The 54,764-nt window shown below is 68.8% G+C and carries 55 protein-coding genes (2 of these 55 cut by a window edge); 33 read left to right on the forward strand and 22 right to left on the reverse strand.

Annotated elements, in window-relative coordinates; all coding sequences use genetic code 11:
• Nucleotides 1-1,499, reverse strand: the 5' portion of a protein-coding gene (locus tag AB0B64_RS20825) for a serine/threonine-protein kinase (protein WP_358179138.1). 58 nt of this gene lie to the left of the window's left edge; the window shows 1,499 of its 1,557 coding nt (coding positions 1-1,499); the start codon lies at nt 1,497-1,499; the stop codon falls past the left edge of the window.
• A gap of 151 nt (nt 1,500-1,650) precedes the next feature.
• Between AB0B64_RS20825 and AB0B64_RS20830 the strand changes: the two genes are divergently transcribed.
• Nucleotides 1,651-2,871: an SMI1/KNR4 family protein gene (locus tag AB0B64_RS20830; RefSeq protein WP_358179140.1), complete on the forward strand. Its 1,221-nt coding sequence runs from the start codon at nt 1,651-1,653 to the stop codon at nt 2,869-2,871.
• A 55-nt stretch (nt 2,872-2,926) separates the two neighbouring features.
• A complete protein-coding gene (locus tag AB0B64_RS20835) occupies nt 2,927-3,319 on the forward strand; it encodes a hypothetical protein (RefSeq protein WP_358179142.1) in 393 nt (130 codons plus the stop codon).
• On the opposite strand, the gene AB0B64_RS20840 is transcribed toward AB0B64_RS20835, so the two are convergent.
• Nucleotides 3,285-4,151: a hypothetical protein gene (locus tag AB0B64_RS20840; RefSeq protein WP_358179144.1), complete on the reverse strand. Its 867-nt coding sequence runs from the start codon at nt 4,149-4,151 to the stop codon at nt 3,285-3,287. The genes AB0B64_RS20835 and AB0B64_RS20840 overlap by 35 nt on opposite strands.
• Nucleotides 4,152-4,295: 144 nt before the next feature.
• Here AB0B64_RS20840 and AB0B64_RS20845 point away from each other — a divergent pair, with 144 nt between their 5' ends.
• The 14 genes from AB0B64_RS20845 to AB0B64_RS20910 all read left to right on the forward strand — a co-directional run bounded on the left by AB0B64_RS20845 (nt 4,296) and on the right by AB0B64_RS20910 (nt 13,580).
• Complete coding sequence (locus AB0B64_RS20845) at nt 4,296-5,135, forward strand: NAD(P)H-binding protein (protein WP_358179146.1); 840 nt, start codon at nt 4,296-4,298, stop codon at nt 5,133-5,135.
• A gap of 141 nt (nt 5,136-5,276) precedes the next feature.
• Nucleotides 5,277-5,885, forward strand: coding sequence for a dihydrofolate reductase family protein (locus AB0B64_RS20850; protein WP_357943816.1), 609 nt, complete (start codon nt 5,277-5,279; stop codon nt 5,883-5,885).
• A 170-nt stretch (nt 5,886-6,055) separates the two neighbouring features.
• On the forward strand, nt 6,056-7,429 hold the full coding sequence (locus AB0B64_RS20855; RefSeq protein WP_358179148.1) for a cytochrome: 1,374 nt from the start codon (nt 6,056-6,058) through the stop codon (nt 7,427-7,429).
• A 60-nt stretch (nt 7,430-7,489) separates the two neighbouring features.
• Complete coding sequence (locus tag AB0B64_RS20860; protein ID WP_357943820.1) at nt 7,490-8,005, forward strand: hypothetical protein; 516 nt, start codon at nt 7,490-7,492, stop codon at nt 8,003-8,005.
• 214 nt (nt 8,006-8,219) lie between these two features.
• Entirely contained in the window at nt 8,220-8,699 is a 480-nt protein-coding gene (locus AB0B64_RS20865) for a hypothetical protein (RefSeq protein WP_357943821.1), read from the forward strand.
• On the forward strand, nt 8,699-9,871 hold the full coding sequence (locus tag AB0B64_RS20870) for an SRPBCC family protein (RefSeq protein ID WP_358179150.1): 1,173 nt from the start codon (nt 8,699-8,701) through the stop codon (nt 9,869-9,871). The genes AB0B64_RS20865 and AB0B64_RS20870 overlap by 1 nt, the downstream gene beginning before the upstream one ends.
• A 107-nt stretch (nt 9,872-9,978) precedes the next feature.
• The gene (gene gvpJ / locus AB0B64_RS20875; RefSeq protein ID WP_357943825.1) at nt 9,979-10,374 is read left to right on the forward strand and encodes a gas vesicle protein GvpJ; all 396 of its coding nucleotides are present in this window, start codon (nt 9,979-9,981) and stop codon (nt 10,372-10,374) included.
• 1 nt (nt 10,375) lies between these two features.
• Entirely contained in the window at nt 10,376-11,194 is an 819-nt protein-coding gene (locus AB0B64_RS20880) for a GvpL/GvpF family gas vesicle protein (RefSeq protein WP_358179152.1), read from the forward strand.
• A 6-nt stretch (nt 11,195-11,200) separates the two neighbouring features.
• Nucleotides 11,201-11,473, forward strand: a complete 273-nt coding sequence (locus tag AB0B64_RS20885) for a gas vesicle protein GvpG (RefSeq protein WP_357943829.1) — start codon at nt 11,201-11,203, stop codon at nt 11,471-11,473.
• 4 nt (nt 11,474-11,477) lie between these two features.
• Nucleotides 11,478-11,867, forward strand: a complete 390-nt coding sequence (gene gvpO, locus AB0B64_RS20890) for a gas vesicle protein GvpO (RefSeq protein WP_358179154.1) — start codon at nt 11,478-11,480, stop codon at nt 11,865-11,867.
• Complete coding sequence (gene gvpJ / locus AB0B64_RS20895; protein WP_358179156.1) at nt 11,864-12,262, forward strand: gas vesicle protein GvpJ; 399 nt, start codon at nt 11,864-11,866, stop codon at nt 12,260-12,262. Before gvpO ends, gvpJ (AB0B64_RS20895) begins: the two co-directional genes overlap by 4 nt.
• Entirely contained in the window at nt 12,259-13,068 is an 810-nt protein-coding gene (locus AB0B64_RS20900) for a GvpL/GvpF family gas vesicle protein (protein ID WP_357943835.1), read from the forward strand. The genes gvpJ (AB0B64_RS20895) and AB0B64_RS20900 overlap by 4 nt, the downstream gene beginning before the upstream one ends.
• The gene (locus AB0B64_RS20905) at nt 13,058-13,267 is read left to right on the forward strand and encodes a gas vesicle protein (RefSeq protein ID WP_357943837.1); all 210 of its coding nucleotides are present in this window, start codon (nt 13,058-13,060) and stop codon (nt 13,265-13,267) included. The genes AB0B64_RS20900 and AB0B64_RS20905 overlap by 11 nt, the downstream gene beginning before the upstream one ends.
• On the forward strand, nt 13,257-13,580 hold the full coding sequence (locus tag AB0B64_RS20910; protein WP_357943839.1) for a gas vesicle protein K: 324 nt from the start codon (nt 13,257-13,259) through the stop codon (nt 13,578-13,580). Before AB0B64_RS20905 ends, AB0B64_RS20910 begins: the two co-directional genes overlap by 11 nt.
• On the opposite strand, the gene AB0B64_RS20915 is transcribed toward AB0B64_RS20910, so the two are convergent.
• The 4 genes from AB0B64_RS20915 to AB0B64_RS20930 all read right to left on the reverse strand — a co-directional run bounded on the left by AB0B64_RS20915 (nt 13,577) and on the right by AB0B64_RS20930 (nt 17,452).
• Complete coding sequence (locus AB0B64_RS20915; protein ID WP_358179157.1) at nt 13,577-14,470, reverse strand: aminoglycoside phosphotransferase family protein; 894 nt, start codon at nt 14,468-14,470, stop codon at nt 13,577-13,579. The two genes, AB0B64_RS20910 and AB0B64_RS20915, sit on opposite strands and share 4 nt — an antisense overlap.
• Before the next feature lie 128 nt (nt 14,471-14,598).
• Complete coding sequence (locus AB0B64_RS20920) at nt 14,599-16,059, reverse strand: DHA2 family efflux MFS transporter permease subunit (RefSeq protein WP_358179158.1); 1,461 nt, start codon at nt 16,057-16,059, stop codon at nt 14,599-14,601.
• A gap of 77 nt (nt 16,060-16,136) precedes the next feature.
• On the reverse strand, nt 16,137-16,622 hold the full coding sequence (locus AB0B64_RS20925) for a MarR family winged helix-turn-helix transcriptional regulator (RefSeq protein WP_358179160.1): 486 nt from the start codon (nt 16,620-16,622) through the stop codon (nt 16,137-16,139).
• Between the two features lie 26 nt (nt 16,623-16,648).
• Nucleotides 16,649-17,452: an AfsR/SARP family transcriptional regulator gene (locus AB0B64_RS20930; protein WP_357943847.1), complete on the reverse strand. Its 804-nt coding sequence runs from the start codon at nt 17,450-17,452 to the stop codon at nt 16,649-16,651.
• A 231-nt stretch (nt 17,453-17,683) separates the two neighbouring features.
• Between AB0B64_RS20930 and AB0B64_RS20935 the strand changes: the two genes are divergently transcribed.
• Complete coding sequence (locus tag AB0B64_RS20935) at nt 17,684-17,899, forward strand: DUF397 domain-containing protein (protein WP_357943849.1); 216 nt, start codon at nt 17,684-17,686, stop codon at nt 17,897-17,899.
• Between the two features lie 109 nt (nt 17,900-18,008).
• Here the strand turns inward: AB0B64_RS20935 and AB0B64_RS20940 are convergent, their stop codons facing one another.
• Together AB0B64_RS20940 and AB0B64_RS20945 are read right to left on the reverse strand one after the other, a co-directional pair.
• Nucleotides 18,009-18,881: a Scr1 family TA system antitoxin-like transcriptional regulator gene (locus AB0B64_RS20940; protein ID WP_357943851.1), complete on the reverse strand. Its 873-nt coding sequence runs from the start codon at nt 18,879-18,881 to the stop codon at nt 18,009-18,011.
• A gap of 371 nt (nt 18,882-19,252) precedes the next feature.
• Nucleotides 19,253-20,041 carry an MBL fold metallo-hydrolase gene (locus AB0B64_RS20945; RefSeq protein ID WP_357943853.1) on the reverse strand — a complete coding sequence of 263 codons (789 nt, stop codon included), beginning with the start codon at nt 20,039-20,041 and terminating at the stop codon, nt 19,253-19,255.
• A 62-nt stretch (nt 20,042-20,103) separates the two neighbouring features.
• Between AB0B64_RS20945 and AB0B64_RS20950 the strand changes: the two genes are divergently transcribed.
• Nucleotides 20,104-20,493 (forward strand): MerR family transcriptional regulator, encoded by a 390-nt coding sequence (locus tag AB0B64_RS20950; protein ID WP_357944583.1) that lies wholly within the window; start codon nt 20,104-20,106, stop codon nt 20,491-20,493.
• A 115-nt stretch (nt 20,494-20,608) separates the two neighbouring features.
• On the opposite strand, the gene AB0B64_RS20955 is transcribed toward AB0B64_RS20950, so the two are convergent.
• On the reverse strand, nt 20,609-21,793 hold the full coding sequence (locus tag AB0B64_RS20955) for a hypothetical protein (protein ID WP_357943855.1): 1,185 nt from the start codon (nt 21,791-21,793) through the stop codon (nt 20,609-20,611).
• Nucleotides 21,794-21,906: 113 nt separating this feature from the next.
• Nucleotides 21,907-23,442: a phospholipid carrier-dependent glycosyltransferase gene (locus AB0B64_RS20960; RefSeq protein WP_358179162.1), complete on the reverse strand. Its 1,536-nt coding sequence runs from the start codon at nt 23,440-23,442 to the stop codon at nt 21,907-21,909.
• A 189-nt stretch (nt 23,443-23,631) separates the two neighbouring features.
• Here AB0B64_RS20960 and rsmI point away from each other — a divergent pair, with 189 nt between their 5' ends.
• Together rsmI and AB0B64_RS20970 are read left to right on the forward strand one after the other, a co-directional pair.
• Complete coding sequence (gene rsmI / locus AB0B64_RS20965) at nt 23,632-24,480, forward strand: 16S rRNA (cytidine(1402)-2'-O)-methyltransferase (RefSeq protein ID WP_357943859.1); 849 nt, start codon at nt 23,632-23,634, stop codon at nt 24,478-24,480.
• A gap of 10 nt (nt 24,481-24,490) precedes the next feature.
• Nucleotides 24,491-26,077 carry a phospholipid carrier-dependent glycosyltransferase gene (locus AB0B64_RS20970; RefSeq protein WP_357943861.1) on the forward strand — a complete coding sequence of 529 codons (1,587 nt, stop codon included), beginning with the start codon at nt 24,491-24,493 and terminating at the stop codon, nt 26,075-26,077.
• On the opposite strand, the gene AB0B64_RS20975 is transcribed toward AB0B64_RS20970, so the two are convergent.
• Entirely contained in the window at nt 26,013-27,557 is a 1,545-nt protein-coding gene (locus AB0B64_RS20975) for a hypothetical protein (RefSeq protein WP_357943863.1), read from the reverse strand. The two genes, AB0B64_RS20970 and AB0B64_RS20975, sit on opposite strands and share 65 nt — an antisense overlap.
• Nucleotides 27,558-27,656: 99 nt before the next feature.
• Between AB0B64_RS20975 and AB0B64_RS20980 the strand changes: the two genes are divergently transcribed.
• The gene (locus AB0B64_RS20980) at nt 27,657-28,880 is read left to right on the forward strand and encodes a glycosyltransferase family 2 protein (protein ID WP_357943865.1); all 1,224 of its coding nucleotides are present in this window, start codon (nt 27,657-27,659) and stop codon (nt 28,878-28,880) included.
• Between the two features lie 61 nt (nt 28,881-28,941).
• Nucleotides 28,942-30,723, forward strand: a complete 1,782-nt coding sequence (gene metG / locus AB0B64_RS20985; RefSeq protein WP_358179164.1) for a methionine--tRNA ligase — start codon at nt 28,942-28,944, stop codon at nt 30,721-30,723.
• Here the strand turns inward: metG and AB0B64_RS20990 are convergent.
• Nucleotides 30,668-31,891 (reverse strand): FAD-dependent monooxygenase, encoded by a 1,224-nt coding sequence (locus tag AB0B64_RS20990; RefSeq protein WP_358179166.1) that lies wholly within the window; start codon nt 31,889-31,891, stop codon nt 30,668-30,670. The two genes, metG and AB0B64_RS20990, sit on opposite strands and share 56 nt — an antisense overlap.
• Before the next feature lie 24 nt (nt 31,892-31,915).
• Nucleotides 31,916-35,209: a BTAD domain-containing putative transcriptional regulator gene (locus tag AB0B64_RS20995; protein ID WP_358179168.1), complete on the reverse strand. Its 3,294-nt coding sequence runs from the start codon at nt 35,207-35,209 to the stop codon at nt 31,916-31,918.
• On the opposite strand from AB0B64_RS20995, the gene AB0B64_RS21000 reads away from it, so the two are divergent.
• A complete protein-coding gene (locus AB0B64_RS21000) occupies nt 35,208-36,083 on the forward strand; it encodes a TatD family hydrolase (RefSeq protein WP_357943873.1) in 876 nt (291 codons plus the stop codon). The genes AB0B64_RS20995 and AB0B64_RS21000 overlap by 2 nt on opposite strands.
• Before the next feature lie 142 nt (nt 36,084-36,225).
• The gene (locus tag AB0B64_RS21005) at nt 36,226-37,083 is read left to right on the forward strand and encodes a ubiquitin-like domain-containing protein (RefSeq protein ID WP_357943875.1); all 858 of its coding nucleotides are present in this window, start codon (nt 36,226-36,228) and stop codon (nt 37,081-37,083) included.
• 67 nt (nt 37,084-37,150) lie between these two features.
• Here the strand turns inward: AB0B64_RS21005 and AB0B64_RS21010 are convergent, their stop codons facing one another.
• A complete protein-coding gene (locus AB0B64_RS21010) occupies nt 37,151-38,344 on the reverse strand; it encodes a hypothetical protein (protein WP_358179441.1) in 1,194 nt (397 codons plus the stop codon).
• A 2-nt stretch (nt 38,345-38,346) separates the two neighbouring features.
• Nucleotides 38,347-40,317, reverse strand: coding sequence for a protein kinase (locus tag AB0B64_RS21015; RefSeq protein WP_358179170.1), 1,971 nt, complete (start codon nt 40,315-40,317; stop codon nt 38,347-38,349).
• A gap of 71 nt (nt 40,318-40,388) precedes the next feature.
• Between AB0B64_RS21015 and rsmA the strand changes: the two genes are divergently transcribed.
• Nucleotides 40,389-41,252 carry a 16S rRNA (adenine(1518)-N(6)/adenine(1519)-N(6))-dimethyltransferase RsmA gene (rsmA, locus tag AB0B64_RS21020; protein ID WP_357944588.1) on the forward strand — a complete coding sequence of 288 codons (864 nt, stop codon included), beginning with the start codon at nt 40,389-40,391 and terminating at the stop codon, nt 41,250-41,252.
• A 217-nt stretch (nt 41,253-41,469) separates the two neighbouring features.
• Entirely contained in the window at nt 41,470-42,591 is a 1,122-nt protein-coding gene (locus tag AB0B64_RS21025; RefSeq protein WP_358179172.1) for an IS630 family transposase, read from the forward strand.
• 23 nt (nt 42,592-42,614) lie between these two features.
• On the opposite strand, the gene AB0B64_RS21030 is transcribed toward AB0B64_RS21025, so the two are convergent.
• Nucleotides 42,615-43,154 carry a GNAT family N-acetyltransferase gene (locus AB0B64_RS21030; RefSeq protein WP_357943881.1) on the reverse strand — a complete coding sequence of 180 codons (540 nt, stop codon included), beginning with the start codon at nt 43,152-43,154 and terminating at the stop codon, nt 42,615-42,617.
• A 312-nt stretch (nt 43,155-43,466) separates the two neighbouring features.
• Between AB0B64_RS21030 and AB0B64_RS21035 the strand changes: the two genes are divergently transcribed.
• Nucleotides 43,467-44,699: an NlpC/P60 family protein gene (locus AB0B64_RS21035; RefSeq protein ID WP_358179174.1), complete on the forward strand. Its 1,233-nt coding sequence runs from the start codon at nt 43,467-43,469 to the stop codon at nt 44,697-44,699.
• A gap of 115 nt (nt 44,700-44,814) precedes the next feature.
• On the opposite strand, the gene AB0B64_RS21040 is transcribed toward AB0B64_RS21035, so the two are convergent.
• Entirely contained in the window at nt 44,815-45,549 is a 735-nt protein-coding gene (locus AB0B64_RS21040) for an arginase family protein (RefSeq protein ID WP_358179443.1), read from the reverse strand.
• A 448-nt stretch (nt 45,550-45,997) separates the two neighbouring features.
• Between AB0B64_RS21040 and AB0B64_RS21045 the strand changes: the two genes are divergently transcribed.
• Nucleotides 45,998-46,192, forward strand: coding sequence for a hypothetical protein (locus AB0B64_RS21045; RefSeq protein WP_357943885.1), 195 nt, complete (start codon nt 45,998-46,000; stop codon nt 46,190-46,192).
• A gap of 2 nt (nt 46,193-46,194) precedes the next feature.
• Nucleotides 46,195-46,512 (forward strand): hypothetical protein, encoded by a 318-nt coding sequence (locus AB0B64_RS21050; RefSeq protein ID WP_357943887.1) that lies wholly within the window; start codon nt 46,195-46,197, stop codon nt 46,510-46,512.
• An 85-nt stretch (nt 46,513-46,597) separates the two neighbouring features.
• Here AB0B64_RS21050 and AB0B64_RS21055 read toward each other — a convergent pair whose 3' ends face one another.
• Together AB0B64_RS21055 and AB0B64_RS21060 are read right to left on the reverse strand one after the other, a co-directional pair.
• A complete protein-coding gene (locus tag AB0B64_RS21055; RefSeq protein WP_357943888.1) occupies nt 46,598-46,957 on the reverse strand; it encodes a hypothetical protein in 360 nt (119 codons plus the stop codon).
• 206 nt (nt 46,958-47,163) lie between these two features.
• Nucleotides 47,164-47,622 (reverse strand): hypothetical protein, encoded by a 459-nt coding sequence (locus AB0B64_RS21060; RefSeq protein ID WP_358179175.1) that lies wholly within the window; start codon nt 47,620-47,622, stop codon nt 47,164-47,166.
• Between the two features lie 795 nt (nt 47,623-48,417).
• On the opposite strand from AB0B64_RS21060, the gene AB0B64_RS21065 reads away from it, so the two are divergent.
• Nucleotides 48,418-49,320, forward strand: a complete 903-nt coding sequence (locus tag AB0B64_RS21065) for a 4-(cytidine 5'-diphospho)-2-C-methyl-D-erythritol kinase (protein WP_357943894.1) — start codon at nt 48,418-48,420, stop codon at nt 49,318-49,320.
• A gap of 283 nt (nt 49,321-49,603) precedes the next feature.
• Here the strand turns inward: AB0B64_RS21065 and AB0B64_RS21070 are convergent, their stop codons facing one another.
• Together AB0B64_RS21070 and AB0B64_RS21075 are read right to left on the reverse strand one after the other, a co-directional pair.
• On the reverse strand, nt 49,604-50,611 hold the full coding sequence (locus tag AB0B64_RS21070; protein WP_358179177.1) for a CU044_5270 family protein: 1,008 nt from the start codon (nt 50,609-50,611) through the stop codon (nt 49,604-49,606).
• The gene (locus AB0B64_RS21075) at nt 50,611-51,174 is read right to left on the reverse strand and encodes an RNA polymerase sigma factor (protein ID WP_358179179.1); all 564 of its coding nucleotides are present in this window, start codon (nt 51,172-51,174) and stop codon (nt 50,611-50,613) included. The genes AB0B64_RS21070 and AB0B64_RS21075 overlap by 1 nt, the downstream gene beginning before the upstream one ends.
• A gap of 244 nt (nt 51,175-51,418) precedes the next feature.
• On the opposite strand from AB0B64_RS21075, the gene AB0B64_RS21080 reads away from it, so the two are divergent.
• Complete coding sequence (locus AB0B64_RS21080; RefSeq protein WP_358179181.1) at nt 51,419-53,218, forward strand: ABC-F family ATP-binding cassette domain-containing protein; 1,800 nt, start codon at nt 51,419-51,421, stop codon at nt 53,216-53,218.
• Between the two features lie 24 nt (nt 53,219-53,242).
• Here AB0B64_RS21080 and AB0B64_RS21085 read toward each other — a convergent pair whose 3' ends face one another.
• Nucleotides 53,243-53,743, reverse strand: a complete 501-nt coding sequence (locus tag AB0B64_RS21085; protein ID WP_357653720.1) for a MarR family transcriptional regulator — start codon at nt 53,741-53,743, stop codon at nt 53,243-53,245.
• 108 nt (nt 53,744-53,851) lie between these two features.
• Here AB0B64_RS21085 and AB0B64_RS21090 point away from each other — a divergent pair, with 108 nt between their 5' ends.
• Nucleotides 53,852-54,622, forward strand: coding sequence for a trans-aconitate 2-methyltransferase (locus AB0B64_RS21090; protein WP_357943904.1), 771 nt, complete (start codon nt 53,852-53,854; stop codon nt 54,620-54,622).
• On the forward strand, nt 54,619-54,764 hold the start of the coding sequence (locus AB0B64_RS21095) for a glyoxalase (protein ID WP_358179183.1). 190 nt of this gene lie beyond the right edge of the window; 146 of the gene's 336 nt are visible here — the first part of the coding sequence; its start codon is at nt 54,619-54,621; its stop codon lies beyond the right edge, outside the window. Before AB0B64_RS21090 ends, AB0B64_RS21095 begins: the two co-directional genes overlap by 4 nt.

Here is a 54,764-nt window from a genome sequence, read left to right on the forward strand (position 1 = left end):
AGCGCCGACTCGTTCTCCAGCGAGCAGAAGTCGCTGCCGATCTCGGCGTTGACGAATCGGGTCGCGTTCCGCTTCGCGATCAGGTCGATGCCGCCGACGCTCGGGGAGTCGAGTTCGGCCGCCACCCAGTAGCCCACGCATCGCTTGCGGGCGACCCTGGCGTCCTGCGGCAGGCCGCCGTTCAGCGTGGCGGCCTGCCGGAGGATCGAGCTCGCGGACGCGCACGGCACGGCGGTGGCCGAGCGGCGTGTGGTGGGGGACGCGCTCGCCTTCTCCGTTGTGGCGGGCGTTTCCTCAGGGGTCTCCGTCTCCTCAGGGGTCTCCCTCGTGCTGGTCGTCTCCTCGGGAGTCGGGGTCGGGGTCTCCGTCGTCTCCTCGGGGGTCGGGGTCGCGCTCGTGTCCGGCGTCAGGTTCTCCGCGGGCGTGGACGAGGGAGGGTCGCTCAGGCTCCGGAGTGCCGCCGGTATCCCCTCCGAGCCCACCCAGACCAGCGCGCCGATGGCCACGACCGTCGCCAGGACGGCGGCGGCCGGCCACAACGGCACGCGATTGGCAGGCGGTGATACCGGCGGCGGCATGACGACCGTGCCCGACCTGGGTGGGGGTGGCATGGGGGTCGTGCCCGACCTGGGTGGGGGCGGCATGGGGATCGTGCCCGCCGTGAGTGGGGTCGTGCCCGATTTGAGTGCGGTGACCTGGGCGAGCAGCTCGTCCGCGGTGGGCCGGGCCGTCCTGTCCTTGGCGAGCGCGCTTCGTACCAGGTCGCGGACCTGTGTGGGCACCCCAGACAGGTCGGGATCGACGCTCATGACGCGGTAGGCGAGGACGTCGGGGGCTCCGGTGCCGAACGGCGGGCGCCCCGTCGAGGCGTACGCCATCAGCGCGCCCCAGGCGAAGACGTCGGCGGCGGCGTCCGCCTCGTCGCCCCGGTACTGCTCAGGGCTGATCCAGCCGGGCGTACCGATCAGCGCGCCGGTGCCCGTGAGGCCGCTCTCGTCGAGGGCTCGGGCGATGCCGAAGTCGAGGACCTTCGCGCCGGAGTCGGAGAGGATCACGTTCCCGGGTTTGAGGTCGCGGTGCACGATGCCGGCACCGTGGATGTCGGTGAGCGCCTCGGCGATGTCCACGCCGAACGAGAGCAGTTCGTCCGGCGGCAGTGGCGCGTTGTCCTGTACGTACGCGCTGATGGTCGGGCCGGGGACGAACTCGGTGGCCAGCCAGGGAGGCATCGCGGCGGTGTCGGAGGCCATCACCGAGACCGTGCAGCGCCCGCGCACCCGGGACAGGAGATCGACCTCGCGGACGAAGCGGGCGAGGAACTGCGGATCAGCGGCTAACCCCGGATGGATGACCTTGACCGCGACCCGGGCGCCGTCGTCCGCGACCCCCGCGTAGACCACGCCCATGCCGCCGGCGCCCATCCGGCCCACGATCCGGTACGGACCGATCGCCTCGCGCTCGTCCTTCACCAGAGGGCCGAAGCCGCCGGGGTCACTCATCGAGGCTCCGCTCGCCGGATCATCGCAACGGCAATGATCCTAATGACAGGTGCCCGGGTGTGTGCGCTCGCCCTCGGAGCGTGATCGTCGGCAGGGTGACCGCGAGCGGAGTCGGCATCCGTCTAGATCAATTCCGGGTAATGTGCCGGACATGCGGCGATTGATCACATCCCGCGGGCTATGGCTCGCGCTTTTGGCGGCCATTGCGGCAGCGACGATCGTGGTGATCGCGCGCTCTCGACGGCGCCCGGTCCAGCGGGAGGAGGTGGCTTCCGATTCCTTTTCGATTCCGACCCGTAGTTCGATTCCGACCCGGAGTTCGATTCCGACCCGGAGCGAGAAAGCGCAGTGGCCGCCGGCTCCGATCCTCGGCACTCCCACCGCTGAGGATCTCCAGCGCTATGGCGCCGAAAAGCCGTCCCTCTTCGACCGCCCCGAGTTCACCAAGTTCTTCGAACGCGGCGAGCCAAGGGAGCCGCTGGACGATGCCACCCGCCGCCGCCTGACTCGTTGGGCCGTCGCCGGAATCGCGATTCTCATGCTGGCTCTCGGTACTCAAGTCCTTGAATCCGCGGTCTTCTCCGAGCCCTCATCTGACGTGAGGTGGGGGCCATGCCTTGAGAACACCTCGGACAGCGGTACGGCCTGCACGTTCGCCGGAAACGAGGAGGAGTACGGTCCGGACGCCGATTACGTGTCCCAGCAGTCGGCGGAGAGTGAGGAAACGCAGGCCCGTCCCGACGCGGACTGCCGGCCCGTGGGCACCGAACCGCGCGTACGGAAAATCGACGCGAAGGTTGAGCGGGCGGTGGACCGGCAGTGGCAGCGCATCGAGGACTGGCTGAAGACCAACGCTCCCCGGAGTTATCGCACACTCGGCAAGAACGGAGACGCGAAAACCATCGCGGCCGCGGAGGCGTATATGGGAATACGTTTCCCAGACGATCTGCGGGCCTCACTCCTGCGGCATGACGGGGCCGTCTACCTCAAGGACACCTGGGCCTTCGGCTTCCTGGGCAACTCGTACTCGAGCGTCCAGGAAATGCGTGTCACGTGGCGACGGTTGTGCGACATCGACGGTGAGGAGGAAAGTGACGGGGAATTCTCCGATCCACGATCGGAATGGTGGGACGGACGAATGATCCCCGTCGGCGCCGACGGAATGGGCGACCACCTGGTGATCGACTCGGCGCGGAAGGACATCGGCGAAACCGATCATGAGGGCTCCATGGGCTTCACGCCGGGAGGCGTCCGGATCCGCTCCTTCTACGCCCTGCTGAAGACCACCGCCGACGCCATGGAGAAGGGCGGCTCCATCGGCTACTGGAAGCCGAAGGTGGTCGACGGTGAGCTCGACTGGGACGTCCTCTGAGCGCCTGAGGCGAGCAATGCGCCCGGTGCGGGCATGATCGGTAGAGTCGCGCACTATGGGTGTTCTCGTCGATTACTTCACGGTGGACTCCGAGCAGTCCGCCCGGCTGGCCCTGTCCGGTGGGCCGGCGGCGTTGAATCTGCCGTACGTCGACTGCAAAGGCTGGCTCGACGACCTCGACACGCTGGCCGCCGAGCTGAGCGGACGTGACCTCAGCGAGTTCGGCGACAGCAAGGCCGTCATCGACGACGGTGAGTCGGCGGGCGTCGAACTGGCGGCGCCCGAGACCACCGCCGCGCTCGCCGCCGTGGACGACGCGCGGCTGCGCGAGTACGCCGAGGAGGAACTGCTCGACGAGTTCGAGGTCGAACGCATCACCGGCCTGCGGGACCTGGCTCGCGAGGCGGTACGGCTCAACCAGGGGATATATCGCTGGTCGTGCCTCTGAGCGCCTCGAACAACTCCTCGCGGAGCGCGGGCGGCAGTTTCCGGCCCAGCTCCGAAGGGCTCACCAGCCGGTGGTCGTCGTTGTACTCGAGAGCCCTCTCCGCGAGGAACTCCAAGCTGAAGCGGGCCTTCTCCCGGTGACGTGGGTCCGGCCAGCGCTCCACCACAGGCAGCGCCGCCTCCACCCGCGCGCTGACCCGGTCGAGGAGCGCGTAGCCGGGCAGGCCGGGAAAGCGCTGGGCCCGCAGGTCGATGTGCCGGAAGGCGACACCGTCGAGCTCCGCGCCGGTGAAGTCGTTGCCGGTGAAGTCATTGCGGTCCCTGCCCAGCGCCGCCTGGTCGTGGGTCGGACGGCCCCAGAAGTTGACATCCCGCACGCGGCCGAGAAAGACGCAGTCGACGAATTCGGCTTCGGACGTGGACGTCTGGTCCCTCAGCCGGGACCCGTCGAACACGCATCTCTCGAACCGGACGTTACCGAAGAAGGTGAGCGGCGCGAATCGGGTGCGGCGGAACACACAGTCGCGGAAGACCGACTGCGGCCAACTGACGCGGCGGTTCCACGACCTGCGCACGCCGGTGGCCCCCATCGACAGGTTTTCGAAGGTGGTGCCGGAGAAGTCGCAGCTTTCGAACCGGCTGCCGTGGGCGCTGAAGGAGACGAAGTGAATCCCGGAGAAGTCCACGCCCACCATCAGCGTCTTGTCGAAGGTCACACTGGACACTCCGGCAGGAAGGTCGAAATGCTGCTCGCGAAGTGTTCCGCGGGCGCGCCACGCGGGCTGCCACTTGTCCGGGCTCGGCTGGAGGCTGAACCGCTCGGACGCGCTCATGTCGGCCGCCGGCGTTCTGGGAGCTCGTGATCACGCATGCGCGGAGTCTCGCAGCCCGATCCGACAAAACAGCCTGCGGAGCCGGTACAAAGGGACGGCGCACCGAGTCGGAATATTTCCGCAAATGGCCAGGCTGACCGGGGCATGATTCTTGTGACCGGTGCCACCGGCAACGTCGGACGGCAGGTTATCGCCCAGCTTGTGTCCTCCGGCGTCCCTGTGCGGGCGCTTGTGAGAGATGGTCAGCAGTCTCGGCTCCCTGAGGGGGTTGAGGCGGTCGAAGGTGACCTGTCCAGGCCGGGCACCCTGAAGAGGGCGCTGGCGGAGGTCGAGACGGTGTTCCTGATCTGGCCCTTCCTCGCCACGGACGGGGCCTCCGCCGTGCTCGACGTGGTCGAAGGCCATGCCCGCCGCGTCGTCTACCTCTCCTCGTCAGGGGTGAACGACGAGGCCGAGCGGCAGAGCGACCCGATCAACCAGCTTCACGCCGACATGGAGCGCCTGATCGAGGAGTCCGGCCCGCAGTGGACGATCCTGCGGGCGAACACCATCGCTTCCAACACTCGTGGGTGGGCCGAGCAGATCCGTGGCGCGGGTGTCGTGCGTGGTCCTGACATCGCCGCCACCGCGGTGATCGATCCGCGCGACATCGCCGCCGTGGCGGTACGTGTGCTGGTCGAGGACGGCCATGCCGGCATGACGTACGTGCTGACCGGCCCGCAGGTGGTGAGCAGGACCGAGCAGGTACACGCCATCGGGGAGGCGATCGGCCGCCCGTTGCGTTTCGAGAAGGTGCCCGTAGAACTCGCCCGGCAGCAGATGCTCGCGGACGGCAGGCCGCCGGCCCTGGTAGAGGCCCTGCTGGCCAGCGCCGAAACGCGACCTCACTCAGCATTGATCACCTCCACCGTGGAAGAGGTCACCGGAACTCCGGCGCGTACGTTCCGAGACTGGGCCTTCGACCACGCCGACGACTTTCGCTGAGCGAGCGAGCGGGCTGGGCTGGGCTGCCGTCCGGACCATAGGGACGCCTTAAGGATTCCGTAAACGGGTCGCGCCACGCTGAAGGCAGATGAAGACGGCGGGACCGGACGGACCCGCCCAGCCCTCAAAGGAGTGAGACAAATGGCGAGCAGGCTGGTCGTTTCGACGTTCGTGTCGTTGGACGGTGTCATGCAGGGCCCCGGCGGTGCCGGCGAGGACGATTCTCACGGCTTCCAGCACGGCGGATGGCTGCCCCCGCACGTGGACGAGGGGTTCGGCCGCATCATGAACGACCAGCTCGAGCGGGCGGACGGGATGCTGCTGGGCCGCAGGTCGTATGAGATCCTCGCCTCGTACTGGCCCAACGTGCCGGACGAGGAGGGCGGCGCCAAGATCAACAGCATGCCCAAGTACGTCACCACCAGGGCACCGATGACCGCCGAGTGGCGCAACACCCAGGTCTTGGTGGGCGAGGCCGCCCAGACGGTCGCCGAGCTCAAGCGGAGCACCGACGGCGAGATCCTCGTGCAGGGCAGCAGCGACCTGATGCGTACCCTGCAGGAGGCCGAACTGGTCGACGAGTATCGGCTGCTGATCTTCCCCGTCGTCCTCGGCCAGGGCAAGCGGCTCTTCGCCGAAGGCACCGCGCCCGCTGGGCTGAAGGTCACCGGGTCGACCACCACCGACGCCGGCGTCATCTACGTCACCTACGAGTGGGCGGGCAAGCCCTCCTACGGATCGGTCGCATAGCAGAAGTCAAATCTCCCTCGTCACATGCTGTGCTGTGATTTTTCCGGAAAGTATCCTTTTCGCGCCCGCGTGGTGATACAAAACCCCCAATTTGGTCTTCCACGTGGGCGCCGGGATGCGACCGCTCTCACAGAAGCAGCGGACCGAGAGAGAGGTCGTGCATCACCTTGATGCCTGGCGCGTGGCCCCCATCGACCCCTGAACCACTGGCGTCGGTATCCGTAGAACCGCTGCTCACCAGGGACTACGACGCGGATCCCACGCTCGTCCATGACCGCCTGCGCGCCAAGTACGGGCCGGTCGCGCCGGTGGACCTGCTCGGGGTGCCGGTGTGGCTGGTCCTCGGGTACGCCGAAGTGCTGCGGGTCATGAAGAACGAGGGCGACATCTGGAGCAAGCACCTGGACAACTGGCGGGCGAGGGCGGAAGGCGCGTTGCCACCGGACTGGCCCGTGCTTCCCGCGTTCGAGCTCAACAGCGTGGCCTTCCAGGACGGGATGACGCTGCACCGGCTCCGCGACACGTGGACCTCGGCGCTCGCCCCCTTCCAGGACCGCGGTCACCCTCAGGCGCAGCTGCTGGAAGACGCGATCAGGCGATATGCCGACGACCTCATCAGTTTGCTGGCCGAAGGCGAATCCCGTACCGGATGGGCGGATCTGTCCGCACAGTACGCGCGACCGCTCCCGTTGATGGTCGCCAACCGGCTCTTCGGCTTCGAGACCGCGCGTGGCGATGACGTGGTCATGGACACCTGGCGGGTGCTGGACGCCGGTCCCGAGGCGGCCGCGGCCTCGCAGCGGTTGTTCGCCGCGATGATGGAGCTGTCCAGCGCCAAGATGAGCCGCCCCGGGAACGACCTGCCTTCCTACATGCTCGCGGCCAATCCCGACTTCACCGTCGAAGGGCTGTCCCGGGAGCTCCTCATGCTGCCGGGGGTCGTCGGCGACATGACCGGGGGCCTGATCTGCAACACGATCCTCGAGGTGATGACCAATCCGGAGGTGCGGTCGGGCCTGTCCGCGGGGACGATCGAGGAGACCGTGAACCGGGTCGCGCTGGCCAACCCGCCGATGGCCAACCTCACGTTCCGGTTCCCGACGGCGGATGTGCGGCTGGGGCGCTTCGCCATCTCCGCGGGCGATCCCGTCATGTTGTCCGTCGCCGGAGCTCACAGCGATCCGTTGTTCGGCAGCGCGATCGACCGGGAGGCCATCCGCAGCACCCGCGCCCACCTGGCATGGGGCGCGGGGCCGCATGCCTGCCTCGCGCGACTGCTGGCCACCCGCATCACCACGATCGCCGTGGAGCGGCTGTTCGATCGCCTCGACAGGCTGCGGCTCGCGCTGCCCGCCGACCAGCTCCCGTGGCGCTCCTCTCCCTTCATGCGGGCGCTGCGGTCCCTGCCGGTCGATTACGAACTCGCCCAGGCTCCGGCGAACACCGAACCGCCAGTGGCGGCAGACGCGGTCACCGTGGAAGCGGAGCCGCCCCGCTCCGCGCTGTGGCGTTTCCTGCGCGGGCTGCGTGGATCACGGAAATAGTCCCCATTAGGGTAGGCGGCGCACTCCCGTAGTCGATCATGTGGCGTAGGAAGGCGGCCCATGCCCCGGTGGCGTTACCTGCGATGGTGGCTGGCGGCGCTGGCGGCCTGCGTCTTGAGCTTCCTGACCCTGTGGCTGCCGATGTTCTTCAAGGCCGACGCGGCGATCGGCTGTACCAGCTACGGCCCTCTTCCGCTCGGCCTGGCGGAGGTGTGGTCCGAGCTCGAATCAATGTGGCTCCATCTCCGTGAGCCCGTGGCGTACTCGTTCGGGGGGAGTCTGGCCCTGAACGGTCTGCCGACGCTCAGCGTCCTGCTGGCGACCGTGGCCTCCGCGTGGGCGGGGCGGCGGCTCGGCGCGGTAGTGGGTGTGCTGGCCGCCCTGGTCGTGGCGGTGGTCGCGCTGGACTGGGCGTTCATGGCGATCTCGTACGTCATGATGCTCGGCTGCGCGGGCTGGGCGGGGAGGCTGCCGTGGTTGGTCTGGCGCCTGCTGCCGATGCTCGGATACGGGAGCGCGGTCGTCATGCTGGTCGCGGGCATGCGGGTCCGGCGGCGCGCGGAGCGGGTTCTCTAGCCGCACGGGAAGCGTGCAAATCGCTGTAAAAAGCGAACTATTGACTATATCTGTACGAAGTGCATATGGCGCTCCTTGTGCGGCCCCTGCGGGCCTCTGGCGCCTGATTCACCTCGTATGTCCGTTTTCTCCGATCATGTGTTTGTTTGTCTTTTTTGTGGGGCAGGTGGAGACCGGTTGTTCCAGGCGAGCGGGAGGGCAAGGAGCGCTGGTCATGAAAGACAAAGTTCAGATAGGGCTGGCCATCGCCGCGGGCTACTACCTCGGCCGACGCCACAAGCTGCGTTGGGCGACCACGTTGGCCCTGGCCGGGGTGCTCAGCCGGCTGCGCGGCCAGGGCGGCCTGCTGTCGCAGGGGATCAAGATGCTCGGTTCGTCGCCCGAGATGGACAAGCTCACCGGCCGCCTGCGTGGCGAGCTGATGGACGTCGGCAAGGCGGCGGCCGTGGCCATGACGAGCAGGCAGCTCGAATCGCTGACATCCAGGCTGCACGAGCGGGCCGAGGGTCTGCGCCATCCGGGCACGCCTGAGGAAACGGCCGAGGACGAGGAGGACTACGAAGAGGGCTACGAGGAGGAAGAGGAAGAGGCGCCTGAGGAGAAACCGCCCAAGCCGGCACCACGGAGAAGGAATCCCAAGGCCGAGCCCGCACGCGCTACGCGGCCGGTCACCAGGACACGGAGGCGAGCTTGATGGCTCAGGTATCGAAGACTCAGCCCATCAAGAAGGTCACTGAGGCCCTGCCGGCAGACGTCAAGAAGGTCGCGGAGGCCCTGCCGACAGAAGCGCTCACCCAAGAGCTCAAAAACCTCGCACAGGCCTTCATCGAGCGAGCGCTGCAGTCCGTGAGTGACAAGGTCGAGGACGTGGCGGGCCGGCTCGCCGATCCCGCGGCAGGCGGCGGAGTTTCCGGCCTGTTCAGCGCGCTCACCGGATCGGATAAATCTGGCGGCAAGTCCGTCAAAGGTTCGATGCTGGGTGGCGCGGCCAAGGGGGCACTCAAGGGCCTGTTCGGAGGCATGGGCAAGGGGACCAAGAAGCTACGGTTCGTCAACATCGCCGAAACGCTCGACATCGGCGCTCCCGTACGGGTCGTCTACAACCAGTGGACGCAGTTCCAGGATTTCCCGACCTTCATGAAGAAGGTGGAGCATGTAGAGAACGAGAGCGACGAGAAGCTGTCGTGGAAGACACAGGTCTTCTTGTCCCATCGCAACTGGGAGTCGGACATCGTCGAGCAGGTGCCCGACGAGCGGATCATCTGGCGCTCCAAGGGCCCCAAGGGCTACGTCGACGGCGCTGTGAGTTTCCACGCGCTAACCCCCAACCTGACCCGGGTCCTGCTCGTACTCGAATATCACCCGCGCGGGGTGGTGGAGCACGTCGGCAATGTCTGGCGTGCGCCGGGCAGGCGGGTACGGCTGGAGTTCAAGCACTTCAAGCGGCATGTCATGACGCAGATCATGCTGCACCCCGAGGAGATCGCCTCCGGCGGGTGGCGCGGCGTGATCCACGACGGTGAAGTCGTCAAGGACCACGAGACCGCGGTCCAGGAGGAGCAGGCCGCGCAGGAGGAGGAAGAGGAACGGCCGGAAGAGGAACGGCCGGAAGAGGAACGGCCGGAAGAGGAACGGCCGGAAGAGGAGCCGGAGGAAGAAGAGGAAGAGGAACTGCCGGAGGACGAGTACGAGGAGGAGGAAGAGCCCGAAGAGGAAGAGGAAGAAGAGGAGGAGGAGCCGGAGGAAGAAGAAGAGGAAGAGGAGGAGGAAGAAGAGCCGCCTCGCGCGGCCTCTCGGAGACGGGGGCGCGCCAAGGAGCCACCGGCGCGGCCGGTTCGTCGCAGAGCCGGTACCCGGACGACGTAACACGGGACGGCGTCCGCGAAGACCGGCGGGGCAGCGTCGCCAGAGACCGGCGGGGCAGCGTCCCCGAAGAGCGGCGGGCGGCGTCCGCGAATACCGAGGGAGAAGTAATGACCGTGCAACCCGCGACAGGCGGAATAGCCGACCGTCCGTCTCCGTCGGGCCTGGCCGACGTCATCGACACGATCCTCGACAAAGGGCTGGTCATCGACGCCTACGTCCGAGTCTCACTCGTCGGCATCGAACTGCTGACGATCGACGCGCGCATCGTCGTGGCCAGCGTGGACACCTACTTGCGCTACGCCGAGGCCGTGAACCGGCTGGACCTCGAGGAGTCCGGGGGAGAAGGGCTGCCCGAGATCATGCAGAACATGACGCAGGGCAAGGGCAAGAACGTCACCCAAGGAGTCCTGGAAGCGGCAGGGGAGAAGCTGAGCGACTTCGTCGGCGAGCTCGGCGAGAAACAAGAGACGCGCAGTCGGCGGCAAGAGCGAGAGGAGCGGTGAAATGGCGCAATCCGCGAAGGCCGCCGGCTCTGAGCAGGCCACCCAGGCGGATGTTCCCGAGCAGGTCACCAAGAAGACCGGCGTCTACATCTATGGTCTCGTACCCGAGGACGTCGAGGTGTCCAGCGACGCGCAGGGCGTAGGGGATGAAGCTGCGGAGATCAGGCTGATCCGGCACGGCGAGATCGCCGCCCTGGTGAGCGACATCGCGCTCGACCGCCCGCTCGGCACCCCCGACGACCTGTTCCGGCATGGGGCCCTGCTCGATGCCACCGCCGCCGAGGTGCCCGTCATCCCGATCCGCTTCGGCTCGGTGATGACGAATGAGAAAGCCGTCGTCGAGGAGCTGCTGACGCCCCATCACGACGAGTTCCGCAGCGCGCTGGACGAGCTGGAGGGACGGGCCGAGTACGTCATCAAAGGACGCTACGTCGATCAGACGCTGTTCCGTGAGGTGCTGAGTGAGGTCCCGGAGGCCGAGCAGCTGCGAGAGCAGATCCAGGGGCAACCGGAGGATCTGACGCGGAACGCGCGGATCCGGCTCGGGGAGCTGATCAACCAGTCGGTCGTGGCCAAACGCGAAGCCGACACGCAGACGCTGACCGAGGAGGTGGGCCCGCTCGCCGTCCTCACCGTCATCCGGGAGCCCTCTCACGAACAGGACGCCGTTCACGTGGCCGTGCTCATGGAGACGGACCGGCAGGAGGAGCTGGAGCGGGTGGTGAACGAGTTCGCCGATCGCTGGTCCGGACGGGTTGAGATGCGCATATTGGGCCCGCTGGCACCGTACGACTTCATCACCGCGCGGACTCAGGAGTGATGACGGATGGGACTGATCGGCCTGATCTTCGGCTGGCCGCTCGCGCCGGTCAAAGGGGTGATCCGGCTCGGCGAGCTGATACAGGAGCAGGTGGAGCGGCAGACGCATGACCCGGCGATGGTCAGGCGCCGGCTGGAGGAGATCGAGCAGTCCAGGGCCGCCGGCCTGATCTCCGAGGAGGAAGAGGCGCTGGAGATGAAGCAGACGCTCGAATCGATGATCGGCAAGCCCGGCCAGGCTGTCGCGCCGACAGGTGAGGAAGAGGAAGAGGAGGGGTGATCGCATGCCTGTCAGGCGCAGTGTCCGCGAAGAGCGGCCGGCCGGCAGCCAGGCACCAAGGCGCTCAGGGGAGGAACCCGACGAGAGACGGACGGAGCCACGTCAGAAACGCCGCCCACGCGGCCTGTCAGTGGCGGACGTCGGCGAAGCCGGTTTGGCCCACATCGCCGATCTGGTCGCGGGCGAGCCGGAAGGCATCACGATGGTGAAGCCGATCGAGCGCGGCTGGGTGGTGAACGTGGAGGTCCTGGAAGATCACCGCATTCCCTCCTCCGGTGACATTCTCGCGCTCTACGAGGCCGAGTTGGACCCGGAGGGAAACCTGCTGTCCTACCGGCGGATCCAGCGGTACCGGCGGGGCAGCGGCACCACCGGGGAGGGCGATTCGCGATGACCGAGCCGGGCTCCGTGGTGCGCCAGAACAGCGTCCCCGCCGGGCGGCTGTCCAACCACGAGCCGGCGAATCTCGGCGACATCCTGGAACGGGTCCTCGACCGAGGCATCGTGATCGCGGGAGACATCCGCGTGAACCTCCTGGACATCGAGCTGCTGACCATCAAGCTCCGGTTGATCATCGCCTCGGTCGACACCGCCAGGGAGATGGGGATCGACTGGTGGGAGCACGATCCGTGGCTCAAAGGGCAGGACCAGGAGTTGCGCGAGGAGAACCGCAGGCTCCGGCGACGGCTCGCCGCGGCGGAGGAGGGCGCCGCACTTCCGCGCGGTTCGACCGCGGAGGTCGAGTACGTCGATGAGCGAGCAGCCGAAGTGGATGAGCGTGATGAATGACGAGTGTGATGAATAACGCGGGCACTTACCTGTACGCGGTCACCCGCGACGAAGGTGTCACCCTTCCCGAAGACTTGAAGGGTGTGGCCGGTGAAGGGGTGCGCGCCATCACGCATGCCGGTCTCGTCGCGTACGTGAGCACGGTCCCGCTGGACCGGTTCGGCGAGGAGCCACTGCGGCGGTCCATGGAAGACCTGGACTGGCTGGGCGAGACCGCTCGGGCGCACCATCGCGTGGTGGAGGCGGTAGCCCGGACGACGCCGACGGCCCCGGTCCGTCTGGTCACGGTCTACAGCGGCGAGGACCAGATCAGGGAGCTCCTGGACCGGCGGCATGACGATTTCGCCGAGACGCTCGGGCGGATCGCCGACCGCCAGGAGTGGGGGGTGAAAGCGTACGTCGATCCGGCCGCGCCGCCGCCCGCCGAAACGGGGGCGGAGAGCGCGACCAGCCCGGGCCTGGCGTACCTCAAGAAACGGCAGGCGAGTCTGCGCAGTCGTGAGGAGACCTGGCGCCAGGCCGCCGCGCGTGGGGAGCACATCCATGACGTCCTCAAGTCCGTGGCGGTCGCCAGCCAGCGGCATCGCCCCCAGGACCCGCAGCTGTCCGGTCGCGCGGAGTGGATGATCCTCAACGGCGCCTACCTGGTCGATCTCGACCGCGGCGCGGAGTTCGCGCGGGTCGTCGACGGGCTGCGGGGCGAGGGAATCGACGTGGAGCTCACCGGTCCATGGGCGCCGTACTCCTTCGCCGCCTTCGCCGAGACACCGGAGAGGCCGGGAGGGGGGACCGGCGATGACGCTTGATCAGCCCCGCGGCGCCGTGCTCGCCCGGGAGGACCGGCTGCCGCCCGAACGCGTGGCGCTGGTGGACCTCCTCGACCGGCTGCTGGCGGGTGGGGTCGTGGTGAGCGGGGACCTCGTCCTGTCCATCGCGGACATCGACCTGGTGCGCATCTCCGTACGCGCGCTGATCATGTCGGTCCGGAGTACCGATGAGGAATGACCTGGAAAAGTCGTCATCGGTGCGGAAGGTGCCGTCGAGACGGCTGCGCATCGAGACCGACGCCGAGGCGGTGGAGCGCGACCTGTCGCGCCTGGTGCTCACCCTGGTCGAGCTCGTACGCCAACTCGTGGAGCGTCAGTGTGTGCGCCGGATGGAGCAAGGGGACCTGTCGGACGAACAGATCGAGGCATTGGGGGTGACCTTGATGCGCCTGGAAGAGGCGATGACCGAAATGTGCGACAAGTTCGGTCTGTCGCCCTCCGACCTCAATATCGACCTCGGACCGCTCGGGACGCTGCTTCCCCGGGACTAGCTGTCGGCGAGGACCTGCGCCAGCGCATGGGATGCCTGGCGGATCATGCCGGGGTTGGTCTCCCAGTAGTACGGCAGCGCTATCACCGCCTGAGCGAGCGCCCAGCCGCGGCCGCGCACCCAGGAGGCGTCGTCGACGCCGAGTTCGCGCCGGAATCGGCGTCGACTCTCACCAGCGAACACGTTCCACGCGGGCTGGAGGTCGCAGGCGGGGTCACCCACGTTGAGGCCGCCGAAGTCGATGACCGCCGACAGACGGCCGTCGACGACGAGCAGGTTGCCCGGCAGCAGATCGCCGTGCACCCAGACCTCCGGGCTGTCCCAGGCGGGGGCGTCGAGCGACTCCTGCCACGAGCGGAGCGCGGCGTCGCCGTCGATCCGGTCGCCGAGCTGGGCGATCGACTGACGAACAGACGCGTCGCTCTCCGCGAGCGGTCCGCCTCGGCTGTGCGGGGAGCGCGGGGGCGCGCCGGTCGTACTGATCTGACGGAGCGCGGTCACGAACGCCGCGAGGTCGACGGCTGCCTGGTCCAGGTCGTCGATCGTGCCGTTGGCGTTCGCGCCGGGCAGCCACTCGTACACCGACCAGTCGTAGGGATAGCCCTCGGCCGGCCGCCCCATGGCCAGTTGCACCGGAAGCGCGAGGGGCAGGTGCGGCGCGAGCTTCGGCAGCCACTCCGCCTCCTTCGCCGCCTGCTTGGTGGCCCACCCGATGCGCGGGAGCCGAGCGACCAAGTGGTCACCGAGCCGGTAGATGTCGTGATCGGTTCCGTACGAGTCGACCGGCGCGATCGGCAGCTCGGCCCAGCGCGGGAACTGCTCGGCGAGCAGGCGGCGCACGAGGGCGACGTCGGTCTCGATCTCGTCGGTGTGCATCTTGGTCGCTCTCATCGCCGTCATTCTTGGTGAACCGCCTTGACCGTCGCAACGGAGTTTCGCCGACAACGGCCGGGACCGGCCCGGCCGTTGCCGGCGAGAGTCAGGATGTTTTCGGAAAAGTCAGGCTGGTTTCGGGAAAGTCAGGCTGAGGTGAGTACAGCCGGGTCCTGAGCGGTGGTGGCGGTGGTGTCCCGTTCGGGCCGGCGCAGCACCGTCAGCGCCACGATGAAGGCGGCCACGAGCAGCGCGGCGGAGATGGTGAAGGCCACGTGATAGCCACCGGTCAGCGCGACCGCCTGACTCTGCCCGGCGGACAGCAGATCCCCGGTACGGGAGGCGGCCAACGTGGACAGCACCGCGACGCCGATCGCCATGCCGACCTGCTGGGTGGTGTTGAACAGCCCGGAGGCCAGGCCCGCGTCGTCGGCCTTGGCGCCGGACATGCCGAGCGTCGTCAGCGCCGGCAGGACCAGGCCGCCGCCCGCGATGAGCAGCATGACCGGGAGCAGGTCGGTGACGTAGTTCGCGGTCACCGGGACGCGAGTGAGCCAGCCCATCGCCGCGAAAAGGAGCGCCAGGCCGAACAGCAGGACGCGGCGGGCACCGAAGCGGGTGTTGAGCCGGGCGGAGACGAACAGCGACACGGCACCGATGGCCACCGCCGCGGGCAGCATCGCCAAGCCGGTGCCGAGCGCGCTGTAGCCGAGGACCTTCTGCATGAAGAGCGCGACGATGATCTGGAAGGCGAACATGGCCGACAGCGCCAGCATCTGGACCAGGTTGGCGCCCGAGACGGTACGCGAACGGAAGATCCGCAGCGGCATCAGCGGGGTTCTGGCGGTCGCCTGACGGATGACGAAGGCGGCCAGCAGAGCGAGGGATACCGCGCCGAGGCCGAGGGTGTGCGCGGCGAGCCAGCCGTGCTCCTCGATCTTGACCACCGTGTAGATGCCCAGCATCAGACCGCTGGTGACCAGGACGGCGCCGATGACGTCGGCCCCGGCGGCGAGTCCGGCCCCGCGGTCGCCCGGCAGTGCCCGGATCGCCAGCGCGATGGTGGCCAGGCCGATCGGCAGGTTGATGAAGAAGATCCAGTGCCAGCTGAGCGCATCGGTGATGACTCCGCCCAGAACCTGGCCGATCGAGGCGCCGGCGGCGCCGGTGAAGCTGAAGATGCCGATCGCCTTGGCGCGTTCGGCGGGCTCGGTGAACAGCGTCACCAGGATCCCGAGAACGACCGCGGAGGCCATCGCGCTGCCCACGCCCTGTAGGAACCGGGCGGCGATCAGCAGGCCGGGCCCGGTCGTCGCGCCGGCCAGCAGCGAAGCGGCGGTGAAGACAGCGTTTCCGGCCAGGAACATGCTCTTACGGCCGATGAGGTCACCCAGCCGACCGGCCAGGAGCAGCAATCCGCCGAAAGCGATTCCGTACGCGTTGACGATCCAGCTGAGCCCGGCGGGCGAGAAGCCCAGATCCCGCTGCATGGCCGGCATCGCGACGGTCACGATGCTGCCGTCCAGGACCGTCATCAGCATCGCGGCGGACAACACCATGAGCGCCAGCCAGCGCGATGGTTGGGGGGAAGGTGCGGTATATGACATGGCCATCTCCTGCTCAAAAGGCGAACAAGAGGAACCATAACAGATAGTTCTGTTGCAGACTATATGTCTCGGACCTTTTAGCCCTTCTGTCGAGCCCTTCGCACCCCTTGCGGCGCCTCGGCGGGAGTAGCCAGATGCCCTGTGGCCAGGCGATTCATGGCACGTAGCAGCGCCTCGGCCTCGTCCTCGGGCAGCGAGGCGAGAGCCGCCCGGTGTACGCCATCGACGATGGTCTGGCTCTGCTTGGCGACCTCCGCGCCCTTCTCGGTGACGGCGATGATCCGGGCCCGCCGGTCCGTGCTGGACGGGCGGCGCTCGGCGAGGCCCGCCTTCTCCAGGGCGTCGACGGTGACCACCATCGTGGTCTTGTCCATGTCGCCGAGCTCGGCGAGCTGGATCTGCGTGCGCTCCTCTTCCAGAGCGTGCACGAGCACGCAGTGCATCCGCGCCGTCAGCCCGATCTCCGCCAGAGCCGCCGCCATCCGGGTCCTCAGGATGTGGCCGGTGTGGTCCAGCAGGTACGACAGGTCCGGCGCGGTGCGGGAAGGGGCCATGGCAGTCATGTCGTCCAGTTTAGCAATTAGTTCCGTTATGGATTATCCCGATGCTTTGCGTCGCCCTTCCTGGCGGCTTCGGCCACGCGGCGGACGGCGCTCTTGTCGGCCTCGCCTGGTGCTCCGGACGGCGCGAATCCCGGCGAATCATCGAGGGCGGGGTCCTGGCTGAGGATGCGCTGATGGAGGCGCTCGATGTCCGCCCCCGGATCGGCTCCGAGCTCGTCGGCCAGCCGCTTCCGCAGGGCGGCGAACGCGCCCAGCGCTTCGGCCGGTCGGCCGGCGCGGTGGCAGGCCAGCATGAGCAGGCCGGTCAGCTGCTCGTCGGGCGGCCCGGCGGTGGCCAGGTCCAGGATCTCGGGGACGAGCAGCGCGTGGTGCCCGAGCCGCAGCTCGGCCTCCAGGCAGTCGATCACCGCGGCTCGGTGCTCCGCCAGCAGCTTGGCGCGGGCGTTCGCCGCGGACTGGCCGGTCAGGCCGCTGAGCGGCTCGCCGGGCCGCAGGCCGCGGGTGCCCCACTGCCGAAGGGCGTCACGCAGGATCGGTACGGCCTGCGCGTCGTCACGCCCGATCAGCGGCCGCGCCTCGTTCACCAGATCGCGGAAGCGGTAGACGTCGACCTCGTTCCGGTCGGCCAGCAGCCGGTAGCCGCCCTGGTATTTAGGCAGCATGTCGCCCAATTTCGGTCCGCTGGAATGTCCCAGATGAGCACGCAGGTCACTCGCATAATGCTGGATGACCTTGCGCGCGCTGTTTATCGGCTCCGCGCCCCAGATCTTGTCGATCAGCTCCTCCATGGTGACCGGCCGGGCCCCGGCGAGCAGGAGCAAAGCCAGCATCAAACGTTGTTTTCGGTCACCGACATAAACCCGCACACCGTCCCGGTAAGCCTCCACGCCGTTCAACAATCGAAACTGCATCGGTCCACTCCTTCGTACTACGTGTATTGGATATGACTAACGGCGTTCATAGAATTCCTATGGCTGACCGACGGCGCGGCACCGAGCCGATACCCAGGCCGACCAGACAGCGGGCGGCACAAGGCTCCCCGGACGAACAGGAGAGAAATAATGGGTACTGCCAAGGAAGGCCGGTCGCGGCGCGCCGAATGGTTCAAGGCGACGTTCAGTGACAACGGCGGCGGCTGCGTAGAGGTCGCGCTGGGCGAGAACGTGGTCGCGGTGCGCGACTCCAAGGACCCCGAGGGGCCCGTTCTCTATTTCAGCGGTGAGGAGTGGGGCGCGTTCCTCGCCGGGGTGTACGCGGGCGAGTTCGACCTGAGGTGATCCGGGTCCATGTCCGGGGAGCGCGGGTCGCGACCTCCCGGACGGCCTCGGGGAGTGCGCGAGGTGCCCGCTCCCCGGGGATGGGCGGACGGCCGTGCGCAAGGCGGGGTCACCGATCCGCGGCGCGGACGTCGGCGCTGATCGTGGCGAGGAAGTCCCGCGCCTCGTCGCCGAAGACCGCCATCTGGCTCAGCAGGGACCACTGCCGCTGATAGACCGCGATGTCGTCGGCGTGGCCGGCGCTCAGCCTCACGTGCGCGACTTCTATCTCCACAAAAGTGTCCGCCGCGCTGCCGTCGCTCTCGTAGAGGGTGAAACCGTGCGGGGGGCAGACAAGCGCTTCTGTGTTGTGCGGTATCAAGCCGATGGAGACGTTCTCCAGGGTGCTCAGCGAGGCTATCCGGTCCAATTGGGCGAGCAGGAGTTTGGCCGGTCCAGGACGGCACCGCAGTGCCGCCTCGGTAATGAGGAATTCGAAACGCCGGCTTTCCTCATACAGGGCGAGCTGCCGCTGCAAACGAGCCGCGACGGCCATGGACAGATTGCCCTCGGTGTACGGCGGGTCGAACAACGCGAAGATGCGCCGGGCATACTCGGCGGTCTGCAACAGCCCCGGAATGACGGTGGGCTGGAATCCCCGCACCAGCTGCGCCTGGTCCTCCTGCTCCCGGATCTCGTCCTGCAGGTGCGCCTGCCGCTGGAGCGCGGCCCGCCAGCTGTGCATCTCGGTGAAGGCCGCCTCGGTCAGGTCGGTCAGCCATTCCCGGGTCTGACTCGACGCCTCCACCGCCTCGCCCCACGCCGTCACCTCCGGCAGTGAGGGGATCACGGTCCCTGACTCGATGCGGGAGACCTTGGACTGGCTGATGCCGACCCGGTGGGCCAGGTCGCGACCGGAGATCCCGGCCAGGTCGCGCAGGCGCCGCAGCTCTGTGGCCAGACGCTCACGCTTGGTGCGCTGTTCCGCGCCGTCACCGTTCATCCGCTCCGCACCCTCGACAGCATCCGGCGCACCATTCTCTACGAACCAGTTTGATGCCAATTGATGATGCACTAAATCAGCTAATGTCGCACACGTCAAACCGGTGGGCGGTGCCCGGTCCTGCGCTGGTCTAGAGAGAGATGGCTGGTCCACGCGCGGGGGCGCTCACATCGGCGGGGCGGCGGCGTGATTCACGGTGATTCAGAGGGTGCGAGCTCGGCTTCGGTGGGAGCGAGATGGCGGCGCGCGGCGGGCTCGGAGCCCGGCCACCGCGTTCTGCGCGCCGCGGTGGCCGGGCAGCCAGAGATACGCGCGCGGGCGACAACCGGTTCATGCCCAGTAGAGCGCGCTCAATGACAACTGACCAGACCTCAACTCATGCGGTGCAGCTCCCACGGGTCGTGGGCGGAGAACACCTCCACCCCGTGCACGTTCGCCAGCTCGCGCAGCCGGTCCCGGCTCGTCAGCCGCGACCCCTCGTCCACCTGCGAGTCGAGCTGCACGATGTCCAGCAGCGGATGCGATTGCGGGTCGTCGGCCGACAGCTCGCGGTGGTAGAAGTAGGCGTCCCCGGCGTGCAGCAGCCACCGGTCGCCGTCCCTGACCGCCACACCCGCATGGCCCACTGTGTGCCCGGCGAGCGGCACCATCAGGAAGTCCGGCGAGAACGTCGAAGGCCGCACCCCCTCGACCCCGTTCCAGGTGTCTCCGGTGCCGGGATAGGTGACCCAGCGCGGGCCGTGCGCCCAGTGGCCGGGGCGGTAGCGGCGGTTCGGCGCCTCGGTCAGCGCCGCCTGCAGCTCGGCCGCCATGACGTGCACCTCGGCCTGCGGGAAGTCGGGCAGCCCGCCGCTGTGGTCGACGTCCAGGTGGGTCAGCAGGATGTGCCGTACGTCCGCCGGGTCGTAGCCGAGGGCGGCGACCTGCTGGACGGCGGTCTCCGCCGGCCGGAGCTCGGGCCCGACCAGCTCGACCCACTCGGCTTCGAGCAGTTCGCCGGGCCGGGTCACGTCGTCCAGCCCCAGTCCCGCCTCCACCAGGACGAGCCCCGAGTCGGGGGTCTCGACCAGCAGGGCGTGGCAGACGGCGGGCGCGGAGGGCAGGGACTCGGTCGAATCGATCTCGCGCATCGAGCCGAGATTCAGGTGATGGATTGTCATGTGCCCTAGACTGCGACTTGAAGCGCGGTTCAAGTCAAGTCAAGGAGCGGGCTGTGGACGAGATGTTGCTCGACATCGGCGAGGTGGCGCGGCGGTCCGGGCTGGCGCCGTCGGCGCTGCGGTTCTACGAGCGCAAGGGGCTCATCACGGCCGACGGGCGCAACGGCCTGCGCCGCACGTACCTGCCGGAGATGCTCGAACGCCTGGCACTGGTCACCTGCGCGCGTGACGCCGGGTTCACGCTCACCGAGATCGCCGCGTTCCTGCGCGCCGGGCCGTCCGACGCCGTGTTGCGCGAGCGGATGGCCGCCAAGGAGCGCGAGGTGGACGAGCGGATCGCGCAACTCACCCGGCTGCGCGACAGCCTGCGCCACGCGGCGGTGTGCGACCACGACCCGTTCGTGGAGTGTCCGGACTTCAAGCGGGCCATCCGCCGCGTCAGCGTCCCCTAGGAGCCCAGGGAGGTCCGTGACACGACCGTCTCGGCCCCTGTGACGGTCCGTGGTGGCTGGGGTCCCTGGGAGGGAAGCCCCCTTCGGGGGAGAGGAGGGTCGGGGTCCGTGGGGGTCAGCCTGCGCTCACGTACTGCCTCGGTCTCAGGGCGTGGGCGCGGAGGGCGGCCAGGGCGGCGAGTTGGCCGGAGCGGGTCACCCGTACGGCGAGGTCGTCGGCGAAGGCCAGGCCGAGCGCCTTGAGCTGGGCGACCAGGTCGGTGACCGGCGTGGCGACGTCCTCAAGGCTCGTCGCGGGATGCCAGCCCTCGCCCCCGACCACCTCGGCCACCCGCTCGCGCAGCTCGGCAGGCGACATCAGGGCGCCGTCGGCGAGCAGCATGAGCGCGGCCTCGCGCGCCGAGAGCTCGAACTCGTGCTCGCCCCTGGCCAGGAGCAGCTTGGTGACCGCGTCCCACATGGCCTCGGGGGAGTCGAGCAGCTGCCGGCCGTAGTCGGTGATCGACAGCCGGACGCCGGAGCGGCTGATCGCGCCCAGCTCGCGTTCGGCCAGCTCGCGCAGCCGGAGTGCCTCCGGTGAGGGGGCCAGGCGCATGGGGAGGCTGCCTTCCGAGGCGGCCAGCGACAGCAGGCCGTGCAGCGCGGGCAGCTGCTGGACCGAGACGGGAGCGTGCAGTCGCACCTCGAACGGCTGGGCCAGCTCGCGCCGGGCCGGGCCGCGGCCGAGCACCCAGCGGTTGAGCCGTTCGCCGTGTACGCGGTGCAGCCAGCTGTCGCCGCCCAGCTCGGTCCGGGGCGCGGTGAGCCAGCGCCTGGTCAGCGCGCCGGGATCGACGTCGTCGCCCGAGACGATCGCCAGCTCCAGCGCCGCGGAGCAGGCGACGTGCGCGCCCAGCTCCTCGGGGCCCATGATCATGCTCCATTGGAGGTCGGGCACGTCGGGCGGGAGCACGCCGGTGGCCTCGAGCGCCACCTGGTAGGCGCTGGTGCCCGCGTCCTCGCCCTCACGGGCGTAGGTGCGCAGGATCTTGGTCGTGAGGGCCGACTCACACAACCCGGCATAGCGCTCCAGCCCGCCGACCTGCAGCAGCCGCCCGAGCGCGCGGGCCAGCCGCTCATGGTCGCCACCGACCTTGAGCGGCAGTGTGTACCAGAGGAACTCGCAGACGTCGAGCTGCGTAACCGTCTCCAGCGGCTCCCCGCCCGTCAACCACTCCACAGCGGTCCTGGCCTCTTCGGCCAGGTCCGGCTCGGAGCGCTCCAACTCGGCGAGCAGGGCGGTGACGTCTGGTGCACTCATGCCTCGAAGTTTGCCGTATCGACCCCGGGCCTGACGATGACCGAAACCGGTGCGTATTGGGTCTTGCACTGCGACTACCCTATGAAATTAGTAAATATGGAACTGTGACCGGGTCAAATCCACCGCTTGTCGAAGAGCATCCGCGCCTTCCACTCGGTGTAGGGGATCAGCTCGGCGGACAAAACCGGATGCAGCCACCAGAAGTTGATCAGTGCCAGTAGTGCGAACGCGCCGACGGCCGCAGCCCCGAGCGTACGCCTCAACGGTACAGCCCCACCCGGTGTCTTCGCTGAGGGGCCTATCAGCAAACCCGCGCACAGGGTGATGGCCAGCACCATGAACGGCACCATCGGCACCGCGTAGAACAGGAACATCGTGCGGTTCTCGGTGATCGCGAAGTAGAACCAGGGCAGCCAGCCCATCGCGTAGGCCAGCAGCACCGCGCCCGCCCGCCAGTCCCGCGTGGCGACGTACCAGGCGATCAGGGCGATCAGCGCGGCCAGCGCGCCGAACCAGATCACCGGGGTGCCCACGCCGAGCACGGCCTCGGCGCAGTCCTTCGCGCCGCAGGCGCCGCCCTTGTTGCCCTCGTAGTAGAAGGCGACCGGGCGCAGCAGCAGCGGCCACTGCCACGGATCCGACATGTAGGGATGTGAGGTCGCCAGCCCGCTGTGGAAGGAGAAGACCTGCCACTGGTACTGCACCCACGACCGCATCGAGTCGATGACGAAGTAGATCGGCCCCGACGAGGTGGCCTGGCCCCAGTTGCGGCCGTAGCCGGCCGCGCTGACGAACCAGCCGGTCCAAGTGGTCATGTACGTCACGAACGGGACCAGCGCGAAGGCGACCAGGCCGGTCGGCACGTCCTTGGCGAAGGCGCCGGAGTAGGGATTGCGCAGGCCGACGGCCCGCCGCGCGCCGAAGTCCCACAGCAGGCTCATGACCGCGAAGGCGGCCAGGAAGAACACCCCTGACCACTTGACCCCCATGGCGGCACCGAGGCAGAGGCCCGCGGCGATCCGCCACGGCCGCAGCCCCAGCCAGGGGCCCTGCGGCGACAGCGGCGACGTCTCGTACCAGTCGACCAGCCGTTCCCGCGCCCGGTCGCGGTCGACCACCAGGCAGGCGAACCCGGCCAGCACCCAGAACATCAGGAAGATGTCCAGCAGCGCCGTACGCGACAGCACGAAGTGCAGCCCGTCGAGGGCGAGCAGGAGCCCGGCGAAGCAGCCGAGCAGGGTCGAGCGGGTCATCCGGCGGGCCACGCGGGCCAGGACCAGGATCGACAGCGTCCCGATCACCGCCGCGGCGAACCGCCAGCCGTAGGGGTTCATGCCGAACAGCCACTCGCCCACGCCGATCATCCACTTGCCCAGGGGCGGGTGGACCACGTAGGAGGCGCACTTGTCGAGCGTCGCCTCCGTGCACTTCTGAAAGATGTCGGTGTTGCCGGCGATGAGCGCCTTGTCGGCATCCTTGATCGTGACCCGCTCCACGAGCCACGTGATCAGCGAATAGCCGTCCTTGGCGTAATAGGTCTCGTCGAAGACGACGGCCTTGGGGTGGCCGAGCCCCATGAAGCGCAGCACCCCGCCGAAGACGGTGATGAACAGCGGCCCCAACCAGCCCCACAACACGCTGCCACGCATCGGCGGGACCATCCGATCTCGGATGGATCGCGTCCCGGGACTGCTCTCGTCCGCCGCCGGTTGGCCACTTGACTGGCCAAAGGTTTCGTACGGGAAATCGGTCACCGCCATTCGGACATCGTACGGGCCTCAAGCCAGTGCTTACCCAGGAAACAGGGTCTTATCGGGATGCCCTGCCACAATGGCCGGGTGACAGTAAAGGGCAGGTTGGTGCTGGCAGGGGCCCCCATCGGGCAGGCGGGCGACGTTTCGCCGCGGCTGCGCGAGGTGCTCGAGAACGCCGACGTGGTGGCGGCCGAGGACACCAGGCGCCTGCGCAGGCTGGCCAACGACCTCGGTGTGGAGATCCGGGGGCGGGTGGTCTCCTACTACGACGCCAACGAGGCCGGACGTGCGGCGGAGCTGGTCGAGACGCTCAAGCAGGGGCAGACGGTGGTGGTCATCACCGACGCGGGCATGCCGGGTGTGTCCGACCCCGGCTACCGCCTGACGCACCTCGCGGTCGAGGAGGGCATCACGGTCACCGCCCTGCCGGGCCCGAGCGCCGTCACCACCGCGCTGGCCGTCTCCGGCCTGGCCAGCGACCGCTTCTGCTTCGAGGGCTTCCCTCCGCGCAAGCCTGGAGAGCGCGCTCGCCGCTTTTCGGCGCTGGCGAAGGAGGAGCGCACGATGGTGTTCTTCGAGGCGCCCCACCGGCTCCAGAGCGCGCTGGAGGCGATGGCGGAGGCCTTCGGTCAGGAACGGAAGGCCGCCGTCTGCCGCGAGCTCACGAAGACCTACGAAGAGGTACGGCGCGGCGGCCTGGGCGAGCTGGCCGCGTGGGCGGCGGCGGGCGTCAAGGGTGAGATCACCGTCGTGGTCGCCGGTCACGTCGCGGCCGACACCGAGCCCGATATCGAGTCACTGGTCGCCGAGGTGGACCGCCGCGTGGCCGACGGGGAGCAGCGCAAGGCGGCCGTCGCCGACGTGGCGAAAGAGGCGGGCCTGCCCAAGCGGGAGCTCTACGACGCGGTTCACAGGAGATCGTCCACGCCATAGGGTGCGCATCGTGAAGAAATGGGGGATTTCCGCACAGCGGCTGGTCCCGCCCATGCAAGGGGGCGCCCTCTGGGGGTGGCTGGGGCCGATCGCGGTCGCCCTCTTCGGCGGAATACTGAGATTCGTCAGATTAAGCGAGCCGAGGGCCATCGTCTTCGACGAGACGTACTACCTCAAGGACGCCTACTCGCTGCTCAGGTTCGGCGTCGAGCGGGTCACGCTCGGTGACTCCAAGAACCCAGAGGCCGACCACCGGCTGATGGCCGGCAACCTCGACATCTTCAAGCACTGCCCGAACACCACCGACTGTGCCTCGTTCGTCGCCCACCCGCCGCTGGGCAAGTGGATGATCGGGCTGGGGGAGTGGCTGTTCGGCGTGAACCCGTTCGGCTGGCGGTTCGCCGCGGCCGTGGTCGGGACGCTGTCGATCCTCATCCTGGCCCGGCTGGCGCGGCGGATGACCCGCTCGACGATGCTGGGCTGCCTGGGCGGGCTACTGCTCTCGCTGGACGGCCTGCACCTGGTGCTGTCGCGTACGGCGCTGCTGGACATCTTCCTGATGTTCTGGGTGCTGGCCGGGTTCGCCTGCCTGGTGGTCGACCGCGACTGGTCACGGCAACGGCTGGCCGACTGGTACGACAGCTCGCCGCTCACCCCGACCGGGCCGCCGCTCGGCCTGCGGCCATGGCGGATCGCCGCGGGCCTCTGCCTGGGGGCGGCCTGCGCGGTGAAATGGTCAGGGATCTTCTTCTTGATCGCGTTCGCGGTCATGAGCCTGCTGTGGGACATGGGGGCCAGGCGGGCCGTCGGGCTGCGCAGTCCCTACTCCGGCGCCTTCGCCAAGGACGTGCCGTCGGGGCTGGCCGCGCTCGGGCTGGTGCCCGCGCTGACCTTCGTGGCCTCGTGGACGGGCTGGTTCGTCACCGCGGGCGGCTACGGGCGCAATTGGGACCAGGCGACGTCGTCGGGGCCGCTGTTCTTCGTCGTCGACTCGGTGCGATCGTGGCTGAAGTACCAGGTGCAGGTGCTCGGCTACCACACCGGGCTGCACGACTATCACCCGTACATGTCAGACCCGTGGACCTGGCCGGCCCTGTTCCGGCCGGTCTCCTTCTTCTACCCGACGAACCTGCCGCCGTCGGCGTGCGGGGCGGACAAGTGCTCGCAGGCCGTGCTCGGGGTGGGCACGCCCGCCCTCTGGTACGCCGCCATGCTCGCCCTGCTGGGACTCATCGCCTGGTACGTCGCCACGCGCGACTGGCGGGCCGGGGCGGTGCTGCTGACCTTCGCCGCCGGGTGGCTGCCGTGGTTCTACTACGCCATCGCCGACCAGCGGACGATGTACCTCTTCTACATGATCCCCGTGGTGCCGTTCATGGTGCTGGCGCTCGTCCTGGTCGCGGGGCTGGTGATCGGGAAGGAGAGCGCCACACCCGCGCGCCGGGCGGTGGGTGCCGCGGTCGTGGGGGCGTTCACGCTGATCGTCCTGATCAACTTCTGGTGGCTCTACCCGGTGCTGGTGGCCGAGACGCTCACGCAGGCACAGTGGTGGGCTCGGATGCTGACGCGGGCTTGGGTCGTACCCGCGCCAAAGTGACGCCGCGGCGCAGCGTGATCGCCGCGGCGATGCATGCCAGGGGGACCGCCGGCAGGACATAGCGGTAGTCGAACTCCGCCGTCGCGGCGGGCGCCAGCAGCAGGCCGAACGCCCCGAGCCAGGGCAGGATCACCGGCCCGCCGAACCGGCGCCAGCGGACCACCGTGCCGTACAGACCGATCAGCATCACGCCGCCCAGCACGATGCCGGGCAGGTAGACCACCTGCTGGTAGCCGCTCATGATCTGCGCGAAGGGCGCGACGATCTTCGTCTCCGGCGGGCCCTGCTCGTAGGTGTAGGCGTCGGTGTCCGTACGGCCCTGGTAGGAGGGCCACTGGGGCAGTCGCTTGGGGTTGCCGCTGTCATCCAGCTCGTAGAACGGGATGAAGCGATACATGTTGTACGTCTTCTCGTCCGGGAAGCGCGGCCTGCCCCAGTTGAAGGCACGGAAGAAGTCACGCGCCACCACCGCCAGGTAGTCGCCGGGCTGCGAGGTGATCGCCCGCGTGGCGAACGCGCTGGCGGCCTCGTTGGTGATGCCGGTGAACTTCTTGCCCGCGCCCCAGCGGTGCAGCACCTCACCCGTGCCCTGGCTACCGCCGCTGCCCTGGCCCCAGAGGTACCACTGCGCGTACTCCTTGCGCTGATCGACCGGATCGGTGATGCACAGGAGGAGCATCTGGAGCTCCCGATATTTGTCGATGTGCATCTTGTTGCAGTCGGCGAAGATCGCCGTGCGCATGTAAAGGATGAGCCCGTCGCTGTTGGTCATCGCGAATTTACCGAAATTTGTCGAGAACCACCCCATGTAGGCGAGGACCGGGGCCGCGCAGGCCATGATCACGGCCACGATCGTCTTCCACCCGGTCCGCTTGATGAGCAGGTACGCGACGACCAGGGCGAGGATCGGCAGGCCGATCGAGCGGGTGAGCGCGGTGAGCGCGAGCAGCAGCCCGACGACCACGCCCAGCTTCCATGACATCCGCCGGTTCCACAGGACGATCGTGATCACACCCACGACCAGCAGCGTGAACAGCGTGTCGGACATGATGAGCTGTTCGAGCTGGATCTGGTAGCCGTCGAACAGCACCGGGACGGCCGCCAGCGTCGCCCCCCACTTCGGCAGGCTGAATTTCCGGCGCAGCAACGCGTAGATGAGCGCGCCCGTGGCCAGGCCCATCAGATGCTGGGAGAGAGTTACCAAAGAGAAACTGTGGAACGGCTTGAGCAGCAGCAGCCAGAACCCGTAACCGTCCGGCCTGATGGGGTGTGGCCTGGGGTGCAGCGCGACGGAGACGTACTCGTAGGAGTCGTTGAACCACATCGCCGGGCCGTACCCGAGCATGGTGATGAGCCGCAGCACCCCGCCCAAGGCGAATGCGGCGGCGAACACCCGATGGCGGCCCAGGAACGCCAGCGCGCGTGCCAACCGGCCAGGGGCGGAGGGGTCCACAGGGGTCATCTCCGCAGCGCTCACCATGCTGTAAAGAATGCCAGTCGTTTTTAGGACTTGACCCGACCATCCACGGGCACAGGGCATGATGGTGGGCTGGAAGAGCCTTAACTGAAGGGTTGAGACGTGGAACTGACGGTGGTCATGCCCTGCCTCAACGAGGCGGAGACCGTGGAAGTCTGTGTGCGCAAGGCGCTGGCGTGCATGGAAGAGCACGGCATCGAGGGCGAGGTCCTGATCGCCGACAACGGCAGCACGGACGGCTCGCAGCAGCTCGCCCGCGACGCCGGTGCGCGTGTCGTCCACATCGATGAGAAGGGTTACGGCAACGCCCTCATGGGCGGCATCCGTGCCGCGCGCGGCAAATACGTCATCATGGGCGATGCCGACGACTCCTACGACTTCACCTCGTTGCTCCCATTCGTCGAACAACTGCGCGACGGTGCCGATCTCGTGATGGGCAACCGGTTCAAGGGGGGCATCGCCCCCGGCGCCATGCCTCCGCTCCATCGCTACCTGGGCAACCCGGTGCTGTCGTTCGTCGGCCGGTTGTTCTTCCCGTCGGCCATCGGCGACTTCCACTGCGGCCTGCGCGGGTTCAGGCGTGACTCGATCCTGCGGCTCCATCTGCAGACGGGCGGCATGGAGTTCGCCTCCGAGATGGTGGTCCGCTCCACGCTGTCCGGCCTCGACGTGCGCGAGGTGCCCACGACGCTGTCGCCCGACGGCCGCTCCCGGCCGCCGCACCTGCGTTCCTGGCGTGACGGTTGGCGCCACCTGCGCTTCCTGCTGCTGTACAGCCCCAAGTGGCTGTTCTTCTATCCCGGCATCCTGCTGATGATCATCGGGCTGGTCGCGGGCACGGCGCTGACGTTCGGCCCCGTCGAGATCGGCGAGCTGGCCTTCGACGTCGACACCTTGGTCGGCGCGTCGGCGGCGGTGGTGATCGGCTTCCAGGCGGCGTTGTTCGCCCTGTTCACCAAGGTCTACGCGGCCGAGGAGGGCTTCCTGCCCGAGTCGCCACGCGTCCGCCGCCTCATCGACATCGTCACCCTGGAGAAGGGCCTGGTGGTCGGCGGGTTGCTGGCCCTGGCCGGTCTCGTCGGCCTGGTGATGTCGCTGGTGCACTGGCAGGTCCGCAGCTTCGGCTCGCTCGACCCGCGCGAGTCGCTGCGCATCGTCGTGCCCTCCGCGACGGCGCTCATCATGAGTTTCCAGACCATCTTCGCGGCGCTGTTCATCAGCATCCTGGGCATCCGCCGCACCCGCGAGAGCTCGATCGACGCCGCCGCCAAGGTGGCCGAGGAGGCGGCCGAGGCCGTGTCCCGCGAGGAGTCCACGACGCGCTGATCATCCGCCTCGTGCCGGTATTCGGTACGAGGCGACCGTGGTCGCACCGTAGGCTTGGCCTATGTCCCAGCACATCTTGACCGCCGTAGCGTGGCCGTACGCTAACGGCCCTCGCCACATCGGGCACGTATCCGGATTCGGCGTGCCGTCCGACGTCTTCAGCCGCTACCAGCGGATGGCGGGCAACAAGGTGCTGATGGTGTCCGGCACCGACGAGCACGGCACGCCCATCCAGGTGCAGGCCGACAAGGAGGGCGTGACCGCCCGCGAGCTCGCCGACCGTTACAACCGGGTGATCGCCGAAGACCTGACCGGCCTGGGGCTGTCCTACGACCTGTTCACCCGCACGACGACGAAGAACCACTACGCCGTCACGCAGGCGATCTTCAAGGGCCTCTACGACAACGGCTACATCTTCCCCAAGACCACGATGGGCGCGATCTCCCCGTCCACCGGACGCACCCTGCCCGACCGTTACATCGAGGGCACCTGCCCCATCTGCGGCTACGACGGTGCCCGCGGCGACCAGTGCGACAACTGCGGCAACCAGCTCGACCCGATCCAGCTCATCAACCCCAAGAGCCGGATCAACGGCGAGACGCCGATCTTCGTGGAGACCGAGCACTTCATGCTCGATCTGCCCGCCTTCGCCGAGGTGCTCGGCTCCTACCTGCAGTCCAAGCAGGGCGAGTGGCGGCCCAACGTGCTCAAGTTCGCCCTCAACCTGCTCGGTGACCTGCAGCCGCGGGCGATCAGCCGCGACCTCGACTGGGGCGTGCCGATCCCGCTCGACGGCTGGCGCGACCAGCCCAACAAGCGGCTCTACGTCTGGTTCGACGCCGTCATCGGCTACCTGTCCGCCTCCATCGAGTGGGCCAAGCGCTCCGGCGACCCCGACGCGTGGCGCCAGTGGTGGCAGAATCCCGACGCCCGTGGCTACTACTTCATGGGCAAGGACAACATCGTCTTCCACGCCGAGATCTGGCCCGCGATGCTGTTCGGCTACAGCGGCCAGGGTGCCAGGGGCGGCTCGCCGGGGGCGTTGGGCGCGCTCAACGTGCCGTCCGAGGTGGTCTCCAGCGAGTTCCTGACCATGGAGGGCAAGAAGTTCTCCTCCTCGCGGCAGGTCGTCATCTACGTCCGCGACTTCCTGGCCCGCTACGACGCCGACGCGCTGCGCTACTACATCGCCGTGGCCGGTCCGGAAAACCAGGACACCGACTTCACCTGGCAGGAGTTCGTCAACCGCAACAACGGCGAGCTCGTTGCCGCATGGGGCAACCTGGTCAATCGGTCGATCTCGATGGCGGCCAAGAACTTCGGCGCGATCCCCGAGGCCGGTGAGCTGACCGACGCCGACCGGGCGCTGCTGGAGCGCTCGCGCAACGCCTTCGGGCCCGTCGGGGCGGAGCTCGGCCGCTCGCGGTTCAAGAACGCCATCACCGAGGCGTTCGACGTGGTCCGCGACGCCAACCGCTACCTGGCCGAGCAGGAGCCGTGGAAGCTCAAGGACGACGCGGAGCGGCAGAAGTCGATCCTGCACGTCGCCCTCCAGGTGGTCGACGACGCCAAGACGATGCTCACGCCGTTCCTGCCCGGCTCGTCCAACAAGGTCCACGCGATGCTCGGCGGCGAGGGCGTCTGGTCCGGCATGCCGGAGATGCACGACGTCGACGAGGACGGCGGCACCCCCTACCCGGTGATCACCGGCGACTACAACGGGGCTGCCCAGTGGGAGCACCGGCAGATCAAGCCGGGCACGCCGCTCGCGCCGCCCGTGCCGCTGTTCAAGAAGCTCGACCCGAAGGTCGTGGACGAGGAGCTGGCCCGGCTGGCCGACTGAGGTCATAGTCCTTGAGCGTGATGGCGCTGGCCGTCTTCCGTGCGGTCCGCGCCATCAGCCCGGTAAAGGGCAGATAGGGCATCAGCTTGTAGTTCTGGTTCATGAACCACCGCATGAACCTGGTCTCCGGCACCATGAACTTGCTGACCCCCTCGCCGGACTTCTGGCAGGTGAGCACGTAGTCGCGCATGGCCGCCTCGTACCCGGCGAAGGCGGCCCGGTGGTCGCGGGCTGCCGCCAGCTCACCCGCGAGCACGTACGCGCCCACCATGGCGAGCCCGGTGCCCATGCCCGACAGCGGCGAGGGGCACCAGGCGGCGTCGCCGAGTAGCACGATTCGGCCGTTTGACCAGCGGTCCATGCGCACCTGGGCGATGGCGTCGAAGTAGAAGTCGTCGGCCCGCCGCATGTCCCGCAGCAGCCGGGGAGCCTCCCAGCCGACGCCCGCCATCGCCTGTTCCAGCAGATCCTGCTGCCGGCGGGTGTCGTGGCGGTCATAGGTCAGCTCCGGCGAGCCGAACCAGAACATGGCCTTGGCCTCGGTGTTCTGCCTGGAGCTGTAGAGGGCGACCATCTTGCCCGGTGTGTTGTAGGCGTGGCCGCTGTGGTCGAGGCCGAGGTAGTTCTCCGTCGTGAAGACCGCGCAGTACAGGCCCAGGTACGAGATGAACTCCCGTTCGGGGCCGAAGGCCAGCTCACGTACCTTCGAGTGCAGGCCGTCGGCGCCGACCACCAGGTCGAAGCGCCTGCTCGGACCCCGCTCGAACGTGACCGTGACCCCGTCGGCGTCCTCGTCGAGCGCGGCGATGGAGTCGTGGAAGACGTACTCGGTGTGGTCCCTGGTGAGGTCGTAAAGGATCTTGGCCAGGTCGCCGCGCAGGATCTCGACGTCGCCGGCGAACAGGTCGGCCGGCAGGGCGCTCAGCTTCTTGCCCGCCTCGTTGACATTCCACATGGCGCCCATGTTGGTCTGCTGCCGCTGGATTTCCCCGAATATGTCCATCTTGCGGAGCACGGTCAGGTGGGCGTCACCCCGGAAGTCGACGGAGTAGCCGCCCTCACGCAGGGCGGGCGCCCGTTCGACGATCGTGGTGGAGTGTCCGGAGCGGTTCAGCCAGTAGGCCAGGGCGGGGCCGGCGACGCTGGCGCCGGAGATCAGGATGTCCATGCCGACGAGCTTCGCCGGGCGCGCTCACCGCGGGCTCACCCCGAGCTCACCGGGCAGAGCGGTGATCAGTCGCAACGGTGAGGCGGCGATCGCCGCCTCGGACACACCCGCCAGGAGGGCCGCTTGGGAGTGGGTGAGCGTCGCGCCCTCGGTCCAGGCCCGCTCGTACGCCTCCGCGCCCAGGACGGCCCGCGCCCGGGCGGAGACGTCCGCCGAGACGGGGGTCTCGGGATGGGTCCCGCCCAGCATCACGGTGGCGGCCCCCAGCAGCTTGGCGGCCAGCCACGCGCCGCCGGTGGCCGTTCGCGAGTCGCCGGGGCCGGGCTGCCCATTGCCCGCGCCGAGGTCGGTGAGCGCGAGCCGGGCGAGCGACTCGAACGCGCCGGCGCTCTCCGGCGCCGGGCCCGTCGCGACCGCGACCTCCACGGCCTGCCGGTATGAGGCCCTGGCCGCGTCGCGGTCGCCGTTGGCCTCCGCGAGGCGGCCCAGCCCGAGCAGGATCCGTACCCTGTTGCCGGTGCTCCTGAGCCACCCGGGATCCGAGCGCCGCAGCGCCCCCTCGTAGAGCTCCCGGGCCCTGACCAGGTCGCCCTCCTCCAGCGCCAGGTCGCCGAGCCCGCGCAGCGCGGAGGCAACATTCGTCGGCACGCCCACGCGCCGGGCCAGCTCGGCGGCCCGCTCGTAGTCGGCCCTGGCGGCGGTCGGCCCGACGCGCAGGTTGAGGTCGCCCCGGTTGCACAGCAGATCGGCCAGGTCCTCGGTCGCGCCCAGCTCCTCGGCCAGCGCGATCGCCTCGTCGGTGTGGGCCAGCGCGGCCTCCCGGCTGCCGTGCATGCCCGCCAGCATGGCCAGCGCGTCGAGCGAGAGCATCGAGCCCCACCGGTCGCCGAGCGCCCGCAGGTCGTCGAGCGCCGAGACCAGATCGGCCTGCGCCTGGGCGTGCTCACCCCTGGCCATCAGCGAATAGGCCCACATGAACCGGGACATCGCGCGTTCCCACGGGTCGGGGCTGTGCGCGGCCCTGGAGATCACCGTGAGCGTCGCCTCGGGGGCGTGCATGGCAGACGTGATCATCGGCCATAGGAACGTGAGAATGGGAAACTCGCGTGCCCCCTCGCCCCTCGACACGATCACGTCGGCCACGGCGGAATGGCGGGTCCACAGCTCGCCGGCCGCCTCGTCGCCGGCCGTGGTCAGCAGGCAGAGCACGTACGCGTCGCCGAGGTCCGGATCCGGCTCCACCTTGTTGAGCAATTCAATGGCCGGAGCCGTGGCCGTGCCGCGCATCCCGCGCATCCACAGGTAGGTGGACTGCGCCGCCAGCAGCCGCATGCCGAGCCGCACATCGCCCGCCTCGGCCGCCCAGCTCAGGGCCGTCCGGAGGTTGTCGTGCTCGGCGGACAGCGACTCCAGCCAGTCGAGCTGCTCGGCCGCGCGCAGGTGCGGGTCGGCCCGCTCGGCGAGGGCGAGGAAGTAGCTCGCGTGCGCACGCCGTACGGAAGGTTCGCCGGTCAGTTCTTCCGCGCAGAAGGCGCGGATGGTCTCCAGCATGCCGTAGCGGCCGTCCGTGACGGTCACCAGTGACTTGTCGGCGAGCGAGTCGAGCAGGTCCTCGGCGTCGGGCAGGCCGCACACCGCGGCGGCGGCCCCAGCCGTCGCGCCGCCCGCGAACACCGTGAGCCGCGCGGCCATCGCACGTTCTCCCTCGGTGAGCAGCTCCCAGCTCCACGCGACGACCGCGCGCAGCGTCTGGTGCCGGGCGTCGGCGGTGCGGCTGCCGCGCGACAGCAGCTTGAAACGGTCTGTGCCGAGGCGTTGGGCCAGCTCGCGGGCCTCATGCGTGCGTACGCGGGCGGCGGCCAGCTCGATGGCCAGCGGCAGGCCGTCGACCGCCGCGCAGATCTCGCCGACCGCCTCGTCAGCCACGAAATCCGGTCGAACCGCCTTCGCCCGGTCGGTGAACAGCCGTACGGCGTCCGCCTCGGCCAGCGGGCGGACCGGCCAGAGGTGCTCGGCCGTGATGCCCAGCGGCTCGCGGCTGGTCGCCAGGACGCGCAGTTGGGGACAGGCTTCGAGCAGCCGTTCGGCGAGGGCGGCGGTGTCCGCGATCAGGTGCTCGCAGTTGTCCAGGACCAGCAGCAACGGCCGGTCGGCCAGCACGGTGACCAGCCGGGCGAAGAAGCCGTCGGAGGCGGTGGACCGGGGGCCGAGCAGCCCGCCTTCGCGGATGCCCAGCGCGGCGAGCAGCGCGCGCGGGAGGTCGGCGCCCTCGGTGAGGGCCGCCAGCTCGGCGAGGCAGGCGTCGGGGCGCTGCCCGGCGACCTCGACCGCCAGCCGCGTCTTGCCCGCGCCGCCCGGCCCCAGCAGCGTCACCAGGCGGGCCGAGTCGAGCAGTGTGTCGACCGCGGCCAGGTCGTAGGCCCGGCCGACCAACGTGGTGAGCCGGGCCGGTATCCCCGACCTGCCGTCTTGCTCGGTCGGCCCCTGTCCGGCTGACCCCTGTCCGGTCGGCCGCTGTTCGGCTGGCCTCTGTATGGTCGGCCGCTGCTCGGCTGGTCGGGCGGTGGTCTGTGCGGGTGCGGTCTGTGCGCTGGGTGGCGTCAGGTGGGTGAGCTCGCCCCGTAGCAGGCGCTGGTGCAGGCCGGACAGCTCGGGCGAGGGGTCGGTGCCCAGTTCGTCGGCCAGCAGCCGCCTGGCCTGTTCGAAGGCGACCAGCGCCTCGGCCGGCCGGCCGTCCGCGCTGAGCGCCCGCATGAGCTGACCGCGTAGCCGCTCGCGCAGCGGGTGGCGGTCGATCAGCTCGCCGAGCTCTGGGATCGCCGCCCGCTGCGCGCCGCGCCGTAGGTCGGCCTCGATCCGGTCCTCCTGGGCGGCCAGGTGCCGCTCTTCGAGGGGTACGGCGTGCGTCGCGTCGAGGTCGGCGAGCGCGGGGCCGCGCCACAGGGACAGCGCCTCGCCCAGCAACGCGGCGGCCCGGTCGGGATCGGTGTCGAGTGCCCGCCGCCCCTCCTCGGCCAGCCGCAGGAACCGGTGCGCGTCGACGTCGCCGGGATCGACGGCCAGCCGGTAGCCCGTGGCCGCCCGCTCGACCATGATGCCGTCGCCGCGCAGCCTCGACACCTGGGAATGCAGGGCGTGCTGGGCGTTCTTGGGCGGCTGCTCGCCGTACAGGACGTCGATGAGCCGGTCATGGGGGACGACCTCGCCGGGCCGGATGAGCAGCAGGGCCAGCAGCGCTCGCCGGGACCGGCCGCCAAGCGGCACCTCGGCGCCGTCCGCGCGCCAGGCACGGGTGCTGCCGAGAATGCCGAAGCGCATGGACGTTACTTTAGAGGGCGTGAGCAAGATTCCCAGCCCGCCCGATCCGCTGTCCGCACCGGTGTTCGACAGCCACTGCCATCTCGACATCATGGTCGGCAACCGGCAGGCGTCCTCGGGCGATCCCGTGGCACAGGCGGCGCAGGCGGCTGCGGCGAGCGTACGGAGCATCCTCGACGACTCGCGTGCCGTCGGCGTGACCCGGCTCGTCACGATCGGCTACGACCTGCCCTCCTCCCGGTGGAACGCCGAGGCGGCGGCCGAGCACGAGGGGATCTACGCCGGCGTCGCCATCCACCCCAACGAGGCGCACGCGGCCACGCCCGAGACGCTGGCCGAGATCGAGGCGCTGGCCGGGCGTGACGAGGTGCGGGCGGTGGGGGAGACCGGGCTCGACTACTACCGCGACTGGGCGACCAAAGAGGACCAGCACGCGAGCTTCCGTGCGCACATCGAGATCGCCAAGCGCACCGGTAAGGCGCTGGTCATCCATGACCGTGACGCGCACGACGACGTGCTGAAGGTGCTGGCCGAGGTGGGCGCGCCGCCGGTGGTGGTGTTCCACAGCTTCTCGGGCGACCCCGAGATGGCGAAAAAGTGCGCCGAAGCCGGATATTTCATGTCTTTTTCGGGGCCGGTTACCTACAAGAACGCCTCCTATCTGCGTGAGGCGGCACGGGTGGCGCCGATGGAGCTCATGCTGGTCGAGACCGACGCCCCCTACCTGCCGCCGGTGCCCTATCGGGGCAAGCCCAACGCGCCCTACCTCATACCCCTCACTCTGCGTTGTCTCGCGGAGGTCAAGGGGGTCCATCCGGATGAGCTGTGCGAGGCCATCAGTGTCAATGGAGTCACGGTCTTCGGAGAGTGGTGACCATCTTTCCGTGAACCGGTAGAGGCGGCGGCGCGGGCGCCACTAGCGTCGTGCCGCCCGAAGCCACTACCGGAGGTAGTCCGTGCGCGGAAAGAGGCGCGCCCCGCGCCCTCGTATTGCCTGGCGATCACCGTGGACACCGGTGATCTGCCTGCTCGCGGTCGTGGCCGTGGGCGGCATCGGGACCGTCGCGGCGCTGGTCAAGAGCGTGGTGCTGGTCGTCGACGGCAAGCCGATGGCGCTGCGCAGCTTCGCCGGCTCGGTGCAGGAGCTCCTCGGCGAAGCCGGGGTTTCTGTAGGGTTCGGTGACTCCGTACGCCCGGCCGGGCAGGAGGAGATCGCCGACGGGACGCGGATCGTGGTACGCCACGCCCGCCCGATCACGCTGACCCTCGACGGGCGCACCACCCGCCACCTGGTGACCGCCACGAACGTGGGCGACGCACTGGCCGAGCTCGACATCAGCCCGGCGGGCGGCCGACTGTCGGCCCCGCCGACCAAGCATGTGCCGCTGTCCGGGATGTCGCTCTCGGTGTACACGCGGCGTGAGGTGTACATCGAGGCGGGCGGTCTCCGGATGGCGACCACGACCACCGGCCGGACCATCCGCGAGGTGCTCAGGCAACGCCGCATCCCGGTGCGGCCCGGCTACCGCGTGCGCCCGCCGCTCGACAGCTTCCCGGCGCAGGGGACCGTCATCAGGGTCAGCCCGCCCGCGCCGCCGCACACCGTGGTCGTGCCGGCGGCCGTGGCGGCGCTCGACTGGGCGGCGCTGGCCCAGTGCATGTCGAACGGCGACCCGCTGGCGGTCAATCCCGCCGGGCCCTATTACGGGATGTACGGGTTCAGCCAGGCCATGTGGACGGCCGTCGGCGGCACCGGGCTACCGCACACCTGGCCGCCGGAGGAGCAGACCTATCGGGCACAGCTCCTTTACCAGCTGGTCGGCGGGCGGTGGCAGGGGCAGTGGCGGGAGTGCGGGGCCCGGCTGTTCGGCTGACCACTTCCCCAGGCCCCGGCTGGTTTCGGCCGGTCGGCCGTTCGGGACGCTGGGGAAGTCGGCTGGATCAACCGGCGATCGATGTGCCGAAGTCGGCTCCCTTGGGCGGTTGGAGCGGCCGCAGCTCATCGGAGTTGCGGGCCAGCACCATGACCTTGCCGGTCGGGACGGCGTCGGGCTGGCCGATGTAGAGCTTGTTGCCGCTGTAGGCCAGCGACCAGCCGAACAGGCCGTCCGATGTCGGGAGCCTCTTGTCCTCGGCCTCGTTCTTGAGCGACAGCACCCGTACAGCTCCCTCGTAGGGCGAGCCGACGGCCACCCGGCCCTCCGCCGAGGCGGCCAGCGAGAAGCCGAACCCGGCGCCCTGCCCCACCCGCCTCGTCGGGCGCATGGCCTGGTCGTAGAGCTGGACGTAGCCACGGCCCGGCGCGGTCACCGCGAACCCGGCCCCCTCGGCGTACGCCACCGCGTAGCCGTACCTGTCTCCGGCCTGCTTGGTGGGTGAGTCGACCTTGATCCCCGAGAGCCTCGGCGCCAGCGCGTTGTCGATGCGGACCGCGGCCCCCGAGTCGGACTTGCCCTGGTCGACCTGGCGGCCGGCGCCGTCGTCGTTCTCGTACGGGACACCGACGAGCAGGCTGTTGCCCGGCCCGACCGCCACCGACCAGCCGAACTGATCGCCCACTTCGCCGTTACCCGGCACCTCCACCGAGTCCTGATTTATCCGGATAAGCCGACCCGGGCCCTGGCGTACGTAGACGGAGCCCGCGTCGGCGATCTGGGCCTGGTCCTCGTACGGCGCGCCGATCGCCACCACGTCGCCCCTTGCGGCCAAAGACCAGCCGAAGTGGGCGTTGCGCTGCGGCTCGGGAGCCGTCAGGCGTTCCGGTCCCTTGCTGTTCCCGCCGTACACGACATAGACCGCACCCGCGTCCCTGACACCGTCCACATCGGCGTAGGGCGCGCCCACCACCAGGTCGGCGCAGGGATTGCCGGGGTCGATCTTGGCCAGCGTCACCGACCAGCCGAGCGCGTCGCCCTCGATGGCGGGCACCGGCACGGGGATCACCTTGTCCCCGGAGAGGATGTACACCGCGCCCTTGCCGTCGTTGGCGAACGGATCGCCGACCGCCACGTCCTCCACGCCGTCGCCGTCGAAGTCGCTCGTACCCGAGCACGCGGCCTTCTCGGCGGCGGCCGTCGCCGCGGTGCTCATGCCGCCTATGAGGACGGCCAGCGCCAGAAGCGCCGAACCGATCATCTTCACAACCGGACCTCGATCTGGTTACCGTTCTTGAGCCTGGTCGCGATGAGTTGTACCGGTTTGCGGTACAGCGGCAGGTCGAACACGAACGCGTTGTCGATGCGGTCACCCGCGGTGATCGCCGCCGGGAACGCGGGCTCCACCGGGTCGTGACGCCCGCCCTTGTCGTCGAGCAGCGAGACGATCGGGTCGCCGATCTCCTGGCGCTCGCCGCCGGGGTTCAGCATCGTCCAGCGGACCACGCACAGCTGGCCCAGGCTCTGCGTCTTGCCCTCGTACTCCTTCAGACCGCATTGCGGGGCAGCCGCGACGATGAGCTGCGGGTCGTCGAAGGACTTGCCGAGGGCGAACCGGTGACCGAGGTCGTTGGGCCGCGCCGAGGCGGAGGCCGTCTGGGTCTGCGACTGGACGGGCAGCGTGGTGTTGCGGCTGGAGGTCACGATGAGGACGGCGAAGGTGACGGCGATGGCCGCCACGGCCGCGGCTGCCGCGATGAGCCAGCGGGTGCTCAGGGACCGTCCGGGGGCCGGGGCCTGGGTGTCGTCCGAGGACAGCGCCTCTGCCTGGAGCCCCGGATTCGTCTGGCGACCCTGTACGTTCAGCTCCTCCTGACGGACCTGAGCCTGGGCCTGGACCTGAGCCTGGTCCGGCTGCCGCGTCTGCTCGGGTAAGCGGGCCTGCTCCTTCTTGGCGCTCGGCTTCTTGAGCGTCGGCTTCTTGAGCAGCGCTTTCTTGGCGGTCGGCTGCTGAGGGGCGGGCACCTCCCAGCGCGCCAGCTCCTCGCGAGCCGCCTGCTCCTCCCGGCGAGCCAACTCCTGCAGATCGGGCTGCTCCTGCCCTGGCGACGACTGTGCCTGGAACGCCTGATGCCTCTGCGCCCCCGCCTGTGACCCAGGCTGTGAGCCCGGTTGTGACCCCGGTTGTGACCCCGGCGCCGCCTCCGGCCGAGATGGGGGCTGGGACGGGTCGGTCGCCACGGCCGGCCCCTTGGCTGTGGTGTCGCTGGGCGGCGGCGTGGCGAACGTGGCCGTGATGTCGGGCTCGTTCACCACGTTCTGCGGCGGCTCCCAGTCGTCGAGCAGCCCGGGAGCCACCAGAGTCGGCGGATCGACCGCCGGTGCCGCCGATGTCGCCGCAGGGGCGGGCGCAGCGCCTCCGACCAGGGCGATCAGCAGGTCCTGGGCGGTGGGCCGCTGAGCCGGATCCATGTCGGTAGCCCGCCGGACCAGCTCATCGAGCGGCGCGGGCAGAGCGCCCAGGTCCGGCGGCGCGTTCAGTACGCGCGTCGCGAGCGTGATGGGGTCGCCGCGCCCGAACGGGTGGCGCCCATTACCGGCGTACGCGATCAGGCAGCCCCAGGCGAAGATGTCGACGGCGGGAGTGACCGTTTCCCCCCGTACCTGCTCGGGCGCCCACCAGCCGGGACTGCCCAGCAGCTCACCGGACATGGTGAACCCGGTCTCCCTGTCGAGCGCCCTGGCGATGCCGAAGTCGATCACTCGCGGCCCGGACAGCGACAATATGACATTGGCCGGCTTGAGATCCCTGTGCACCAGCCCGGCGACGTGGATCGCCGCCAGCGCCGCCGCGACTCCCAGCGCGACGCCGTGCAGCGGCCCCGGGTCCAGCGCGCCGTACTTGGCGATCTGGTCCGACAACGGGGTGCCGCCGATGTATTCGGTCACCATGTACGGGCGGCTGTCGCCAGTGTTGCCGTTGTCCAGCACCTGGGCCGTACAGAACGATGCCACCCGTCGCGCGTTCTCCACCTCGGCGTGAAAGCGGTCCGCGAACCCCTGCTGGTTGGCGAACTCGGCCTTCACCACCTTGACCGCGACAAACCGCCCCGTCGGTGCCCTGGCCAGGAACACCGTACCCATGCCGCCCTCGCCGAGTCGGCCGAGCAGCCGGTACGGGCCGATTTCCCGCAGATCCGTCGGGCGGAGCGGCGCGGCGCCCGTTGGCTCCATCAAGGACGTCCCTTCCTGTTCCACGCCCATCCTCCCCTGTGGTGCCCCCATCCGCCATCGCAGGTTCTTCGATGCGGGAGACTGGTTGGATGATGAGCCTGTTGGGCCCTGCAGAAATACGTATTTTGGCGGATAAGCTAAATCTTCGTCCGACGAAAAAGCTAGGCCAAAACTTCGTGATCGACGCGGGAACCGTGCGGCGCATCGTCAGAGTGGCCTCACTGGCCCCAGACGACGTGATCATAGAGGTGGGCCCCGGCCTCGGCTCTCTCACCCTCGCACTGCTCCCCGAGGCCCAGCATGTGGTGGCCGTCGAGATCGACCCCGTACTCGCGGGCCAGCTCCCGCTGACTGTGGCGGGCCGCGGTCTCGGCGACAAGCTCACGGTCGTGGAGGCCGACGCCATGCGCATCACCTCCGCCGACCTGCTGGGCCACACGCCCACCGCCCTGGTCGCGAACCTTCCGTACAACGTCGCGGTCCCGGTGGTCCTGCACCTGCTGCAAGTGCTGCCGTCACTGCGCAAGGGCCTCGTGATGGTCCAGTCGGAAGTGGCCGACCGCCTCGCGGCCGGCCCCGGGTCGAAGGTGTACGGGGTGCCGTCGGTGAAGGCCGCCTGGTACGCGGATGTACGGCGAGCAGGCCCGGTGGGGCGGACGGTTTTCTGGCCCGCACCGAACGTGGATTCCGGCCTCGTCTCCATGGCCCGCCGGGACCCGCCCGAGACCTCAGCCTCGCGCGAGGAGGTGTTCGCGGTGATCGACGCCGCATTCGCACAGCGCCGCAAAACGCTGCGGGCCGCCCTCGCATCCTGGGCCGGCAGTCCGGCGGAGGCCGAAATCGCCTTGCGGGCGGCCGGGGTGGACCCGTCCGCGCGGGGGGAGCAGCTCGACGTGACTGCCTTCGCCCGAATCGCCGAGGCCAAGTCCTCGTAGAGCGGGCGGGTACGGCTCGCAAGCCTCGGGCGATCGGCGCGCTTGAGAGGGTCCGCCCCCGTGGAGATCCGCGCCCGAGGGGGGACAGGTGCCCGAGGGGACTGGTGCCCGGGGGGACTGGTGTCCGAGGGCCCGCGTGCTTAGTGCTCCGACCGCATAGGTTCGCCGTGGTGGCGGTTGGATGTGCGATGACGTCCATTCAACCGCTGGAGGCGCGGTGGCTGAGCCTGTCCGTGTGCGCAGACTGACCGACCAGGAGGGGCAGAAGCTGCAGCAGATTGTGCGGCGGGGCAGCGCGAGTTCGGTGCGCTATCGGCGTGCGATGATGCTGCTGGCCTCGGCCGGCGGGAACCGTGTTCCGGTGATCGCCCAGCTGGTGCAGGCTGACGAGGACACGGTGCGGGATGTGATCCACCGGTTCAACAAGATCGGTCTGGCCTGTCTGGACCCTCGGTGGGCGGGAGGCCGTCCCCGCCTGCTCAGCCCTGACGACGAGGACTTCGTCGTCCGGACGGCCGCCACCCGCCCCACCAAGCTCGGCCAGCCCTTCACCCGCTGGTCGATCCGCAAGCTCGCCGCTTACCTGCGGAAGATACACGGACGCATCATCCGCGTCGGCCGGGAAACGTTACGCTGCCTGCTGTTGCGCCGCGGTATCACCTTCCAGTGCACCAAGACCTGGAAGGAATCGCCCGACCCGGATCGCGACGCCAAGCTCGACCGCATCGAGCAAGTGCTGGACCGTTTCCCCGACCGCGTCTTCGCCTTCGACGAGTTCGGGCCGCTGGGGATCCGGCCCACCGCGGGCTCCTGCTGGGCCAAGCAGGGCAAGCCCGACCGCCTGCCGGCGACCTACCGCCGCACCCACGGCGTCACCTACTTCCACGGCTGCTACTCCGTCGGCGACGACCGCCTCTGGGGCGTCAACCACCGCCGCCAAGGCACCGCCAACACTCTGGCCGCGCTGAAGTCGATCCGCGCTGCCCGACCCGACGGCGCCCCGATCTACATCATCCTGGACAACCTCTCCGCCCACACCGGCGCGTACATCCGCCGCTGGGCGAAGAAGAACAAGGTCGAGCTGTGTTTCACCCCGACCTACGCTTCCTGGGCCAACCCGATCGAGCCCCACTTCGATCCGCTGCGCCAGTTCACCCTGGCCAACTCCAACCACCGCAGCCATCCCGCGCAGACCCGGGCCCTGCACGCCTATCTGCGCTGGCGCAACACCAACGCCCGCCACCCCGACGTACTCGCCGCCCAACGCAAGGAACGCGCCCGCATCCGCAGCGAGAAAGGCATCCGCTGGGGCGGACGCCCCGTCGCCGCCGCAGCCTGATCAAACGATCCCAGCGGAGAACGTCAGATCCTCGCACTACGGGCGATGCGGTACAGCACGTTCGGACGCAGTGGCCCTTCGGGCTCGGTGGGGTCGTCGAAGTCGTCGGCCGGGTTCCGGGTCATGCCGATCCGGCGCATCACCGCCTGGGAACGAAGGTTGGTGGCCGTTGTGACAGCGAGGATCTCAGGAAGCTCAAGAGCGTCGAAGCCGTGGGCCAGGACTGTCAGCGCAGCTTCGGTAGCGTAGCCCTGGCCCCAGGCCGAGCGGGCGAGCCGCCAGCCGATCTCCACTCCTGTGAACGGCATGTGGTCGTCCACTTCATCCAAGCCTGCGAAGCCGATGAACTCGCCCGTGGCCTCCTCCTCAACCGCCCACCACCCGTAGCCTCGCTGGTCGAACTCGGCCTGAAATCGCGACACGGAGGCATCGCTTTGTTCGCGGGTAAGCAGGTCACCCAAGTGCTCCCGGACCTCGGGATCGGCATTCATCGCCGCCCATGGTTCAAGGTCGGAGTCACGCCATCGGCGCAAGATGAGGCGATCGGTGCGCAGTTCAGCCATGCTGCCCAGCCAACATGAGCTCTGTGCCCGAGGCAATCACTTTTCTTCTGCGTGACACCGCCACCCAGAAACACAGATCCGCTCTCAGGGTGAACGAAGCGACCATCGACCCGGCGAACCTATGCGGTCAGAGCATTAGGCGATCGGACTTCGGGGCCTGGAAGCCACAAAAGCCATCCCCGGCCACCCCGGTTATCCACAGAGGGTCGCCTCCACAACTCCGGTTATCCACAGAACCCCGCTCGGCTCCCCGCCCCCAAGCCCGATCGCAAGATCCTGGGGCCTCCGTTCCGCACGTCGCAGGAGGCCCACATGACCCCCCACTCCGCCCCGACCCGCCGCTTCGGCCTGGCCCCCCGCTCCGCCCTGCCCCGCCGCTTCGGCTTGACCTTCCACTCTGACCTGGGTACTCGCTTCAGCCCGGCCACCCGCCCCGCCCCGACCCCTCACCCCGACCTGGGAATCCGCTCCAGCCCAGCCACCCACTCCGGCCTGAACATCCGCTCCAGCTCGGCCACTAGCCCCGCCGCGAGCACCAGCCCCGCTCTGAACACCCGCTCTGCCCTGGACCCTCGCCCCGCCCTGACTCTCCGCCCTGTTCTTACCGGGCTCGCGGTCGGAGGAGGCACGCTCGCGGCGCTCCTCGCATTCCCCAACACGGCTGTCGCCGCGAGCACCAGCGCGACCTCACTCAAGCCACCAACCAATCAGTGCTTCCACCTGATCGCCCTACCCACCAAACCCGTGAACGGCGCACGCGATACGAGCCCCGTGAATGCCGGACGCGATACGAGCCTCGCTAACGGCGGACGCAACGCAAACGGCGGACGCAATACGAGCCCCGCGAACAGCGGACACGATACGAGGCTCTCCCAGGACGTCGCGCCAGAGACACTTTTGGCCCTGCCTCCTGAGGGCGTGGACCATTTTGATGGCGCAGACAATCCCGGTGGCGCGGACCAGCAGCCCATCTATGTCCTCATCCCCCTACCCCCAAAAGCCTGCCCCGCCCTCAACCCTCCGGCCACAATCCCCGGAGACCCCGGAGACCCCGGAGACCCCGGAGACCCCCGAGACACACCGCCCAAGCCAAGACCCACCAAGCCTGGAATCAAGCCTGGGACTAAGCCCCGGACCAAGGGCGACATCGCGGCGGCAGCCGCCATCGACCAGTTGGGCACCCCGTTCTCGTGGGGCGGCGGCACCCCGTCAGGCCCCACCACAGGCATAGGCAGGGGAGCCCACACCAAGGGCTTTGACTGCAGCGGCCTGACCCTCTACGCCTGGTCCAAAGCCGGCATAAGGCTCGGTCACTACACAGGCACCCAGTTCCGCCAGGGCCGCAGAGTCACACTCGGCGAGCTACGCAAGGGCGACCTGGTCTTCTTCGGTGGCGGCACCGGCGACCCCACACACGTCGGCCTAAACCTCGGGGGCGGCGTAATGATCCACGCCCCCAAAACCGGCGACGTGGTCAGAAGAACCCCGTTCCTGACCTCCACCTACTATCGCCCCCTATACCGAGGCGCCGTACGCCCAGGCTGACCCCGACAGCCGAGAGCACCCCCGAGCCACCCCTGGCCCTCACCACCGCACGAGGACCAGTTCTTGTTTTCGGGCCGCACCCATCCCCCGGATTCGCCGGGTGCGGCCCGGCTCCTCAAGCACGAGCGCAGACTTTGACCAACTTCTCGACCAGAGGCGCGAGCAACTCCTGATCCTCGGGCCTGCCCGGCTCATACTCCACGATCCCCAGCCCTGCCACTTCGAACCGCTCCGCCACCGCGCTGACCAGTCCAAGCAACCCATCAGGTCGCATCCCGCCCGGCGCCGGCGTCCCCACGCTGGCGAACACCTCCGGATCCAGTACATCAAGATCGATATGTAGGTAGACGACCTTCTCCTCGAATCCACGCTCCTTCGGACAGCCGCCCCGCTCCCGATCGAAACCAGCTGAAGCGATCGCATCGACCAGCGTCGCGGAGTCCGGCATGCCCAGGTGGCACACCCCACTCGCCTCAACGAACGCACCCTCGGCCGGATCGAGATCCCGCACCCCGGCGAGCACGATCTGCCACGGACGGACCGGTTCCTCTGGCACCAGCCCCTCCGGTCCTTCACCGGTGAGGGCCCGCAGCACCATCCCGTGAAACGCCCCAGACGGTGAGCCGGACGGCGTATTGAGATCCCCATGAGCATCGAACCAGACGACCACCAGCCGATCCCCGTACGTTCGCCGAGCCGCCGCCACCGGCTCCAACTCGACCCCGCAATCACCTCCAGCAGTGACCATGAGCCCCTCGCCCACTTGCGACATCACCGCCCGCACTCGAGAAGCCGTGATAACCAGATCATCATCGACTTGCACACGCAGTTGCCGCCTCGCAGGCACCATCCTGGCCACCAACTGGGCCCCCTCCCGAAGCCGCTCCGCCGTAGCAGACCCCGACCCCCGCCACTGCGGCACCTCAACAACCGTCACTTCCGACAAAACGCCCTCTTTCTCTCCAAAAGGCCTTATTTCCCCCAATCTAACGTCGTCAAGGTCGAGTCACTTGGCGCCATACTTCACGCGGTCTGTGCCTTCCGGGTGGTGTCCCGCCGAGCAGCGAATCAACGATGTAGTGACACGTCATCTACCAGGCCGCATGAGGGGCTGGTTTTCGGTCGCTGAACACACTCGGGACCGCGATCGCCCGCGACGCGCTCACCCCGGTAACGGGCGACTGTTACGCACGGTTCCGTGGGAGCCCAAGGCTGCGATGCCCTGGGTCGCCCGACCCTCTGATCTTCACATCGTCTTAGTCGGCGCTGATGGTGATCTATCGCATAGTCGAGGACCGGTGGCGGGATTCGGCACGGTCGGCACCCCGCATCCGGCCTTGATCGGTGCCGCCGGGACGACTAGCCTGATCGCCGAGTTGCTGGAAGGCGGGGCCGAGGCGATCACGTCGGGCGGGAAGAGCCCCGACCACGATGAGCTGCTCGACCACGATGAGCTGCTCGACCACGACGCCATGGAGTTCGGGACCGACTGACGATGAGCGCGGAAGAGGATTTCAAGCAGGTCGGCGCCGAGCTTGCCGACCTAGGTGTACGGATCTCCAGGATGATGGGGAGTCCCGCGCTCAAAGATCAGGCGGGGAAGGTGTTCGCGAGCCTGCAGCGCGACGGCGCGATGGTGTTCCGGCTGGTCAGGGACACCCCCGAACACGCAGCCGCGCTCCAGCTGGCCGGGGCGTTCCTGTTCGACCCCTCGGAGCAGGGCAGGGTGATGAAGGACTGGGTGGTCGTGCCCCACTCCTCGGTCGAGAAATGGACGGATCTGGCCGAGGCTGCCCTCAGCCGCCCACGCTGATCATTGGGCCACGTCGACGGTGTGGCGGCGGGCGCCCGAGTCGGGCAGGACGCGGAGCACGGCCGTCGGCGAGGTTGGCTTGCCGCTAGCGCAGCCACCTCAGAGCTGCGTCGGCGCAGTCCTCGGGGCTGCTGTTGAAGGCGATGGCCGCGTTGGGCGCGTGCTGCCGGACCAGGTTGACCGCCTTCTCGAAGAGTTCGAGCAACGGCTCGTGCTTGCGGATGCCGCCCCCGATCACCACGCAGACGTAGTCTTTGCGGGTCAGGGCCTCCACGATCGCTCCTTCGGGGTTCTCGTCAAGTGCCAACAGGCACCAGTCGGCCTCGATACCATGATCGTCGAAACGGGCCTGACCGCGTGCCATCGCCGCCTGAACTGGCTCCGGATCCCAGCCCTGGATCTTGGCGGGATCGAGGCCGACCACCAGTACTTGTGCCACTGTCACGCGTCCTCCTTCTCAAAGAACGTTCTGCCAGCGCGATGGTTGAAGGTGATGTCTGGGCGCATCGAACATTGTCGACCTCCTCCAGAGGGCGCCACGTTATCCCGATCTTGCCACGCGCTTCTCGACATGCTCTCGTCAGAGTGGCAGGACATCGCGCCAGATGCTGGGTACTGAGTCGGCTGCGGCTGTAAGCCCGCATGGACAGCTCAGGCCAGGGCCGAGATCTCGATCCGGGTGTGGTCGGTGGGGTCAAGCAGGCACGACAGCACGACGTTCCCCCGCTCCAGGTGTTCCCCCATGGACGAGGTGAGCCGGGCTGTGCGCTCGATCTCGTACGGGCTGCTGCCCTGAGGGGTTACGCGAAGCCGCAGCAGCCAGATGTAACGTCCGTTGAACTTGTTGGACGTCTCCTCAATCCTCAGGACCGCCGCGTTGCACGGCACCGCGACCGCGCGCTCCTCCGGCGTGAAGGTTCGCAGCGCGGCGGATTCCATGCTCGCGAACGAGATGGAGCCCATGGCGAGCAGCCCCGCGCCCAGGAGGAGGAACATCGCGCTGACGTACGCCCCGACCCGGGTGTGTGGCTTTCGCCGCAACACGAGGAACAACACCATGGCCACGATCACTGCGATCACGGCGAGTGTCCCGAAGACGATCGATGGCATCGTTCTTCCTCACGCTGAGAGGCGGAGCCTGGCAGCCGGCCTTGTCCGTTCCGATGTCGATAGTTGATCAGATGCCGCTTGCATGGTGGCTGCAGCCCGCATGATCGCGTAGCTCCTCTCGTCTGCGGCACTGGCGCGACATTCCGCCAAGCGGGCCGGAGGAGCCCCCAGCGCAATGGCAACGCCGGCGACTGGCACCGTGGTCGCGGGCGTCCGCCCCACGAGTGAACATTTCGGCCGCCGCGCGTCTGCTGGAGCCGCACCCATTACCAGCCGGTCTCGGCGGCGGCATCGTCGTCCTGTTCCATGCCAGAGGAGAGCTGCCTATGTCACGTCGATCCGAGCAGAGCGCCGCCGCCTGCGCCAGCTACGCCGCCTGCCTGGCGTCCGGTTACGCTGCCCGCGTGGCATCCGGCTACGCTGCCTGCGCTGCCTGCGTGGCGTCCAGCTACGCCGACCGCGTGGCCCAGACGCTCGCCGTGCCCGTCGATGACCTGACCGGCCCGACAGCAGGCAGCATCGTGGTGAGGTCCATCGCCGCGTACCTCGTCGATCAAAGTCCATCCCTCATCGGCGACGTCTCCACGCGCCATGGCGATGGTCTACCAGGATCGCCGACCGCAGCGCCGGAGAATCGCCCCCTCGGGTACGGGTGTTGCATCGGTCCCGTACAGGCGTCACCACTTCTGCCGAGAATCATGTGAGCGGGAAGCGAGCCCCTATAGGCTCGAGTGTCCTCGACAAGCTCGAGAAGAGTCCTCAACCTCGGCAAACGACGAAAGTGACAGAAGATCGATGAGCTCGGTTACCGTACGGGTGCCCGCGAAGGTCAACGTGCAGCTATCCGTCGGACCGCTTCGGGAAGACGGCTATCACGACCTGGTCAACGTCTTCCACGCCGTATCGATCTTCGACGAAGTGGTCGCCAACGAGTCCGAGTCGATCACTGTCACGGTGGGGGGCAACTGGGCGGACCGGGTCCCGATCGATAACGAGAACCTGGCGATTCAGGCCGCGAGAGCCCTGGCCAAGCACGCGGGCCGCACCTATGGCGCGGCGTTGGTGATCCACAAGGCGATCCCCGTGGCCGGTGGCATGGCCGGGGGAAGCGCGGACGCGGCGGGGGCTCTGGTGGCGTGCAACGAGTTGTGGGGGCTTGGCCTGCCGTTCGACGACCTCATGGAGATCGCCGGCGACCTGGGAAGTGACGTACCCTTCTCGCTGCTCGGAGGCACGGCGGTGGGGATCGGGCGGGGTGAGCAGCTCAGCGAGTTGCCGACCGGCGGCCGGTTTCACTGGGTGTTCGCGGTGGCGGAGGGCGGACTGTCGACGGCCGCCGTCTATGCCGAGTGCGACCGGCTTCGTGCCGCGACCGGTGCGGAGACCCCCTGGCCGCAGCTGAGCGACCCTCTGCTGGAGGCGCTCGGCGCCGGGGACGCCCGCAAGCTGGGCGCGTACCTCACCAACGACCTCCAGCCCGCTGCCCTGACGCTCCGCCCTCAGCTGGCCGACACCCTCGAAGCCGGTCGCCAGTACGGCGCGCTCGGCGCGATCGTCTCCGGCTCCGGTCCGACCTGCGCCTTCCTCGCGACCGACGCCGCCCACGCCGACCGCCTGGCCGCCGCCCTCACCACGTCCGGCATCACCCGCACCGCGATCCCCGCTCACGGCCCTGTCCCAGGCGCCGTGGTGGTCTGACGTCATCGTTCGGCCGGGCGGTTCGTTGGACAGCTCGATCTCGACGGCCAGGTCACCCAGAACCTCCTCCTCCAGCCCCTAGGTGCGGCGGATGCAGGCCCGCCCCTAGCCGGCTGCTGGTCCGAGCTGGTCCGGGCTGGTCCGGGGCTGGTCCGGGGCTGTTGGTAATGACTTTCTCAGGTCGGGAGCCAGGGGTGAGAGGCGGATGCCTGTGCCGCGACCCAGGGCGGTCGGATGGACCGCCGCCCTGGGTCTCGCTGCCGTCAGCCTGCTTCCGAGGTGATCAGGAGCGTTGGCCGGGCTGGTTCACGATCTTGGCTTCGAGCTGGGCGGTCAGGCCCACCGTGCCCGCCTTGAAGGTCTCCTTGCTGCCGTCGGCCCACTTGTAGGTCCGGTCCTTCAGCCGCGTCGAGTTGGTGCCCAGGTAGCGGAAAGTCTCCGGGTCCAGGATCAGATAGCTGCGCGCCTCGGCGTCGGTGAGGCTGAACGCCACGCCTCGCCGTCCGTCGGCGACGGGCACATCCTGGGTCACCGTCATGCCCTTGATCGTGGGCAGCGCGCGGAAGAGCGCGGCCCGTACATCGGGGGCGAGCCACTGCTCGGTCATGAGCTGATTGATCTCCATGAAAAGCATCTCGGGTGGGACGTGGCCGTTCAGCTCCTGCGGCCCCCGGCGGTCCTCGTCGAGGATGGCCGCCTTGATCTTGGTAATCACTCCGGCCGGAGTGACAGGGGGCTTGGCCAGCTCGGCCGGGTTCATGACTGCGCTGCCCTGGAACATCAACTTGCCGCCCTGGTACCAGGCCGACCGCTTGCCGTCCACGCTGGTCCACCGTTCCCAGGTGTCGCGCTGGTCTCGGTCGACGTCCCCTTCGACGCCGGCCAGCTGCAGTTCCTTGGTGTAGAGCCACTGGCCGGGGTCCGGGGCGGGCGTGGGGTCGTTCTCGGCCGCACGGGCGGCGCGCTCGCCCAGCTCGGCCACACCGGCCACGGGCGCCATGTCCGGCTGGTCCCTGAGCGCCACGACGGTCCCGCCGACGACCAGGGCCAGCGCCGCGGCCACAGCGAGCCGCCAGCCGAGCCTTCTCGCGCGGGTCGCGGTCGGCTTCCGTGCGGCTCCCGGCTCGTGGATCGCCGACACCGGTCGTACGGCTTCCCGCTTGTGAATCGCCGTCACCAGCTGTGCGGCCCCCGGCTCGTGGATCGCCGTCATCAGCCGTGCCCTGGCCGCATCCGCGGCTTCGGCGGTCATCGCCGGGGTGTTCCGGCGAAACTCCTTGATCGCGTTCATCACAGCTCCTCGCCCCCGAGCACGTTCCTGGCCTTCTTCCGCGCCCGGTGCAGCCGTGACCGTACGGTCCCCACCGAGATGTCCAGCGCCCGCGCCACCTCCTCGTACGACATGTCCTCCCATGCCACCAGCAGCAGCACGTCCCGATGCCCACGTGGCAGGGACGCCAGCGCCCCCGCCAGCTCACGATCCCTGCCCTGCGCCGTGACCCGGCGCGTCACGGTGTCGGCCAACTCCTCAGGCAGAGGGTCCACCCCGGTACGACTCAGCGCCCGCAGCAGTCGCTCCTCCTGCCGCCGATGCCTGGCGATCAACGTGGTGGCGATGCCGTACAGCCAGGGCCTGGCCAGCGTGAACGACGTGTCGTACGTCCCGCGCCTGCGGAAGGCGGCCAGGAACGTCTCGGCCATGATGTCGTCGGCGGCCTGCGTGCCGAGCCGCCGCGCCGCGTACAGGTGGATCTGCTTGGCGTAGCGGTCGAAAAGCGCGGCGAACTGCTCTGGGTCGTGCGCCGAACGACGGATCAGTTCTCCGTCGTCGATATCGACAGTCTCAGCACTCAACGCCTCTCCTCCGTGAGTAGGTAGTTCACCGTGCTGTCTCCCGAAGGGCGTCACCGAGTTCCCAAGAGCCGTGACGCGGCGGAGAATGTGACCTCGCCGCCCGCAGGCGGCCCGCGCTATCAGTGCGGCCGGTCCCGGGCGCACAGGAACGGCTGGTTGCGGGCGTTGCGCCGGGCCTGCGATGGGTGGGGTCGGTCTGGTGTCGTCACCACAGCGCCTTTGAGGCCGATACCCTGGTAGGGCCATGAATCTGGTAAATCTCGAGTCTGTTTCCCATGCCTACGGGCCCAAACCGCTGCTCAACGACGTCTCCCTCGGGGTCGAGGTCGGCGAGCGCATAGGTGTCGTCGGACGTAACGGCGGCGGCAAGACCACGCTCCTGTCGGTGATCGCGGCGGACGTACGCCCGGACAGCGGCCGGGTCACCCATACCCGGGGGCTGCGGGTGGGCGTGCTGTCGCAGCATGACGCGCTCGATCCGGCGATGCCCATCCGGGAGATCGTGCTGGGTGAGAAGGCTGAGCACGAGTGGGCGGGGGATCAGGGCGTCCGCGAGATTCTCGGCAACCTCATCGGCGATCTCGATCTCGACGCCAAGGCGGGGGATCTGTCCGGTGGCGAGCGGCGGCGCACCGCGCTGGCCCAGCTGCTCATCGATGAGCACGACCTGATCATGCTCGACGAGCCCACGAACCATCTCGACATCGAGGCCATCGCCTGGCTGGCCGGTCATCTGGCCGGTCGCAAGAGCGCGCTGGTGGTCGTGACGCACGACCGGTGGTTCCTCGACGCGGTCTCCACCAGGACCTGGGAGGTCGTGGACGGGAGGGTCGAGCGATATGAGGGCGGTTACGCCGCTTACGTGCTCGCGAAGGCGGAGCGGGCGCGCATCGCCCAGGCCGCCGAGGAACGCCGCCAGAACCTGATGCGCAAGGAGATCGCCTGGCTGCGGCGCGGCCCGCCCGCCCGCACGTCGAAGCCGAAGTTCAGGGTGGAGGCCGCGCAGGCGCTGATCGCCGACGAGCCGCCGGCGCGGGAGAGCGTGGAGCTGCTGAGGTTCGCGGCGGTGCGGCTCGGCAAGACCGTCTACGACCTCGAAGACGTCACCCTGCACGCCGGTGGCCCCGGCAGCGGGCCGCTGGTGCTCGACGACTGCACCTGGCAGTTCGGGCCGGGCGACCGGGTCGGGCTGATCGGCGTCAACGGCTCCGGCAAGTCGTCCGTGCTCCGGCTGCTCGCCGACTCGGTCCAGCAGGACTCGGGGCGGATGATCAGGGGCAAGACGGTACGCCTGGCGCACCTGTCGCAGGAGCTGGCCGAGCTCGACCCCACCCGCCGGGTGCTGGAGACGGTCGAGGAGGTCCGCAAGTACATCCAGGTCGGCAAGAAGGAGTGGTCCGCCTCCCAGCTGCTCGAACGCCTGGGCTTCAAGGGCGAGGCGCAGTGGAAGGTCGTCGGCGACCTGTCGGGTGGCGAGCGGCGGCGGCTGCAGCTGCTCAGGCTCCTCATGGACGACCCCAATGTGCTGCTGCTCGACGAGCCGACCAACGATCTCGACATCGAGACGCTGAACGAGCTCGAAGACCTCCTCGACGGCTGGCCGGGCACCCTCATCCTGGTGAGCCACGACCGCTACTTCCTCGAACGCGTCACGGACAAATGTGTGGCGCTGTTGGGCAACGGCAAGCTCTCCTTCCTTCCGGGGGGCGTGGACGAATACCTGTCCCGCCGGGCCCAAGGCACCGCCCTGACGGCCCGGACGACCTCACCCCAGTCGTCGGCTCCCGCACCGATCCAGCCCGCGGCCCCTCAGGAGGGCATGTCGGCAAAGGAAGAACGCGAGCTGCGCAAGGAGCTCAACCGCCTCGAACGCCAGCTCGACCGGCTGGGCGACCAGGAAGCCAAGCTCCACGCGGCAATGGCGGACGCGGCCAGCGACTACGCCAAACTGGGCTCCCTGGACACCCAGCTCAGGGACATCCTCGACCAGAAGGACACGGTCGAGGCCGAGTGGCTCGAACTCGCCGACCGCCTGGGCGACTGAAGCAGCCTGAACCGCAATGCGGCGTCAGGAGTCGAACGGGGCGAGGAGGGTGCGGAGCAGGGCGGAGAGGGTGCGTTGGTCGGTCAGGGGCAGGCCGGCGAGGAGGTCGTGCTCGCGCCGCAACAGCCCGGCGAACGCCGCGTCCACCCGCGCCAGTCCGCTCTCCGTCAGCGACACCAGCACCCCTCGCCGATCCTCCGGATCCGGCCGGCGCCGCACCAGGCCCGCCTGGGCGAGCCGGTCGATGCGGTTGGTCATCGTGCCCGACGTGACCAGGGTGGCCCGGATCAGGGCTCCGGGACTCAGCTCGTACGGCTTGCCCGCGCGCCGCAGCGCTGTCAGCACGTCGAACTCCCAGGGCTCCAGAGCGTGCTCGGCGAACGCCGCCCGCCTGGCCCGGTCGAGATGTTTAGCCAGGCGGGACACCCGCGACAGCACCTGAAGGGGCTCGACGTCGAGGTCCGGACGCTCTGTCCGCCAGGCCGCCACCAGCCGGTCGACCTCGTCCTGCGGCTCCTCGTTCATGACACCGCCTCGCCATGAGATCGCCAGGTCGGGGGGAGCGCATCCTGCGTCATGGTCAGAGTGTACTGTCTTGACATCGAGATACATATCTCGATATCAATTATCTCTATGTCGAGAGATATCTGGGATCCCACCATATACGCCAGGTACACCGACGAGCGATCACGCCCGTTCTTCGAGCTGACCGCCAGAATCGGCGCCGACAATCCTGATTATGTCGTGGACGCCGGCTGCGGCACCGGCGAACTCACCCTCGAACTCGCCCGCCGCTGGCCCCAGGCTACCGTGGAGGGCTTCGACGCCTCCCCAGCCATGATCACCAAGGCGCGCCAGCACCAGCAGCAGCGGTTCTGGGTCTCGGATGTCACGACGTGGCGGCCCGATCGGCCGGTGGACGTGCTGGTCTCCAACGCCGTCCTGCAATGGGTGCCCACGCACCGCGACGTCCTGGAGCACTGGGTCGACGCGCTCAACCCCGGTGGCTGGCTGGCCTTCCAGGTGCCCGGCAACTTCGACGCCCCCAGCCACGTGGCGATCCGCGAGCTCTGCGCCGCGCCCGAGTGGTCCGATCGGCTCGGCGACCTCAACCGGGGCCGCCCGGTGGACGACCCCATCGACTACGTCGACTTCCTGAGCGGCTGCCGGGTCGACGCCTGGGAGACGACATACGTCCACCTCCTCCAGAGCGACAACGGCGACAACGCGGTACTGAACTGGATCTCCGGCACCGCCCTGCGCCCGGTCTTCGACCGGCTGGACCCCGACGAGCAGAAGAAGTTCACCGCCGAGCTGGGGCAGCGGCTCGACGAGGTCTATCCGGCCAGGCCGTACGGTACGCCGTTCCCGTTCCGACGCGTCTTCGTGGTGGCGCAGAAATGATCACTGGCCTGCATCACGTCCAGCTCGCCGCGCCCGCGGGGAGCGAGCCGCTGCTGAGGGAGTTCTACGGCGGAGTCCTCGGGCTCCAGGAGGTGCCAAAACCGCCTGAACTGGACAAACGCGGCGGGGTCTGGTTTCGTGG

Origin of the sequence: Nonomuraea sp. NPDC049129, from assembly GCF_040648495.1 — a bacterium.
Lineage (GTDB): Bacteria > Actinomycetota > Actinomycetes > Streptosporangiales > Streptosporangiaceae > Nonomuraea.

What these genes read in the sequence shown, in the direction of transcription:
- AB0B64_RS20830 (WP_358179140.1), top strand. Translation starts at nt 1,651, where the DNA reads ATGCGGCGATTGATCACATCCCGCGGGCTATGGCTCGCGCTTTTGGCG.
- AB0B64_RS20835 (WP_358179142.1), top strand. Translation starts at nt 2,927, where the DNA reads ATGGGTGTTCTCGTCGATTACTTCACGGTGGACTCCGAGCAGTCCGCC.
- AB0B64_RS20840 (WP_358179144.1), bottom strand. Translation starts at nt 4,151, where the DNA reads ATGAGCGCGTCCGAGCGGTTCAGCCTCCAGCCGAGCCCGGACAAGTGG.
- AB0B64_RS20845 (WP_358179146.1), top strand. Translation starts at nt 4,296, where the DNA reads ATGATTCTTGTGACCGGTGCCACCGGCAACGTCGGACGGCAGGTTATC.
- AB0B64_RS20850 (WP_357943816.1), top strand. Translation starts at nt 5,277, where the DNA reads ATGGCGAGCAGGCTGGTCGTTTCGACGTTCGTGTCGTTGGACGGTGTC.
- AB0B64_RS20855 (WP_358179148.1), top strand. Translation starts at nt 6,056, where the DNA reads ATGCCTGGCGCGTGGCCCCCATCGACCCCTGAACCACTGGCGTCGGTA.
- AB0B64_RS20860 (WP_357943820.1), top strand. Translation starts at nt 7,490, where the DNA reads ATGCCCCGGTGGCGTTACCTGCGATGGTGGCTGGCGGCGCTGGCGGCC.
- AB0B64_RS20865 (WP_357943821.1), top strand. Translation starts at nt 8,220, where the DNA reads ATGAAAGACAAAGTTCAGATAGGGCTGGCCATCGCCGCGGGCTACTAC.
- AB0B64_RS20870 (WP_358179150.1), top strand. Translation starts at nt 8,699, where the DNA reads ATGGCTCAGGTATCGAAGACTCAGCCCATCAAGAAGGTCACTGAGGCC.
- gvpJ (WP_357943825.1), top strand. Translation starts at nt 9,979, where the DNA reads ATGACCGTGCAACCCGCGACAGGCGGAATAGCCGACCGTCCGTCTCCG.
- AB0B64_RS20880 (WP_358179152.1), top strand. Translation starts at nt 10,376, where the DNA reads ATGGCGCAATCCGCGAAGGCCGCCGGCTCTGAGCAGGCCACCCAGGCG.
- AB0B64_RS20885 (WP_357943829.1), top strand. Translation starts at nt 11,201, where the DNA reads ATGGGACTGATCGGCCTGATCTTCGGCTGGCCGCTCGCGCCGGTCAAA.
- gvpO (WP_358179154.1), top strand. Translation starts at nt 11,478, where the DNA reads ATGCCTGTCAGGCGCAGTGTCCGCGAAGAGCGGCCGGCCGGCAGCCAG.
- gvpJ (WP_358179156.1), top strand. Translation starts at nt 11,864, where the DNA reads ATGACCGAGCCGGGCTCCGTGGTGCGCCAGAACAGCGTCCCCGCCGGG.
- AB0B64_RS20900 (WP_357943835.1), top strand. Translation starts at nt 12,259, where the DNA reads ATGACGAGTGTGATGAATAACGCGGGCACTTACCTGTACGCGGTCACC.
- AB0B64_RS20905 (WP_357943837.1), top strand. Translation starts at nt 13,058, where the DNA reads ATGACGCTTGATCAGCCCCGCGGCGCCGTGCTCGCCCGGGAGGACCGG.
- AB0B64_RS20910 (WP_357943839.1), top strand. Translation starts at nt 13,257, where the DNA reads ATGAGGAATGACCTGGAAAAGTCGTCATCGGTGCGGAAGGTGCCGTCG.
- AB0B64_RS20915 (WP_358179157.1), bottom strand. Translation starts at nt 14,470, where the DNA reads ATGAGAGCGACCAAGATGCACACCGACGAGATCGAGACCGACGTCGCC.
- AB0B64_RS20920 (WP_358179158.1), bottom strand. Translation starts at nt 16,059, where the DNA reads ATGTCATATACCGCACCTTCCCCCCAACCATCGCGCTGGCTGGCGCTC.
- AB0B64_RS20925 (WP_358179160.1), bottom strand. Translation starts at nt 16,622, where the DNA reads ATGACTGCCATGGCCCCTTCCCGCACCGCGCCGGACCTGTCGTACCTG.
- AB0B64_RS20930 (WP_357943847.1), bottom strand. Translation starts at nt 17,452, where the DNA reads ATGCTGGCTTTGCTCCTGCTCGCCGGGGCCCGGCCGGTCACCATGGAG.
- AB0B64_RS20935 (WP_357943849.1), top strand. Translation starts at nt 17,684, where the DNA reads ATGGGTACTGCCAAGGAAGGCCGGTCGCGGCGCGCCGAATGGTTCAAG.
- AB0B64_RS20940 (WP_357943851.1), bottom strand. Translation starts at nt 18,881, where the DNA reads ATGAACGGTGACGGCGCGGAACAGCGCACCAAGCGTGAGCGTCTGGCC.
- AB0B64_RS20945 (WP_357943853.1), bottom strand. Translation starts at nt 20,041, where the DNA reads ATGACAATCCATCACCTGAATCTCGGCTCGATGCGCGAGATCGATTCG.
- AB0B64_RS20950 (WP_357944583.1), top strand. Translation starts at nt 20,104, where the DNA reads ATGTTGCTCGACATCGGCGAGGTGGCGCGGCGGTCCGGGCTGGCGCCG.
- AB0B64_RS20955 (WP_357943855.1), bottom strand. Translation starts at nt 21,793, where the DNA reads ATGAGTGCACCAGACGTCACCGCCCTGCTCGCCGAGTTGGAGCGCTCC.
- AB0B64_RS20960 (WP_358179162.1), bottom strand. Translation starts at nt 23,442, where the DNA reads ATGCGTGGCAGCGTGTTGTGGGGCTGGTTGGGGCCGCTGTTCATCACC.
- AB0B64_RS20975 (WP_357943863.1), bottom strand. Translation starts at nt 27,557, where the DNA reads ATGGTGAGCGCTGCGGAGATGACCCCTGTGGACCCCTCCGCCCCTGGC.
- metG (WP_358179164.1), top strand. Translation starts at nt 28,942, where the DNA reads ATGTCCCAGCACATCTTGACCGCCGTAGCGTGGCCGTACGCTAACGGC.
- AB0B64_RS20990 (WP_358179166.1), bottom strand. Translation starts at nt 31,891, where the DNA reads ATGGACATCCTGATCTCCGGCGCCAGCGTCGCCGGCCCCGCCCTGGCC.
- AB0B64_RS21000 (WP_357943873.1), top strand. Translation starts at nt 35,208, where the DNA reads ATGGACGTTACTTTAGAGGGCGTGAGCAAGATTCCCAGCCCGCCCGAT.
- AB0B64_RS20995 (WP_358179168.1), bottom strand. Translation starts at nt 35,209, where the DNA reads ATGCGCTTCGGCATTCTCGGCAGCACCCGTGCCTGGCGCGCGGACGGC.
- AB0B64_RS21010 (WP_358179441.1), bottom strand. Translation starts at nt 38,344, where the DNA reads ATGATCGGTTCGGCGCTTCTGGCGCTGGCCGTCCTCATAGGCGGCATG.
- AB0B64_RS21015 (WP_358179170.1), bottom strand. Translation starts at nt 40,317, where the DNA reads ATGGAGCCAACGGGCGCCGCGCCGCTCCGCCCGACGGATCTGCGGGAA.
- rsmA (WP_357944588.1), top strand. Translation starts at nt 40,389, where the DNA reads ATGCGGGAGACTGGTTGGATGATGAGCCTGTTGGGCCCTGCAGAAATA.
- AB0B64_RS21030 (WP_357943881.1), bottom strand. Translation starts at nt 43,154, where the DNA reads ATGGCTGAACTGCGCACCGATCGCCTCATCTTGCGCCGATGGCGTGAC.
- AB0B64_RS21035 (WP_358179174.1), top strand. Translation starts at nt 43,467, where the DNA reads ATGACCCCCCACTCCGCCCCGACCCGCCGCTTCGGCCTGGCCCCCCGC.
- AB0B64_RS21040 (WP_358179443.1), bottom strand. Translation starts at nt 45,549, where the DNA reads ATGGTGCCTGCGAGGCGGCAACTGCGTGTGCAAGTCGATGATGATCTG.
- AB0B64_RS21050 (WP_357943887.1), top strand. Translation starts at nt 46,195, where the DNA reads ATGAGCGCGGAAGAGGATTTCAAGCAGGTCGGCGCCGAGCTTGCCGAC.
- AB0B64_RS21060 (WP_358179175.1), bottom strand. Translation starts at nt 47,622, where the DNA reads ATGCCATCGATCGTCTTCGGGACACTCGCCGTGATCGCAGTGATCGTG.
- AB0B64_RS21065 (WP_357943894.1), top strand. Translation starts at nt 48,418, where the DNA reads ATGAGCTCGGTTACCGTACGGGTGCCCGCGAAGGTCAACGTGCAGCTA.
- AB0B64_RS21070 (WP_358179177.1), bottom strand. Translation starts at nt 50,611, where the DNA reads ATGAACGCGATCAAGGAGTTTCGCCGGAACACCCCGGCGATGACCGCC.
- AB0B64_RS21080 (WP_358179181.1), top strand. Translation starts at nt 51,419, where the DNA reads ATGAATCTGGTAAATCTCGAGTCTGTTTCCCATGCCTACGGGCCCAAA.
- AB0B64_RS21085 (WP_357653720.1), bottom strand. Translation starts at nt 53,743, where the DNA reads ATGAACGAGGAGCCGCAGGACGAGGTCGACCGGCTGGTGGCGGCCTGG.
- AB0B64_RS21090 (WP_357943904.1), top strand. Translation starts at nt 53,852, where the DNA reads ATGTCGAGAGATATCTGGGATCCCACCATATACGCCAGGTACACCGAC.